The organism is Streptomyces sp. NPDC048197, assembly GCF_043202395.1.
Taxonomy (GTDB): Bacteria; Actinomycetota; Actinomycetes; order Streptomycetales; family Streptomycetaceae; genus Streptomyces; species Streptomyces siderophoricus.
This window is the reverse complement of sequence record NZ_JBIDAJ010000026.1, coordinates 56985-102133: the sequence shown is the minus strand read 5'-3', so window position 1 is coordinate 102133 and position 45149 is coordinate 56985. Positions and strand designations below refer to the sequence as shown.

The 45149-nt window shown below is 73.2% G+C and carries 41 protein-coding genes; 14 read left to right on the top strand and 27 right to left on the bottom strand.

The annotated features are described in order from the left end of the window. Positions 1-253: 253 nt before the first annotated feature. Both ACGF4C_RS28555 and ACGF4C_RS28550 read right to left on the bottom strand, forming a co-directional pair. The gene (locus tag ACGF4C_RS28555; protein WP_393569784.1) at positions 254-1267 is read right to left on the bottom strand and encodes a 2-hydroxyacid dehydrogenase; all 1014 of its coding nucleotides are present in this window, start codon (positions 1265-1267) and stop codon (positions 254-256) included. 110 nt (positions 1268-1377) lie between these two features. Continuing rightward, complete coding sequence (locus tag ACGF4C_RS28550) at positions 1378-2547, bottom strand: lactate 2-monooxygenase (RefSeq protein ID WP_393569782.1); 1170 nt, start codon at positions 2545-2547, stop codon at positions 1378-1380. Between the two features lie 175 nt (positions 2548-2722). On the opposite strand from ACGF4C_RS28550, the gene ACGF4C_RS28545 reads away from it, so the two are divergent. Continuing rightward, on the top strand, positions 2723-4018 hold the full coding sequence (locus ACGF4C_RS28545; RefSeq protein WP_393569780.1) for a PucR family transcriptional regulator: 1296 nt from the start codon (positions 2723-2725) through the stop codon (positions 4016-4018). 429 nt (positions 4019-4447) lie between these two features. After that, the gene (locus ACGF4C_RS28540; protein WP_393569778.1) at positions 4448-5530 is read left to right on the top strand and encodes a sugar ABC transporter substrate-binding protein; all 1083 of its coding nucleotides are present in this window, start codon (positions 4448-4450) and stop codon (positions 5528-5530) included. Between the two features lie 74 nt (positions 5531-5604). Here ACGF4C_RS28540 and ACGF4C_RS28535 read toward each other — a convergent pair whose 3' ends face one another. Continuing rightward, entirely contained in the window at positions 5605-6339 is a 735-nt protein-coding gene (locus tag ACGF4C_RS28535; protein WP_393569776.1) for an HAD family hydrolase, read from the bottom strand. An 84-nt stretch (positions 6340-6423) separates the two neighbouring features. Then, positions 6424-6903: an Lrp/AsnC family transcriptional regulator gene (locus ACGF4C_RS28530; RefSeq protein WP_393569774.1), complete on the bottom strand. Its 480-nt coding sequence runs from the start codon at positions 6901-6903 to the stop codon at positions 6424-6426. Between the two features lie 327 nt (positions 6904-7230). On the opposite strand from ACGF4C_RS28530, the gene ACGF4C_RS28525 reads away from it, so the two are divergent. Together ACGF4C_RS28525 and ACGF4C_RS28520 are read left to right on the top strand one after the other, a co-directional pair. After that, positions 7231-8736 (top strand): FUSC family protein, encoded by a 1506-nt coding sequence (locus ACGF4C_RS28525; RefSeq protein WP_393569772.1) that lies wholly within the window; start codon positions 7231-7233, stop codon positions 8734-8736. A gap of 194 nt (positions 8737-8930) precedes the next feature. Further along, entirely contained in the window at positions 8931-10016 is a 1086-nt protein-coding gene (locus ACGF4C_RS28520) for a lactonase family protein (protein ID WP_393569798.1), read from the top strand. A 16-nt stretch (positions 10017-10032) separates the two neighbouring features. Here ACGF4C_RS28520 and ACGF4C_RS28515 read toward each other — a convergent pair whose 3' ends face one another. From ACGF4C_RS28515 to ACGF4C_RS28485, 7 genes are all read right to left on the bottom strand, one after another. Beyond that, a complete protein-coding gene (locus ACGF4C_RS28515) occupies positions 10033-10374 on the bottom strand; it encodes a nuclear transport factor 2 family protein (RefSeq protein WP_030416421.1) in 342 nt (113 codons plus the stop codon). Positions 10375-10670: 296 nt separating this feature from the next. After that, entirely contained in the window at positions 10671-11627 is a 957-nt protein-coding gene (locus ACGF4C_RS28510; RefSeq protein WP_393569769.1) for a sirohydrochlorin chelatase, read from the bottom strand. A gap of 95 nt (positions 11628-11722) precedes the next feature. Continuing rightward, positions 11723-12727: an N-acetylglucosamine kinase gene (locus ACGF4C_RS28505; RefSeq protein WP_393569767.1), complete on the bottom strand. Its 1005-nt coding sequence runs from the start codon at positions 12725-12727 to the stop codon at positions 11723-11725. After that, positions 12720-13811 (bottom strand): phospholipid scramblase-related protein, encoded by a 1092-nt coding sequence (locus ACGF4C_RS28500; protein WP_393569765.1) that lies wholly within the window; start codon positions 13809-13811, stop codon positions 12720-12722. The genes ACGF4C_RS28505 and ACGF4C_RS28500 overlap by 8 nt, the downstream gene beginning before the upstream one ends. A 23-nt stretch (positions 13812-13834) precedes the next feature. Then, positions 13835-14512 (bottom strand): uracil-DNA glycosylase, encoded by a 678-nt coding sequence (locus ACGF4C_RS28495; RefSeq protein WP_362140801.1) that lies wholly within the window; start codon positions 14510-14512, stop codon positions 13835-13837. 167 nt (positions 14513-14679) lie between these two features. Next, complete coding sequence (locus ACGF4C_RS28490) at positions 14680-15765, bottom strand: WD40/YVTN/BNR-like repeat-containing protein (RefSeq protein ID WP_393569762.1); 1086 nt, start codon at positions 15763-15765, stop codon at positions 14680-14682. A 179-nt stretch (positions 15766-15944) separates the two neighbouring features. Then, entirely contained in the window at positions 15945-17048 is a 1104-nt protein-coding gene (locus ACGF4C_RS28485; protein ID WP_393569760.1) for an NADH:flavin oxidoreductase/NADH oxidase, read from the bottom strand. Between the two features lie 184 nt (positions 17049-17232). Here ACGF4C_RS28485 and ACGF4C_RS28480 point away from each other — a divergent pair, with 184 nt between their 5' ends. After that, entirely contained in the window at positions 17233-17604 is a 372-nt protein-coding gene (locus ACGF4C_RS28480) for an ArsR/SmtB family transcription factor (protein WP_393569758.1), read from the top strand. A 64-nt stretch (positions 17605-17668) separates the two neighbouring features. On the opposite strand, the gene ACGF4C_RS28475 is transcribed toward ACGF4C_RS28480, so the two are convergent. Further along, complete coding sequence (locus ACGF4C_RS28475) at positions 17669-19030, bottom strand: FAD-dependent oxidoreductase (protein ID WP_393569756.1); 1362 nt, start codon at positions 19028-19030, stop codon at positions 17669-17671. A gap of 136 nt (positions 19031-19166) precedes the next feature. On the opposite strand from ACGF4C_RS28475, the gene ACGF4C_RS28470 reads away from it, so the two are divergent. Then, positions 19167-20294 (top strand): DUF6214 family protein, encoded by a 1128-nt coding sequence (locus ACGF4C_RS28470; RefSeq protein WP_393569754.1) that lies wholly within the window; start codon positions 19167-19169, stop codon positions 20292-20294. A 72-nt stretch (positions 20295-20366) separates the two neighbouring features. On the opposite strand, the gene ACGF4C_RS28465 is transcribed toward ACGF4C_RS28470, so the two are convergent. Further along, entirely contained in the window at positions 20367-21026 is a 660-nt protein-coding gene (locus tag ACGF4C_RS28465) for a TetR/AcrR family transcriptional regulator (RefSeq protein WP_393569752.1), read from the bottom strand. A 411-nt stretch (positions 21027-21437) separates the two neighbouring features. Then, entirely contained in the window at positions 21438-22280 is an 843-nt protein-coding gene (locus tag ACGF4C_RS28460; RefSeq protein ID WP_393569750.1) for an SDR family NAD(P)-dependent oxidoreductase, read from the bottom strand. An 87-nt stretch (positions 22281-22367) separates the two neighbouring features. Here ACGF4C_RS28460 and ACGF4C_RS28455 point away from each other — a divergent pair, with 87 nt between their 5' ends. From ACGF4C_RS28455 to ACGF4C_RS28435, 5 genes are all read left to right on the top strand, one after another. Next, the gene (locus ACGF4C_RS28455) at positions 22368-23219 is read left to right on the top strand and encodes a helix-turn-helix transcriptional regulator (RefSeq protein ID WP_393569748.1); all 852 of its coding nucleotides are present in this window, start codon (positions 22368-22370) and stop codon (positions 23217-23219) included. A 197-nt stretch (positions 23220-23416) separates the two neighbouring features. Continuing rightward, positions 23417-24607, top strand: a complete 1191-nt coding sequence (locus ACGF4C_RS28450; protein ID WP_393569746.1) for an EfeM/EfeO family lipoprotein — start codon at positions 23417-23419, stop codon at positions 24605-24607. Positions 24608-24612: 5 nt separating this feature from the next. Continuing rightward, positions 24613-25872: an iron uptake transporter deferrochelatase/peroxidase subunit gene (gene efeB, locus ACGF4C_RS28445; RefSeq protein ID WP_393569744.1), complete on the top strand. Its 1260-nt coding sequence runs from the start codon at positions 24613-24615 to the stop codon at positions 25870-25872. 160 nt (positions 25873-26032) lie between these two features. Continuing rightward, positions 26033-27871, top strand: a complete 1839-nt coding sequence (locus ACGF4C_RS28440) for a phospholipase C (RefSeq protein ID WP_393569742.1) — start codon at positions 26033-26035, stop codon at positions 27869-27871. A 270-nt stretch (positions 27872-28141) separates the two neighbouring features. Next, the gene (locus tag ACGF4C_RS28435; protein WP_393569740.1) at positions 28142-28558 is read left to right on the top strand and encodes an Asp23/Gls24 family envelope stress response protein; all 417 of its coding nucleotides are present in this window, start codon (positions 28142-28144) and stop codon (positions 28556-28558) included. Between the two features lie 73 nt (positions 28559-28631). Here ACGF4C_RS28435 and ACGF4C_RS28430 read toward each other — a convergent pair whose 3' ends face one another. The 9 genes from ACGF4C_RS28430 to fdh form a co-directional block, all read right to left on the bottom strand. Beyond that, complete coding sequence (locus ACGF4C_RS28430) at positions 28632-29657, bottom strand: SMP-30/gluconolactonase/LRE family protein (protein ID WP_393569738.1); 1026 nt, start codon at positions 29655-29657, stop codon at positions 28632-28634. Then, complete coding sequence (locus ACGF4C_RS28425; RefSeq protein WP_393569736.1) at positions 29654-30298, bottom strand: diguanylate cyclase; 645 nt, start codon at positions 30296-30298, stop codon at positions 29654-29656. The genes ACGF4C_RS28430 and ACGF4C_RS28425 overlap by 4 nt, the downstream gene beginning before the upstream one ends. A gap of 2 nt (positions 30299-30300) precedes the next feature. After that, the gene (locus ACGF4C_RS28420) at positions 30301-30669 is read right to left on the bottom strand and encodes a low affinity iron permease family protein (protein WP_362140778.1); all 369 of its coding nucleotides are present in this window, start codon (positions 30667-30669) and stop codon (positions 30301-30303) included. Between the two features lie 108 nt (positions 30670-30777). Next, on the bottom strand, positions 30778-31443 hold the full coding sequence (locus ACGF4C_RS28415) for an HAD family hydrolase (RefSeq protein WP_393569734.1): 666 nt from the start codon (positions 31441-31443) through the stop codon (positions 30778-30780). 57 nt (positions 31444-31500) lie between these two features. After that, positions 31501-31815: a DUF6479 family protein gene (locus tag ACGF4C_RS28410; RefSeq protein WP_393569732.1), complete on the bottom strand. Its 315-nt coding sequence runs from the start codon at positions 31813-31815 to the stop codon at positions 31501-31503. Between the two features lie 243 nt (positions 31816-32058). Further along, entirely contained in the window at positions 32059-33348 is a 1290-nt protein-coding gene (locus tag ACGF4C_RS28405) for an NAD(P)/FAD-dependent oxidoreductase (RefSeq protein ID WP_393569796.1), read from the bottom strand. A gap of 48 nt (positions 33349-33396) precedes the next feature. Continuing rightward, a complete protein-coding gene (nrfD, locus tag ACGF4C_RS28400; protein WP_393569730.1) occupies positions 33397-34419 on the bottom strand; it encodes an NrfD/PsrC family molybdoenzyme membrane anchor subunit in 1023 nt (340 codons plus the stop codon). Further along, positions 34416-35333, bottom strand: coding sequence for a 4Fe-4S dicluster domain-containing protein (locus ACGF4C_RS28395; protein ID WP_393569728.1), 918 nt, complete (start codon positions 35331-35333; stop codon positions 34416-34418). Before ACGF4C_RS28395 ends, nrfD begins: the two co-directional genes overlap by 4 nt. After that, positions 35330-38599, bottom strand: a complete 3270-nt coding sequence (gene fdh / locus ACGF4C_RS28390) for a formate dehydrogenase (protein WP_393569726.1) — start codon at positions 38597-38599, stop codon at positions 35330-35332. The genes ACGF4C_RS28395 and fdh overlap by 4 nt, the downstream gene beginning before the upstream one ends. 197 nt (positions 38600-38796) lie before the next feature. Here fdh and ACGF4C_RS28385 point away from each other — a divergent pair, with 197 nt between their 5' ends. Both ACGF4C_RS28385 and ACGF4C_RS28380 read left to right on the top strand, forming a co-directional pair. Continuing rightward, positions 38797-39438 (top strand): DNA polymerase ligase N-terminal domain-containing protein, encoded by a 642-nt coding sequence (locus ACGF4C_RS28385; protein ID WP_393569724.1) that lies wholly within the window; start codon positions 38797-38799, stop codon positions 39436-39438. A 46-nt stretch (positions 39439-39484) separates the two neighbouring features. Beyond that, entirely contained in the window at positions 39485-40024 is a 540-nt protein-coding gene (locus ACGF4C_RS28380) for a cysteine hydrolase family protein (protein ID WP_393569722.1), read from the top strand. Positions 40025-40105: 81 nt separating this feature from the next. Here the strand turns inward: ACGF4C_RS28380 and ACGF4C_RS28375 are convergent, their stop codons facing one another. Together ACGF4C_RS28375 and ACGF4C_RS28370 are read right to left on the bottom strand one after the other, a co-directional pair. Next, positions 40106-40585, bottom strand: a complete 480-nt coding sequence (locus tag ACGF4C_RS28375; protein WP_393569720.1) for a DUF5709 domain-containing protein — start codon at positions 40583-40585, stop codon at positions 40106-40108. Between the two features lie 114 nt (positions 40586-40699). Then, complete coding sequence (locus ACGF4C_RS28370; RefSeq protein WP_374102854.1) at positions 40700-41098, bottom strand: DUF2795 domain-containing protein; 399 nt, start codon at positions 41096-41098, stop codon at positions 40700-40702. 318 nt (positions 41099-41416) lie between these two features. On the opposite strand from ACGF4C_RS28370, the gene ACGF4C_RS28365 reads away from it, so the two are divergent. Then, positions 41417-42559: a Vms1/Ankzf1 family peptidyl-tRNA hydrolase gene (locus tag ACGF4C_RS28365; RefSeq protein ID WP_393569718.1), complete on the top strand. Its 1143-nt coding sequence runs from the start codon at positions 41417-41419 to the stop codon at positions 42557-42559. Between the two features lie 37 nt (positions 42560-42596). Here ACGF4C_RS28365 and ACGF4C_RS28360 read toward each other — a convergent pair whose 3' ends face one another. After that, on the bottom strand, positions 42597-44060 hold the full coding sequence (locus tag ACGF4C_RS28360) for an MFS transporter (RefSeq protein WP_393569716.1): 1464 nt from the start codon (positions 44058-44060) through the stop codon (positions 42597-42599). Positions 44061-44091: 31 nt separating this feature from the next. Next, a complete protein-coding gene (locus ACGF4C_RS28355; RefSeq protein ID WP_393569714.1) occupies positions 44092-45039 on the bottom strand; it encodes a nucleoside hydrolase in 948 nt (315 codons plus the stop codon). Positions 45040-45149: the final 110 nt, after the last annotated feature.

Sequence of the window (45149 nt, the reverse complement as noted above, 5' to 3'; positions counted from 1 at the left end):
GGGACGTAAAGCGTCAGCAGTCCCAAACACCGGCCCCGGAGGCCCGTCACCGCACCCGACACCCACCCAGCCCGCCGCAGGCGCAACGGCGAGACCACCCGCGGCGGGAAAGACAAGTACGTGCGGGGCGCCGCAAAGCGCGCAACGGCGATCAAGCCCCGCGGCGCCGCAGACAGCTACGTGCGGGGCGCCGCAAAGCGCAACGGCGAGCAAGCCCCGCGGCGGGTCAGCCAGGTACGTGGGGGGATCAGCCTTAGCTGACGACGTCGCGCAGCGCGTGGCCCTCCAGGTGGGTGAGGACGTTTTGGACGGCCGCCAGGGCGATGCGGACCAGTGTTTCGCGGGTGACGCCCGCGACGTGGGGGGAGAGGACGACGTTCGGGGCCTTGAGGAGCCGGAGGGCCGCGGTGGGCGGTTCGGGGTCGAAGACGTCGATGCCGGCGCCGGCCAGGGTCCCGGCGGCCAGCGCGTCCGCGAGGGCGTCCTGGTCGATCAGGGCGCCGCGTGCGGTGTTGATGACGAAGGCGGTCGGCTTCAGCAGGGCCAGCCGCTCGGCGTCCAGCAGGTGCCGGGTCGCCTCGGTGAGCGGGGCGTGCAGGCTCACGTAGTCCGACGTGCGGAGCAGCTCGTCCAGGTCCACATGGCGGGCCCCGCCGAGCCGGGCCGCGGTTTCCGGGTCGACCGGCCGCGGCCCGGCGTAGACGATGCTCATGTCGAACGCAACGGCGCGCCGCGCCACCTCCGCCCCGATGTGGCCCAGGCCGATGATGCCGAGGGTCTTCCCGGACAGTTCGGTGATCGACTGCTGCAGACGCGGCAGTGCCCAGTCCGCCTCGGTCAGCGCCGTATGGGCGGGGACCAGCTGCTTGGCGAGCGCGAGCATCAGGGCGAAGGTCTGCTCGGCCACGTTCTGCTTCTCGGCGCCGCTGGAGCCGATGTTGCAGACCGGGACGCGCCGCTCGCGCGCGGCGGCCAGATCGACATAGTCGAAGCCGTGGCTGGCGCACTGGACCAGCTCCAACTCCGGTGCGGCGGCGAGGTGTTCGGCCGTAACGGGGCCGAGGCCGGTGATGATGACGTGCGCCGCGGCCAGCGCCGCGGGGTCCTCGTCGGTGCTCTCGACGACGGTGACCCGGGCCTGGCCGGGAAAGACGCCGGCCAGCGCGGCGCCGGCGGCGCGGCCGCCCACGTGCGGGGAGATGACGGCGAGGACGTTCTTCATGGCGGGCCTCTCGGTGTCGGGCGCGGTGTGCGCCGCGGTGGTCATGCGGTGGTCATGGGGTGGTCATGGGGTGGTGTTGCGGTGTCATGCGGAAGGTGGGGTGGGGGCGTGGGTGCGGGGCGCGCAGGAGGCGCGACCGGTGCGGGGACCGGCGGTTACGCGGACGCCGTGGTGAGGTCGTCGGCGGTCAGCGTGCCGGGGCGGGCATGCCCGGACAGGGCGAGGGTGAGGTCGAATTCGGCGAGCAGGCAGCGGATCACGTGCTCGACGCCGGCCTGGCCGTCGAGGCCGAGACCGTAGGCGTACGGGCGCCCGACCAGCACCGATTCCGCGCCGAGCGCCAGCGCCTTGACGATGTCGTCGCCGGTGCGGACACCGCTGTCGAAGAGCACGGTGAGCCGGTCGCCGGCCGCCTCGACGACGCGGGGCAACGCGTCCGCGGCGGCGACCGAGCCCGCCACCTGACGGCCGCCGTGGTTCGAGACGACCACGCCGTCCACGCCGGCGTCGGCCGCCCGCAGCGCGTCGTCCGGGTGCAGGATGCCCTTGAGCACGATCGGGCCGTCCCAGTTGTCCCGCAGGAACGCCAGGTCGGGCCAGGTCTTGGCGGGGTCGGCGAACATCCCCACGAAGTGCATCACGGCCGCGTTCGGGTCCTCGTGGACCGGCCTGGCGAGCCCGGCCCGGAAGGCGGGGTCGGAGAAGTAGTTGGCGGTGCCCACCCCGTGCAGGAACGGCAGGTACGCCTGGTCGAGGTCGCGCGGCCGCCAGGCGAGGAGCGGGGTGTCGAGGGTGACGAACAGCGCGGTGAAACCCGCCGCTTTCGCCCGTTGCAGAAAGCTCCGGGTGACCTCGCGGTCCTTCGCCCAGTACAGCTGGAACCACCGCTCCCCGTCGCCCATCGCCTCGGCGACCTGCTCCATGGGGGTGCTGGAGGCGGAGGACAGGATGTACGGGACGCCGTGCGCCGCGGCGGCCCGGGCGGCGGCGGGCTCGGCGTCCGGATGCAGGATCGACAGCACCCCGACCGGGGCCAGCGCCATCGGCGCCGGCAGCCGGCGGCCCAACACCTCGACGGACAGGTCGCGTTCGTGCACGTCACGGAGCATCCGCGGGACGATCCGCCGGCGGTCGAGGGCGGCCCGGTTGGCGGCCGCGGTGCTGCCGCTGCCCGCACTGCCCGCCACGTAGCCGACCGGGCCGGGGCCCAGGCGGTGTTCGGCGAGTTCCTCCAGCCGGGTCAGATCGGTCGGCAGCCGGGGTACCGCGCCCGTGATGCCGTTGAGGTAGATCTCGTACTGGAAGTCCGCCCAGTGCTTCGCCATCCGGCCGTCCCGCCTCTCGTGCGCTTCTCGCGTCTCCCTGGGGCCCACGGAACGAAGGCGACCGCGCGTGGGACGCGACCGCGGGTCCGTCGGGCCGTCCCTGCGATCCTGGCGACAGTGACAAGATCCGTCCACGGTGGTGCGCACATTCTTCCGCTGCGACTATCACCCTGTGATGAACGACCGCGAGCGGATCCGGCAGGACCTGACCGCCACTCCCCGTGTCGTCGACGCCATCGTGGACGCGGTGCACGCGCAGGTCCCGGCGTACGCGGCGCTCGACGACCGCCGGCTGCCGGAGGTGCGGGCGATCGCCGGCTGGGCGCTGGACCGGCTGCTGCACCTGTGGGCTACGGACGGCGCGATGGAGCAGGCCGATCTGCGCCGGTTCCGCGGCATCGCGGCGGCCCGGGCCGCCGACGGCCGTCCCGTACAGGCCGTCCTGCGGGCCTACCGGGTCGCGGCGACCGTCATCGCGGACGAGATCGCCCTCGGTACGCCCCGGCCCACCGCCGAGGACGCCTTCGCCCTCACCCGGATGCTGCTGACCGCGCTGGACACCCTGGCCGAAGAGATGGCGGGGACCTACGCGGCCGCGAACGAGGACCTCGCGGGGGACCGCGACCGGGCGCTGCGGCTGCTCCTCGACGACCTGATCGCCGGGCGGCACGCCTCCATCGGCGCCCTGACCGGCCGCGCCACCCGCCTGGGCGTCCAACTCCCGGACACGTACTGCCTGCTGGTGGCCGAACCGGCCGTACTGGTTGAAGCGATCGAACCGGCCGGACCGACCGAACCGGCTGAACCCCTTCAACCGGGCCAACCGGGCCAACCGGTCCACCCGGGCCGGGCCTCCGCGCCGCCGTCACCGGCCGGCGTGGACACCGGGCCGGCCGTCCCGGGGGAGCCGGCGGACGAGCTGCTCGCGGCCCTGACCGGTCACGGGAGCGCGGGGCCGTCCGACATCACCGCGCTGGCCACGGTACGGGGATCCCGCCTCGTCCTGCTGCTCCCGGCCGGCGCCGAAGCGGCCGTGCCCGCGGCGCTGCGTGCGCGGGCGCTGCGCGGCTGCGCGATCTGCGGGGAGAGCCTGGAGCGGATCGCCGTGGCCCACCGCCTCGCGGCCGACGCCCTGGACACCGCCCCCGCGCACGCCCACCACCCCGCACGCCTCCTCACCGACGGGGACGCCCAGGTCCTCGCGCTCCTCGCCGGCCGCCCCGCCACCACGCCCGACCAGATCGCCCGGTTGGTGCTCGGTCCGCTTCTGCACCCCGGGCGGCGGCACCTCCTGGACGCGCTCACCGCCTACCTCGACACCGGCTCCGCGAATGCCGCCGCCCGCAGGCTGGGCCTTCACCCGCAGTCGTTGCGCTACCGCCTGCGCCGCATCGGGGACCTCACCGGACGCGACCCCCGCGACCCGTGGCAGCGGCTCACCCTGGACATCGCACGCACCATCGGCCACTGACCGCCTATCGGGTGGGCCGCCACTTCCGATGTGAAAGGCGACCTCCCAGAAATAGGGGAAGCAAGGAGCGAAAGATGCCAGGAAAGCGTGTCTCTCGCTAAACGGACCTTTTGCGCCGATAGCTCGCCATGTGCGGTCCGCGGGAAAAAGGGGATGAGTCGCCGCCTCGATGTACATAACAGCGAAGTTGATGTTCACTCAGGGTGACCAGGTAACTCCGGCCCGGTGCAGGTGGGTTGAAGTTCTGGCGGTCCGATAGGGGCGGAGAGTTCACTCCGCGTATCCGGACTCCTGCTTCCTTCGGAGACTCAATGCGCACTCCGCTTTCGCATCGTTATTGCTTCGATTCTTGACGATCGGGCAGGTGGTGGCGTTCACTTCAGCCGTTCTGGGCCGGGTCAGGCGGCCCCAGTGGGAGGTACCGAAAAAATGAATGCAATAATGCGGCGTGCGCTCACCGGCGCAATGGCGCTTTCTCTTGCGGCGCCATTGGCGGCCTGCGGCCAAGATCACCAGGACGCGGGTGCCGGCAAGGACTCCATCGGTCTGCTCCTCCCGGAGAACAAGGCGGACCGGTACGAGAAGTTCGACCGCCGCATCATTACGTCGCGGGTGGCCTCCCTCTGCCTCGAATGCAAAGTGGATTACAGCAACGCCGAGCAGCAAGTCAGCACCCAGAAAAGGCAGTTCGACGCCCTGGTGAAGAAGGGTGTCAAGGTCATCATCCTTGACCCGGTCGACTCCCAGGCGGCCAAGAGCTGGGTGGACGCGGCCGCCAAGAAGGGCGTCAAGGTCATCGCCTACGACCGGCTCGCCGAGGGCGACGTCGCGGCGTACGTCTCCTACGACAACGAGAAGATCGGCCGGCTCCAGGGGCAGGGCATTCTCGACGCGCTCGGATCGCAGGCGGCCAACTCCGACATCGTCATGATGAACGGTTCGCCGACCGACCCGAATGCGCCGGCCTACAAGAAGGGCGCGCATGACGTCCTCGACGGCAAGATCCACAAGATCGTTTATGAGAAGGACATCCCCGACTGGTCCGCGATGACCGCCAAGAAGAAGATGTCCGACGTCATCAAGGCGCGCGGCGCGCAGGGATTCGACGCGGTCTACTCCGCCAACGACGGTATGGCCGGCGGTATCGCCGAGGCACTCAAGTCGGCGGGCCTCAAGAACATTCCGCTGGGTGGCCAGGATGCCGAACTCCCCGCCCTCCAGCGCGTGCTCGCCGGCACCCAGTCCTTCACCATTTACAAGGAAGTCCGGCCGGAAGCCGAAACGGCCGCAGAAATCGCCTTCCGGCTGCTCCGTGGCAAGAAGATCAGCTCGCTGACCTCCACCGTCGTGACCAGTAGCAGCAAGGCGGGCATCCCGGCCCGGCTGTTCAAGGCACAGCTCGTCGACCGGAAGAACCTGAAGGACACCGTCGTCCGTGACGGCGTGGTCCGTGTCGATCTGCTCTGCGCCGACGACCTCGCCTCCGCCTGCAAGTCGCTCGGCCTGGAGTGACCCCGCCGCAGGCCGGTTGACCGGGACGGCCATGCTCCGCGCCTCGGCCCGGAGCGTGGCCGTCCGGCGGACCGTCAGGACGGCCGCGCGGCCTCTCCCACCGGCTGCCCCGCCGCCCGCCCCAGCCACTCGTACGCGGCCCGGGCGGTGAAGTCCCGCTGGCCGCCCCGGAACAGCAGCCCGGCGCCCGCGAAGCCCGGGTCGTCGGCCGTGCCGGGCACGTACGGGACCGCGATGCACCGCATTCCGGCCCGGGCGGCCGCGAGCGCACCGGGCGCCGCGTCCTCCAGCACCACACAGTCCGCGGGCGCGACCGCCAGCCGGCGCGCCGCCTCCAGGAACACATCGGGTTCCGGCTTGCCGCGCGCCACCTCCTCCGCCGACACGACCGTCGGCAGCAGCCCGTCGAGCCCCGTCCCCGCCAGCACCACCTCGATCGCGGCCCGCGAGGAACCGGACGCCACCGCCATCGGATGCCCGGCCGCCGACAGCCGCCGGACCAGGCGGCGCATTTCCGGAAAGACCTCGGTGTGTGCCCGCGCCAGCTCCAGATAGAGCCGGTTCTGGCCCGCCAGGAGCTCGTCCACGGGCGCGTCGATCCCGAACTCCGCGCCGAGGATCTCCAGCGTCTCCCGCGTCCCGATGCCGATGAAGCGGGCGTGCTGCTCCCAGCTGTAGTCCGGCACGTCGTAGCCGGCCAGCAGCCGCCGCCCCGCCTCGTAGTAGTTCGGCTCGCTGTCCACCAGCGTGCCGTCGAGATCGAAGATCACCGGGGTGGGCGTGACCGGGGAGGCGGGGGAGGCGCTCATGCCCTCCAGCATGCCAAGACGCCCCGCCCGGAGCGCCGACCGCCGGACCGCCGGGCCGCCGACCGGGCTCACCGCCGTCCCGGTTCACCACCGCCGTGCGGCCCCGCCCACGTCCTCGACCAACGGCAGCATCCGGTGCGGCACCCGCTCGCGCAGCGCCATCTCGGTCCGCGTACGGACCACCCCCGGCAGGCTGATCAGCCGCTGGATCACGTCCTCCAGGTGCGCCGCGTCCCGCGCCACCACCCGGGTCAGCAGATCGCCGCCGCCGGTCGTCGAGAACGCCTCGATGATCTGCGGCACCTCCGCGAGGGCGTCGGCCACCTCCTCCAGATGGCCCTGGGTGACCTCGATGTGCACGAAGGCGAGCAGCGGATGGCCGAGCGCGGCGGGCGACAGCCGCGGCCCGTACGCCGTGATCACCCCGTCCCGCTCCAGCCTGTCGAGCCGCGCCTGCACGGTGCCGCGGGCCACGCCGAGCAGCCGGGCGTACTCCCGCACGCTGGTGCGCGGCTGCTCCAGCAGCAACCGGAGGATCTTGGCGTCCAGGGCGTCCACGGGCACGGTGCACGGCCTCCTCACGGTCGGCGGACTCTGCCGGTGAATGTACCAATGGCCCAGCATCCGGGCCGCCGGGGCGAACCGGCAGCCGGGCCGCCGCCCCGCCCCGGAAGGGCACCGGCCAGCGCGGACACCCCGTGCGCTGCCCCGCGCGACCCGGCCATTGGACCTCCGCCGAACCGGAATGACTGCCACCGCCTGGGCCAATGGCACAGCGATTTCGGCGTCTGTTGAGCCATTCGCCGGGGAGATGCTCTGATGGTGCGGTCGATGGCGCTGCGGATCCCGCGGCGCCTTTGTCATGCCGGACCGTCGAAGGGTGGGGAAGCAGTGCTGAAGAGGGTGTTCGTGGCTCCGGACCCGGGGCGGCTGCGGTTGCGCAGCGCCGTCCGGGCCGTCCTCGGCATCGGCCTGGCGGTCGCCGTCTGCGGCCTGGCCGGGCATTCCCTGGTCGCCGCCGTCACCGGCGGGCTCGCCGCCCTGCTGGCCCTCTTCACCGTCACCGACGCCACGGTCCGCGGCCAGGCCGTCACCACCCTCCTGCTGCCCGCCGTCGGCTTCCCCGTGCTCGCGGTCGCCGCGGCGCTGCACGACCTCCCGCCGGCCCGGGACGCGGCCTTCCTCGCGATCATGGGCCTGGGCGTCTACGCCCGCCGCTGGGGCCCGCGCGGCCACGCCCTCGGGGTGTTCGCGTTCATGATGTTCTTCGCGACGCAGTTCCTGCACACCGTGCCCGGCCAGCTCGTCGAGCTCTACGGCGCCGTCGCCCTGTCGATCGCGGCCTCCTCGGCCGTCCGGTTCGGGCTCTGGTGCTACGAGCGGAAGCAGCCGCCGGCCGCCGCGCCCGCACCGCCGTCCGGGAGGGGCCTGGCCCGTACGACCACCCGCCAGGCGATCCAGGCGACGCTCGGCGGCGGCTTCGCCCTCCTGGCGGGCCAGCTGCTCTCCGACCAGCGCTGGTACTGGGCCGTCGGCGCCACGTGGTGGATCTTCGTGAACACCGCCTCCCGGGGCGAGACCCTGGTCCGCGGCTTCCGCCGGGTCCTCGGCACCGTCCTCGGCATCGCCGCCGGGACGGTCGTGGCCATCCCGCTGCACGGCGCCGCTGTCCCCTCCGTGGCCCTGATCGCCCTCTGCGTCTTCGGGATCTTCTACACCGCCCCGGTCTCGTACACCTGGATGATGTTCGCGGTGACGGTGATGGCCGGCCTGCTCTACGGGCTCCTCGGGGTCCTGAACCCGGACCTGCTGGCCCTCCGCCTCACCGAGACCGGCGTCGGCGCGCTCGGCGCGGCACTGGCCGTCCTGCTCGTCCTGCCGGTGACCACGCACGCCACCACGGACGCCTGGATCGAGCGCGCCCTGCGCTGTGTGCACGCCTGCGCCACCGAGGCCGCCGCCCGGCTCGCCGGTTCGGAGACCGCCGACCCGACCCCGCGGATCGCCGAACTGGAACTGCTGCTCGGCCGGGTCCGGCTCTCCCTCGCCCCGCTCGTGCACCCGCTCAGCCCGCTGCGCGACCGCAAGGAGAAGGCGCGCCGGGTGCTGGCGCTGCTCGACGACTGCGCCCGGGAGGTCCGCGGGCTCGCCTCGATCGCCGCGGACCCGGAGGCCTCGCACGACGACCGGCTGGCCGCCGCGTGCTGGCGGGTGGAGGCCGCCGTGGAGGCCCTCACCACACCGGGCCGGGCCCGCGCCGCCACCGAGACCGGGACGGCCCACGAGTTCGTGGCACCCGAGCCCGCACTCGCCCACCTCCACGGCCTGGAACGCGCCCTGTCCGACCTGGCCGCTCCGTTGCGCAGCACCCGGCCCTCCCCGCTCGCCGGCGCCTGACCGTCCCGTACCGGCGGCGTCCGTACCGGCTGTGCGTACAGGTGGCGTCCCGTACCGCTCTTCCGTACCAGCGGCGTCCGCACCCGCGGCGTCCGTACTGGCGTGTCCGCCGTGTCCCGCGGTAAGGGATACGTATGCCGGGTGCGGGAAGCGTTCCGGTGCGAACGGGCCGGTGGACGAAGGGCGGAGCGGTGATGGGCGGGGCGGCGAACGAAGTGGGTGCCGAGGCGGACGGGGCGGTGCCGGGGCGGCGGGCGTACATCGGGTCGTTCACCGCGAACGGCGGACGTGGGATCACCACCGCGGCGGTCGACCCGGAGACGGGGGCGCTCACCGTGCTGCACTCCACCGACGCCGTCCCCAACCCCTCCTATCTGGTGCCGGATCCCGGTGGCCGGCGGCTGTACGCGGTCAGCGAGACCGCCGACGGGGCCGCGGCCGCCTTCCTCCTCACGCCCGGCGGGCCCGAACTGCTCGGCCCCGCCGTCCCCGTCGGCGGCGCCGATCCGACCCATCTCACCCTGGTGGAGGGCCGTCTGGTCACCGCCAACTACAGCTCCGGCAGCGTCAGTACGCTCCCGGTGGGAGAGGACGGTTCGCTCGGCGCAACCGCCGGGGTGCTCGCCCACGAGGGCAGCGGACCGCAGGCCGACCGCCAGGAGGGACCGCACGCGCACGCCGTCGCCTCCGCGCCGGACGGGCGGTGGCTGCTCAGCGTCGACCTGGGCACCGACTCCGTGCGGATCTGCGCGTTCGCCGACCCGGCCGCCGGGGCGCCGGCCGTGCACGACGAGGTGCCGCTCCGGCCCGGCAGCGGCCCGCGCCACCTGGCCTTCCACCCCCACGGCCACCACGTCTACGTCGTCCACGAACTCGACCCCGCGGTGACGGTCTGCCGGTGGGACGGGGTGCGCGGGGCCCTGACGCCGCTGGGGGAGTGCCGGCTGCTGCCGGACGGGGTGGCGGCGTCCGGAACGTACCCCTCCGGACTGGTCGTCTCTCCGGACGGACGGTTCGCCTGGGCCGCCAACCGGGGCCACGACAGCCTCTCCGTGCTCGCCCTCGACCCGTCGGGCGGCGCGGCGACCCTGGTCACCACCGTGCCCTGCGGCGGCCACTGGCCGCGCGCCCTGGCCCTGCACCCCGACGGCCGGCACCTCTACGTGGCCAACGAGCGCTCCGGCGACGTCACCTGGTTCACCCTCGACCCGGAGAGCGGGATTCCGGAGCGGGGCGGCGCCATCGAGGCGCCGGCGGCCTCCTGCGTCGTGTTCGTCTGACGGGTGGTCCGGGCGCTCACTCCCGCGGGAAGCGGCCGCCGAAGTAGACCTGTGCCTCCGCGATACGGCAGTTCCGCACCGTCTGCACCTCGACGTTGCGGTGGCGCTCACCGGTCGTCAGCTCGTACTCGTAGCGGACGTAGACCTGTTCGTCGTCGATCTCGACCGTGTCCAGGATCTCCTGGTGGCGCAGCCGGTCCGCCGTCGGGAAGCACACCTCCAGGAAGGTGGCCCGGTCGATGTGGTCGTCCTGGGGGCTGGTGAAGACGAAGTCGTCGGCGAGCAGCCGGTCGATGGCGTCGCGGTCCTGGGCGAGGTAGGCGGCGAAACCGGCTCGGACGATGTCGATGTTCGACATGGGCTTCCTTCGCGTTCGGATGAGCGCCCGGGGAGGGGCCGTGTGCGGTCCTCTCGCGAGCGTACGGCTCTTCGGGGCACCCTGCCGCCCCCGCCGCGCTCCCGAGCCGCCTGACGGCCGTCTGCGCCGCTCACCACAGGAATCGGACCGTCGCCTTCCGCCCAGGAAGCGGGCTGTCCGCCCAGGAAGCGTGCCGTCCACCCGGAAAGGGCGAAGGGCCGGCCCCGCACGCTCGGTGCGGGGCCGGCCCTTCGCCGGTACGGATACCGGTGGTTGCGTTGCGGACGTGCGGTCTCCTAGCGGACCGGGACCCCCGGGGTCTGCGTCGGGAGGGTGATGCCCACCGAGGCCGCGTAGTTGGAGAGCACCAGCCGGCCCACCGCGCCGTACGCGCCCAGGGACTCGGCCGCCGCGCAGCCCGCCTCCGCCGCGGCCGCCCCCACAAGGCCGTCGGCGATCTCCGGGCCGATCAGGTACGGAGCCAGCGCCAGCTGCTGCGAACCGGACTCGCGCAGCTGCTCGGCCGTACGGGAGATGGCGCCCTCCTCGTCCAGCGCGGCGGCCAGTACCGGCACCGCGAGCCGGGCGGACAGCAGCATGCCGGTGATCCCGGCGGCCTGCACGGCCTCCTCGCCGCCGACGGTGGCGAGGATGATGCCGTCCGCGGCCGTCGCGACCGTGAACAGCCGGGCCCGGTCGGCGCGCGCCAGACCGGCCTCGGAGAGCCGGACGTGCAGTGCCTCGGCGAGCAGCGGGTGCGGGCCGAGGACGTCGGTCAGCTCGGCGCCCGAGCCGCTGTTCATCATGGCCTGGCGTATCCGGCGCAGCAGCGCGCTGTCCGGGCCGGCCAGCAGCGGGACGACCACCGCGACCGGACCGGGGTCTTCCGGTCCGTCGGCGCTCTCCCGGGCCCGGCGCTCGGCGGCGGCCTGCGCCAGCACCGCTTCGAGCGACGGGAACTCGTCGTCGCCGCCGTCGACGTAGCCGATCCGGGCGTCCAGACCGGGCAGTTCGGAGCGGGCGATGCTGGAGACCTCCTCCGCCAGGCTGCGCGCGGCGGGGGAGGGGGTGCCGGGTACGGCCAGCACCAGGGCGGGTGCGCCCTCGGGTGCGGCGAGCGGCTCCGGCCTGCGGTGGCGGCCGGACTGCCGCGCGCGCGGCATGCGTACGGGCAGGCCGGGTGCGCCTCCCGGGCTCGGGGGTGCGGCGTCGAAATTGGGCGAGCCAGGTGCGGGCCCAGTGGGGGAACTCATGGCGCCGCATGCTAACGCCTCGGACCCCCCGTCCGCGGAGGGAGGGTTCGGTGCCGAGGTATCCGTCCCGATTTATCCCGCGCGTCATGGTCGCGTTACCCCGGCGCAGGCCGTGTGATCTGCAACAACTTCCCATCGGCGGGGAGTTTCAGCCGGTCGCCGGCGAGCGCCGCGGCGAGGGTCAGCGCCCCGTCCAGCGGGGTCCCGGCGGCAGGCGTCAGCGGGGTGTGGGGCAGCCGTTCGGCGAGCGCGGTGCGCAGCGGGGCCAGCAGTGGTTCGCCGAGGCCGAACAGTCCGCCGGTGCAGGCCACCGCGCGGCCGGCGCCCGGCGGGCAGACGGCGGCCGCGGCATCGGCGATATGGCCGGCGGCGGCGTCCAGGATGCCCCGCGCCACCGCGTCGTCCGCCGCGGCCGACCGGCCGACCTCGGGCGCGAACGAGGCGAGGACGGCGGGCCGGTCGGGGCGCGGGTAGAGCGCCCCGGGCAGCCCGGCGACCGGGCCGAACACCGCCTCCGCGCACGCCAGGAGGGCGGCCGAACCCCCGGGCCGGCCGTCGTACGCGCGCAGTGCGGCCTCCAGCCCGGCCCGGCCGATCCAGGCGCCGCCGCCGCAGTCGCCCAGCAGATGGCCCCAGCCGTCCGCGCGGCGCCAGCCCGCCTCCTCTGTCAGGTCGGTGCCGAGTGCGATCATGCCGGTGCCCGCGGCGACCACCGCGCCGGGCCGCTGCCCGAGGGCCCCGGCGTACGCGGTCACGGCGTCGGCCGCGAGGACGAGCCCGCGCACCCCGTACGCGGTGGCCAGCGCGCCGGGCAGCCGGGCGCGCAGCTCGTCGCCCAGGGAGGCCATACCGGCGGCGCCGACACACACGGCCGTGAATTCCCGTGCCCCCACCTCCAGCGCCAACTCACCGGCCAGCGGCAGGAGTTGGGACAGCAGATGGTCCGCGTCGATGCCGGCGGGGCCGGTACGCACCGGCTCGCGGGAGGTGCGGACGGCCAGTGGCCGCACCGCGGCGTCGTCGGCGCGGGCCACCGCGACCCGCAGCCCCGACCCGCCCGAATCGACGCCGAGCACATGGTTGCCGAAGGCGTCAGCCAAGGCCCCGGGCGTCCTGCTTGAGGGCGGTGTCGACCGTGAGGGCGGTGGCGACGACGAGGCTCAGCAGCGGATCGGGCAGCTGCTGGTGGATCTGCAGGACGTAGTTGTCGGCGGTCGTGAACATCGTCTTGGCGAGGCCCTCCCAGGTCTTGGTGATCCGGGCGATCTCGGTGTCGGTGTGGTCCACGATGGCGAAGTTCCAGGCCCGCCAGTTCTCGGCCTTGATGGCGCCGATCTGCTGGCCGTTCACCATCATCCCGAAGTTGATCTTCCCGATGGCGTTCTGCTGGACGATCTCGCCGACCGGCGAGCCGTCCGGACGCTCCACGATGACCCGGGACTTGATGAGCTTGGCGGGCCGGGTCAGCACCAACTGCGGCTGGCCGTAGGCGTCCCGGATCTCCAGCTTGTGGGTCATGTACTGGTCGAGGCTGGAGACCACCCGCAGCACCTTCTTGGCCGTGCTCTGGCCGACCTGGACGACCGCGCCCAGGGTGTTGCCGTGCTGGTCGAAGACGCCGTACTCGTTGGTGACCTCGATGAGCTTGGCCTTCTGGTTGACCACCAGCACCGGCTCGGTGAACAGCGTCCCGCCGCCCTGGCCCGCCGGTGCCACCCCCGCCTGCTGCTGCACCTGGTGCGCCACGCCGGCCCCGGCGTACGGGCCGGGCTGCTGCCCGGGCATCGGCTGCTGGCCGTACGGCTGCTGCATCGGCTGGCCGGGCATCGGCTGGCCCTGGCCCTGCGGGCCGGGACCGGGCTGCCCGTACGGCGCGCCGCCCTGCGGCTGGCCGGGGTACGGCGACTGGCCCGGCACGGACTGCTGCGGCGACTGCTGCGGGGCCATCTGCTGCTGCGCGGGCTGCTGGGCGGCCGGCTGGGACTGCTGTCCGGCGGACTGCTGGGCCGGGGCGTACTGCTGCTGCGGCTGCTGGGGGCCGGGCCCCGCGGTCCGGTCGGGGGCGGCCGGCTGCTGTCCCGGGTGGGTGTGCGCCGTCCACTGGGACCCGTCCCACCAGCGGAGTTGGTGGGGGGTGCCCTGCGGGTCGGCGTACCAACCCGCAGGGATGTTCGCATTCGTCATGCCAGGCACACTATCGCCCGGCGTCAGGGCAGCCTCCAGTCGACGGGCGCCGCGCCCTGCCGGACCAACAGGTCGTTCGCCCGGCTGAACGGCCGGGAGCCGAAGAAGCCCCGGTCCGCGGACATCGGGGACGGGTGCGCGGACTCGACGGCCGGCAGGTCGCCCAGCAGCGGCCGCAGATTCCGTGCGTCGCGCCCCCACAGGACCGACACCAGCGGACGGCCGCGGGCCACCAGCGCGCGGATGGCCTGCTCGGTGACCTCTTCCCAGCCCTTGCCGCGGTGCGCGGCGGGCTTGCGCGGCGCCGTCGTCAGCGCTCTGTTCAGCAGCAGGACGCCCTGCCGCGTCCAGGGCGTCAGATCGCCGTTCGACGGCCGGGGCAGGCCGAGGTCGGAGTGCAGTTCGCGGAAGATGTTCTCCAGGCTCCCGGGCAGCGGACGGACGTCCGGCGCCACCGAGAAGCTGAGCCCGACCGCATGCCCCGGGGTGGGGTAGGGGTCCTGTCCGACGATGAGCACCCGTACCTCGTCGAACGGCTGCTGGAAGGCGCGCAGCACGTTGTTGCCGGCCGGCAGATAGGTACGCCCCTGGGCGATCTCCGCCCGCAGGAAGTCGCCCATCGCGGCGATCCGGTCGGCGACGGGCTCCAGCGCTTTGGCCCAGCCTGGTTCGACGATGTCTTCAAGAGGTCGTGCAGCCACGGGGTCACCCTACTGGCCGAAGCGCCTTCCCCTTCAATTCCCCGCCCCTCGACGGACCGGGCCCGGCCGGCCGCGCACGGTCCACCGCTGGGGCACCCAACTGTCGTACGGATCCGTGCCGTTCCTCCTTCTTGTCCGGGCGACGGTGTCGCCTGCTTTCCTCCTGCTCAGGCCACCGCCGCCGCCCGGACGCACAGCACGTCCGGCAGGTGGGAGGCGAGCTGCTGCCAGCTGTCGCCGTCGTCCGCGCTGGCGTAGATCTCGCCGTTGCGATTGCCGAAATACACCCCGGCGGGGTCGGCGTCGTCGACGGTGAGGGCGTCGCGCAGCACCGTGCCGTAGTGGTCCTCCTCGGGGAGGCCGTGGTTCAGCGCCTCCCAGCTGCGGCCGGCGTCGGACGTGCGGTAGACCCGGCAGCGGTGCTCCGCGGGCACCCGGTCGATGTCGGCCGTGATGGGGAAGAGGTAGGCGACATCGCCGCGGTGCGGGTGCGCGGCCACCGCGAAGCCGAAGTCGGAGGGCAGGCCGGCGCCGATGTCCGTCCACTGCGCGCCCGCGTCGTCGCTGCGGTAGACGCCCCAGTGGTTCTGCAGATAGAGCCGGTCGCGGTCGACCGGGTCCTGGGCGATCTTGTGGACGCACTGGCCGAACTCCGGATGCTGGTCCGGCAGGAAGACCGCCTTGACGCCCTTGTTGGACGGCGCCCAGCTGGCGCCGCCGTCCAGGGTGCGGAACACCCCGGCCGTGGACACCGCGACGGTGACCGCGCCGGGGTCCCGCGGGTCGGTGATCACCGTGTGGACCGCCAGCCCGCCGCCGCCCGGTACCCACTGCTCGCGGCTCGGGTGCTCCCACAGCGCCCGGACCAGCTCGAAGGTCTCGCCGCAGTCCTCGGAACGGAACAGCCCACCGGGCTCGGTGCCCGCGTACACCACGTCCGGGGCGGCCGGGCCCGCCGGATGCAGCTGCCACACCCGCTCCAGCGAAGTCCCGGTGTCGCCCGGGTACTTGACGGCGGGGCGGGCGGGCTCCTGCCAGCTCTCGCCCAGGTCGTCGGAGTGGAACACCGACGGGCCCCAGTGGGCGCTGTCGGCCCCGGCCAGCAGCCGGGGGGTCGCACGGCGGGTGTCGATCCCGAGGGAGTACACCGCCTGCGAGGGAAAGTGCGGACCGCTCAACTCCCATGTGCCGCGCCGTCGCCGGCCGATGAAGAGCCCTTTGCGGGTGCCCACCGCGAGTAGTACGTCAGTCATGGCCCGAACCTCCGGGACGCCGTTGTCTCAGATGGTGGCAAGTCTGCACCCGACCACTGACAACGGCGTCCCGGAGCGCATCCGCGCAGGTCGGACGGCGTGCGACGGCGTGCCGCACGGCCGTCCTGGACGGTGTGCGGCGGCCGGCCGGACCCTGTCGCGCTAGGCGCCGGGCCGGCTCAGAGGGCGCGGTGGTACGCCTGCGGCGCCCGGACCTCGGCGCCCAGCTCCCGCGCCGCGTGCTGCGCGAAGCTGGGGGAGCGCAGCAGCTCCCGGCCGAGCAGCACGGCGTCCGCCTGGCCGGCCGCGATGATCTTCTCGGCCTGCCGCGCCTCGGTGATCAGCCCGACGGCGCCCACCGCCAGGCCGGTCTCCTTCTTGACGCGCTCGGCGAAGGGCACCTGGTACCCCGGACCGGCGGTGATCTTGGCGTCCGGGGCGTTGCCGCCGGTGGAGGTGTCCAGCAGGTCGATGCCGTGCTCCTGCAGGTCCCGGGCGAAGCGTACGGTGTCGTCGGCGGTCCAGCCCGTGCGGTCGTCGCTCGCGTCCTCGGTGAGCCAGTCGGTCGCCGAGATCCGGAAGAAGACCGGCAGCTCGTCCGGCCACTCGGCCCGCACGGCGTCCACGACCTCCAGCGCGAACCGCGTCCGGTTCTCGTACGAGCCGCCGTAGGCGTCGGTGCGCCGGTTGGTGAACGGCGAGAGGAACTGGTTGATCAGATAGCCGTGCGCCCCGTGGATCTCGGCCACCTCGAAGCCGGCCGCCAGGGCCCGTCGCGCGCTCGCCCCGAACTGCCCGACCAGTTCATGGATCTGCGCCACGGACAGTTCCGCCGGCGTGGCGAACCCCTCGTCGAACGGCAGCGGGCTCGGCCCCACCGGCTCCCAGCCGTGCCGCTGGCCGGGCAGGATCGGGCCGCCGCGGTTGACCCAGGTGCGCTCGGTGGACGCCTTCCGCCCGGCATGGGCGATCTGGACGCCGGGGGTGGTGCCCTGGGCCTTGAGGAAGGCGGTGATGCGCCGGAAGGCCTCGGTCTGGGTGTCGTTCCACAGCCCGAGGTCGTACGGGCTGATCCGGCCGTCCGGATGCACCGCGGTCGCCTCCGTGAGGATCAGCCCGGTGCCGCCGGCCGCCCGCGCGGCCAGGTGCTGGAAGTGCCAGTCGTTGGGCGCGCCTTCCTCGGGGCCCTCGGGGGCCGCGGAGTACTGGCACATGGGCGCCATCCAGAGGCGGTTCGGGATGGTCAGCGAGCGGAGGGTGAGGGGCTCGAACAGTGCGCTCACGGCGGACTCCTGTACCTGGGTGTGCCGGGAAGGACGGGAGCCGGACCGGCCCCGAGCTCGTACGATAACCGCCGTACTACGGCAGGTGTCAAACTACGATGCTTCTCGTACAATGAGCCTGCGGACCGGGCGCCAGGTCCCCGGAACCCGTCAGAGCGGGCCCGCAGACCCCACAGGAGCCGTCATGCCGACCGATACGACTTCCCCGGGCGCCGTGCCGGGATCGCGCGCGCTCGCGCACCCGGACCGCGAGGAGATCCGGCTCGCCGACGTCCTGCACGCCCTCGCCGACCCGATGCGGCTGCGGATCGTGTGCCGGCTCGCCGCCGCCGACGGCGAGCTGAGTTGCGCGGACATCGAGCTCCCGGTCAGCAAGTCGACCTGTACGCACCACTACCGGGTGCTGCGGGAGAGCGGCGTGATCCAGCAGTTGTACCGGGGTACGGCCAAGATGAACGGGCTGCGCTCGGCCGACCTGGAAGCGCTCTTCCCCGGCCTGATCGACGGCGTCCTGCGGGCCGCAGACCGCCAGGAGCGCCGGCTCGGGGGACGGTAGACCCACCCCGCGCCGGCGCGCCCCCGCCGCACCGTTCTGCGCCGCCCCGCCCCGTTCCGGCAGGTCATGTTGCCGCCCGGGCCGCCTCCAACAAGCCCGCCCAGTCCGGCAGTTTGACCGTGCCGCGCCCCATCCCCTGGCCCCATGCCGCCTCGGCGGCCTCGATGGCGAGCCAGCCCGGCCACAGGACCGGCCGCTGCCCCGCCCGGATCAGCGCGGCCACCGGGTCCCCGGCCGTCGCCCGCCCCGCCGATGCGGCCGCGTCCGCCAGCAGCGACCGCGCGGTCTCCTTGGCGCACGGCCGGTTCGTGCCGATCACTCCCGTAGGACCCCGCTTGATCCAGCCCGCCACATAGACGCCGGGCAGCGGCGCCCCGTCCCGTAGCACCCGCCCCGCGCTGTGCGGCACCGTCCCGGTCGCCTCGTCGAACGGCAGCCCCGGCTGCGGCGTCCCCCGGTAGCCGACCGAGCGCAGCACCAACTGCCCCTCGATCTCCTCGAATCGGCCGGCCCCGGTGACCCCGCCCGACCCGTCGGGCGCGGTCCGTTCGAACCGGACTGCCCGCACCCCGCCGGCGTCCCCGAGGATCTCCACCGGCCGCAGGAAGAACCGCAGATGGATCCGGCGCCGCCGGCCCACCGGAGCGCCGCCGCCGGCCGGCTGCTCCGCCCAGCCGCGCAGCACCTCGACGTTGCGCCGGGCCACCGCCGGCAGCCCGGCCGGGTCGCGGTACGCCGGATCCAGCGCCAGCTCCTCCGGCCGCACCAGCACCTCGGTGCCCGGCAGCGACCCCAGCTCGCGCAGCTCCTTGGTCGTGAACTTGGCCTGGGAGGGCCCGCGTCGGCCCACCATCCACACGTCCTCGACCCGGCTGTCCGCGAGCGCGCCCAGCGGACCCTGCGGCATGTCGGTGGCGGCCAGCTCGGCGGCCGCCCGCGAGAGCATCCGTGCCACGTCCACCGCCACGTTCCCCACCCCGATCACGACGGCCGACCGCGCCGTGAGGGCGAAGCGGGTCGCGGCAGCGTCCGGGTGCGCGCTGTACCAGGCGACGAAATCGGTGGCCGGATGGCTGCCGGGCAGGTCCTCACCGGGGATGCCCAGATGCCGGTCGGTGGCCGCGCCCACGCAGAACACCACCGCGTCGAAGATCTCCCGCAGCTCCTCGACCCCCAGCCCCGGAGCCCCTGCCTCCACGTTCCCCACGAAGTGCACCCGCGGGTGCTCCAGCACCGTACGCAGGGTGTTCTGCAGCGATTTGATCTTCTCGTGGTCGGGCGCGACCCCGTAGCGCACCAGGCCGTACGGGCACGGCAGCCGGTCCAGGACGTAGACCTCGATGTCCGGCACGGCCTCCTGCTCGATGAGGGACTGGGCGGTGTAGGCGCCGCTGGGTCCCGAACCGATCACTGCGACACGAAGCACGAGTGGCCCCTTCCGCGGGATAACCCCAGGATCGCACCGGCGGGCGCGCGACGGGAGATGCGCTATCGGGGTTGCTCCCGGTGGGATGAGCGTGCCGCGCTACTGGGCCGGGTGGGCTGGAGGCTAGGTTTTCAATGTGTCGGAAAGTGACTTTTATACCGTTAATCACCGATATGAAGCCCAGGGCGCGCCACGGGAGTGGCCCACGTGGGAGCTGCAGGCGCACGGCTCGGCCGCGCCCGCCCGCACGCCCGCCGCACCGGACGAGCCGGCCGGCCCGACCGCACCCCGGCCCGACCCGCTGGGCCCCTGGTGCAGCGCCCGGCTGACCTTCGCCGACGGCGCCCGCATCGACGTCCTCGTGACGGTCTCCGACGACCACATCACCGTCGAGGACGTACGGGCCGATCCACCGCTCACCCTGGACGGTCTCGCCGACCTGGCCCGCTGGATCGAGGGCCCCCTGGACGACGCCTTCCGGGCGGCCACCGGACGCCCGCGGAAGCACCGCCCGACACCCCGCCAGCCCGGCCCGGCCGCCGGATCACCGGAGCGGATGGTGCGCCCGGCCGGCGCAGCCACCACCGGCCCGGCACAGAGCCCACCGGCCGGCCCGGCACCCGCGCCGACGGCTGCCGTGGGGGACACCTCGGCGACCGGCCCGACGGCCGGCACGGCCGGCGCGGCAGCCCCCTCGCCGGCCGGCCGGACCGCCGGTGCGCCGGACGCCCCGCTGACCGATCCGCCGGCGGAACGGCCGGCCGAGGGACCGACGGCGCCCACGGGGTCGACGACGGGCCCGGCCCGCGCCATCGGAGCGACGACCGGCGTCACCGAACCGCCGGCGCCGCTCGACGGGCAGCCGGCCGACCCGGCAGCGGACGCGCACGGCGGCGAGCGGGCCCAGGCGGAGGCGGAGGCGGAGGTGGAGGCAGGGGACGGGGCCGAGGTCGAGGCCGAGGCAGCGGACCGTGCCGAGACAACGGAGCGGGCCGCAAAAGAAGCCGGCGAGGTGACGACGAAGGGGGACGCGAAGGAGGGGGACGCGTCGGAGGCGCGCACCCGCCCGGCGCCGCTCGCCCGGAAGCGGGTCGCCGAGCGCCGCAAGCTCGCCGCGGACGCCTACCGGCAGGCCCAGCGCGAGGGGCGCGACCCGGTGCTGGCCGTCATGCTCGCCACCGGACGCAACCGCCGGCGCTCACTGCGGCTGATCGCCGGCGCCCGCGACGAGGGCCTCTTGACGCCACGTCACAACAAGCGCTGACACGCCCCCCGCGCCCCCACGACCTACGACCGCCACACCACACCCACCGAACTTCCGCCGCCACTCCCCGCCTCAACTACCCGCCAACTGCGGGGAGTTGTCGCGCGGCCGGGTCACCGCGGCGGGCTGCTCGCCCGGCGGTACCCCCAGCTCCCAGTCCAGTCCGTACCGCTGGAACAGCTCGGCCCGCAGCCGGGCCCGCGGCATCGGGGCCCCCGGCAGCAGCATCGGCACCACCGAGCCCATCAGCAGGGCCCGCAGCAGTGGATAGTCGGTGTCCGGGTCCGTGGAGCCGTACGCCACGACCGTCTCCCGCAGCAACTGCGCCAGCCGCTGCTGCTCGGGACACTGGATGAACCCCTCGGCCGTCAGGATGTTCGCCATGTGCGTACGCATCAGCAGTGCCCGGTCGTGCGCCAGTCCGAGGATCGCGTCGATGGCCCGGGCCAGCAGTTCCCGTCCCGCGCCCGGCCCGTTGGGCCGTGGTTCGCGCTCCAGCGCCGCCTGCAGGGTCAGGTGCATCAGCCGGTGCACCGCGGACTGCAGCAGCTGTCGCTTACTGGGGAAGTAATACGAGATCAGCCCACGCGCCGCGCCGGCCCGCTGGGCGATGTCCCCGAGCGTCGTCGCCTCGTACCCGCGCTCCCCTACCAGATCAACCGTCGCTTGCAACAGCCGCTCGCGGGAGCGCCGCCGCAATTCTTCATTGACCGATGCGCTGCGGGGAGACATCCTGTAACTCCTGCGTTGACTGGCTGAGAGCCAATATACTCAGACAGCCACCGGAAGTCCGTCGGCTCGGGCGGAATCCGGAGAGCGGCCTGATTCGGGCGACGCGGGGGATCGCCCGAATCGGGTGGGGTCTGGCCGGGGTTGCCGTCAGGACCTGCGTATTGGCAGGTCACACGGGCTGACCCCGGCTCAGGCCGGATATACGGGGCGTATCTTGCCGGGCGAGGTCCGTTCGTACGGCGCCGGTTGCCTGGGCGCCGTTCCACGAGGGACCGGAAATCTCCGGTACGGAGGGGGGACCTTGTCGTGGTCTCTCGACGCGATCAGGCTCTCCGCGGAGACCGGAACCCGTCAGAGAGTGGCCTGACAGGCGGGCACTTCGTGCGCCGGCCCCGAGGACGCCGTGTCTGTTCAGGCCCGCATGCCGCCGTCGACCCGGAGGACCGTGCCCGTGACGTAGGAGGAGCGGTCGCTGAGGAGCCAGGCGGCGGCCTGGGCGACCTCTTCCGGGTCGGCGGCGCGGCCCAGCGGGGTCTGGGCGTTGAGCTGATCGATGATGCCGGGGGCCTTCTCGTCCCATTCGTGCAGCATCTCGGTGAGCGTGGTGCCGGGCGCTATGGCGTTGACGCGGATGCCTTCCGGGCCGTAGGTGGCGGCTGCCGAGGCGGTGAGGCTGTTGAGTGCCCGCTTCGCCGCACCGTAGGCGGGCAGCCAGGGGTTGGCCATCAGGGCGCCGACGCTGGAGGTGTTGACGATGGCTCCGTGCCGCGCGGTGGCGCGGATCGCGGCGATCTCGGCGTTCATGGCCAGCCACGGGCCCTTGAGATTGACCGCGCAGACGCGGTCGAAATCGGCCTCCGACAGCTGGTCCATCGGGCCGGGCGGCTGGTCCGTCGCGCCGTTGTTGAAGGCCACGTCGAGCCGGCCGTACAGCTCCACCGCCCGGTCGACGGCGGCCCGGATGCTCGCCGGGTCGGCGAGGTCGCACACCACGTGGTCCGCGGTGCCGCCGGCCGCCCGGATCTCCTCGGTGACCGCCTTGAGCTGGCTCTCCGTACGGGCCGCGAGGAGCACCCGGGCCCCCTCCCGGGCGAACAGCCGGGCCGCCGCCGCGCCGATGCCGCGACCGGCACCGGTGAGGAAGGCGACCTTGCCGGCGAGCAGGCCACATGCCCCCGATGTCCCGGAAGTCCCCGAGGACGCAGAGGGGCCGGAGGTCTGTGAGGTCGTGGTGGTGATCGGTGTGTTGTTCATGCCGACGAGCCTGGGTCCGGCCGCCCCGCGGATCCAGGCACCGGCAGTACCTGGCTGGGCGGCGCGGCGCCCCCGCACACTGGGGGGATGGATCGACGAGACCTGGCCGGTTTCCTGCGCAGCAGACGTGAACGCATCACCCCCGCCGACGTGGGGCTGCCCGCCGGGCCGCGCCGCCGTACCCCGGGGCTGCGCCGCGAGGAGGTGGCGCAGCTGGCGTTCATCTCGACCGAGTACTACACGCGCCTGGAGCAGGCGCGGGCCCCGCACCCGTCCCGCGAGGTGCTGGCCCAGCTCGCCCGCGCACTGCGCCTGTCGGACGCCGAGCGCGACCACCTGCACCACCTCGCCGGTGCCCCGCCCGGGCCCCCGCCGGGGCCCTCGCGGGAGGTGCGGCAGAGCATCGTCGACCTGCTGCAGCGGCTGCCGGAGGCCGCGGCGCTGGTGCTGTCGGCGACGTACGAGGTCATCGCCTGGAACGAGCTGGCCGCGGCCCTGATGGAGGACTTCTCCGCCCTCTCGCGCCGGGACCGCAATCTGATCCGGCGCGCCTTCCTCGGCCCCCACCGGGACGACCGGCGGCTGTACGGCGTCTCGGACGCGGACGAGTTCGCCCGGACCTCGGCCCAGCACCTGCGCGCCGCCGCGGCCCGCTACCCCCACGACCCGGAGGTGACCGGCCTGGTCGAGGAACTCCTCGCCGGCAGCGAGGAGTTCGCCCGGCTCTGGGCCGCGCACGACGTCACCGACCGTCCCACCTTCTGCAAGACCTTCGCGCATCCCCTCGTCGGCCCGGTGACCGTGCGCTGCGACGTCCTGGACATCGCCGACCGGGACCAGCGCGTCGTCATCTACACCGCCGCCCCCGGCTCACCGTCGGAAGAGGCGATGCGGCTGCTGTCGGTCGTCGGGACACAGCGGATGGAGGTCTCCGGCTGACCGGCCGGCGACGGGCGCGGGCGTCCGCCCGGTGAACTGCCGGGAAACTCTCGGACTCTGTCCGGGGGAAGGGGTGTTCGGAGGCGGGACGCTGCCTAGCATGGAGGCCGGCGCCGTCCGGTGGGGAGGAGACCCGGCCGGGTGACGCCGAGCTCGCCGGGGCAGGGACCGGGACCAGCACGAAGGCCAGGAGCAGCATGGGTGCCACCGCTCGGACCAGGGCCGTCGGTGGTGTGCTCGTGGTCGGTGGGCTGCTGGCCGGGCTGTTGCTGACCGGTGGGGCGGACGGCGCGGAGGCGGGGCGGACCGCGCCGGACGGGTTGCCGCACACCGGCATCGAGGTGTCGCCCGGCGGCTGCGGCCGCGGATGGCAGCACCCGCGCCCCGGGCTCCAGGTCTTCGACCTGCACAACACCTCCGACACCGCCGCCGAGGTCTACCTCAAGGACCCCGCCGACGGCTCCGTCCACGGCGAGGTGGAGGGCATCGGGCCCGGCACCACCCGCCAGTTGCGGGTCCGGCTGGGCCGGGGCGCGTACGCCTTCATGTGCCTGCCGGACGACGCGCACGCGGTCACCGGACCGACGGTGCGGATCGCGGGCGGCGGCCCGCCCGGCCCGGCCGCGGCCCCGGTCACCGAGCACGATCTGATCCCCCCGGCGCTGGCCTACCAGAAGTGGGTCGCCAAGGGCCTGGACGGCCTCGTCGGCCGGACCGGGCGGCTGCGGGACGCGCTGGCGGACGGCGACCGCGCGGCGGCCGAGGACGCCTGGCTGTCCGCGCACCTCGCCTACGAGCGGCTGGGCGCCGCCTACGGGGCGTTCGGCGACGCGGACGGGAAGATCAACGGCACCACCGCCGGCCTGCCGGACGGCGTCCGGGACCCGGCCTTCACCGGCTTCCACCGGATCGAGTACGGACTGTGGCACGGCCGGTCCACGGTATCCCTGCGCGGACCGGCCACCGCACTCGCCGACGCCGTCAAGGCGCTGCGGGACGACTGGGCCGAGGCCCGGATGGAACCGGCGGACCTCGGCCTGCGGGCCCACGAGATCCTGGAGAACACCCTCCAGTTCGAGCTGACCGGGCGGACCGACTACGGCAGCAGAAGCAACCTCGCCACCGCCCGCGCCAACCTCGACGGCACCCGCGCCGTGCTCGCCCGGCTGCGCCCCCTGCTCGTCCCCCGGTACCCCGAACTGCCCGCGCTGGAGCGGCAGTTGGACCGGGCGGAGGAACTGCTCGACGGCTTCCGGCGGGACGGGCGCTGGACGCCGCTGGAGCGACTCGACCGCCGGCAGCGGGAGCGTACCGACGCGGTGCTGGGAGACCTGGTGGAACGGCTGGCGTCGGTGGCGACGCTGTGCGACGCGCGCAGAACGGTGTGAGCGGAATGAGTGGCGTGAACGGAGTCGGCAGACGGGGATTCCTGCGGGGCGCGGCCCTCGCCGGGGCCGGGCTGGCGGCCGGCGGTGCGGCGCCCGCGCAGGGTTCGCCGGGGACCGGCGTCACGGTACCGGTGCCCGGCCCCGCGCTCGGGACCGCGGCCGCACCCCCGGTGCCGTTCCACGGGCCGCACCAGGCCTCCGTGCTCGCCCCGCCCCGCCGGGTCACGGCCTTCACCGCGTTCGACGTCACGGCCGTCGACCGCCGGGAGCTGGCCGAGTTGTTGCGCACCCTCACCGCCCGGGCCCGTGCCCTGAGCGACGGCGGCACACCCGCGGACCCGGGCATCACCGGCCCGCCCGCCGACTCGGGCCTCCTCGGACCGCGGCTCCCCGCCGGCGCGCTGACGGTGACGGTCGGCGTGGGCGCGGCCCTCTTCGACGACCGGTTCGGACTGCACGGCCGGGCGCCGCGCCGCCTCAAAGTCATGCCGACCTTCCCCGACGACGACCTCCGCCCCGAGTGGTGCCACGGCGATCTGAGCCTCCAACTGTGCGCAGACGACACCGACACCGTGCTGCACGCCCTGCGGGACATCGCCCGGCACACCCGGGGCGGCATGCAGGTGCGCTGGCGGATGGACGGCTTCAGCAGCCCGCCCCGCCCCTCCGGCACGCCCCGTAACCTCATGGGCTTCAAAGACGGCACGGCCAATCCGGACGCCGGGTCCGGCCGGGAGATGGACCGGCTGGTCTGGGCCGGCCGGGACTCCGGCGAACCGGCCTGGGCGGTCGGCGGCAGCTACCAGGTGGTGCGGCTGATCCGCATGCTGGTGGAGTTCTGGGACCGGGTGTCGCTGACCGAACAGGAGCGGATGTTCGGCCGCAACCGCGAGACCGGAGCGCCCCTGGACGGCGACCACGAACACGACACCCCGCACTACCCCGGCGACCCCAAGGGCGACGTCATCCCGCTGGACAGCCACATCCGGCTGGCCAACCCGCGCACCGCGGCCACCGACGGCCAGCGGATCCTGCGCCGCTCGTACAACTACGACCAGGGCGTGGACCGCAACGGCAACCTGGACATGGGCCTGCTGTTCTGCTGCTACCAGCGCGACCTGGCCGCCCAGTTCGAGGCCGTGCAGCACCGGCTCGCCGGCGAACCGCTGACGGACTACCTCACCCCGTTCGGGGGCGGCTACTTCTACGCCCTGCCCGGTGTCCGCGACACCTCGGACTGGTACGGCCGGGCCCTGCTCACCTGACCGGCGGCCGCAAAGGGTCAACACCCGGTCAAGCTTTGGCCCGGCTTACCTGACTGAGTGTTCACCCGCCCGTCATCATGGCTCTGCCGAGCCGCTGCCCGCCCGGCCGAGCATCCGGGCGTACAGCACGACCACGTCCCCGTCCGGAGGGTGAACGAGCATGGCAAGCAGGGGAAGACGACCGGCGATAAGGACCCTGGGGGCCCTCGCGGGGGCCGCGGCCCTCACCGTCCTGGGCACCACGGCGCCGTCCTGGGCCGCTGGGCACCAGCCCACCCCCTCCCGAACGGCCACCCCCATCAAGCATGTGGTCGTGCTCTTCGACGAGAACATCTCGTTCGACCACTACTTCGCGACGTACCCCAAGGCCGCGAACACCGACGGCACCCGCTTCACGCCGTCCCCGCGCACACCCCGGGACATCGACAACCTGCGCACCGCAGGTCTGCTCAAGCACAACCCCAACCAGTACGCCCCCAAGCGGCTGACCCCGCAGCAGGCCATGACCTGCGACCAGAACCACGACTACGGGCCCGAGCAGTACGCCTACAACGGCGGCAAGGCCGACCGGTTCGTCCAGAACACCGACTCGGGCAAATGCTCCGGCGGCCTCTTCGGCGAGCCCGGACTGGTGATGGACTACTACGACGGCAACACCGTCACCGGGCTGTGGAACTACGCCCAGCACTACGCCCTCAACGACCGCTCCTTCAGCACCACTTACGGCCCCTCCACCCCCGGCGCCCTCAACCTGGTCTCCGGGCAGACGCACGGCGTCGTCTCCATGGACCCGGCCTCCAGCACGGAAAACCCGCGGCAGACCGACAAGCCCGACCCGCACGCCGTGCACTCGCCCGACGCGCACGGCGTCGGCACGATCATCAGCGACCCCGACCCGGCCTACGACGACTGCTCCAACAAGGACCACACCGGCAAGAACGCGCTCGCCGCGATGCAGGGCCGCAACATCGGCGACCTGCTCACCGCGCGGCACGTCAGCTGGGGCTGGTTCCAGGGCGGTTTCCGGCCCAGCACCGCATGGGACGGCCAGGACGGCCACTACGCGAAGTGCGGCGGCACCACGCACTCCAACGTCGGGGGCGCGGCGGTCGTCGACTACAGCCCGCACCACGCGCCGTTCCAGTACTACCGGTCCACGGCGAACCCGCACCACCTGCCGCCCAAGAGCGTCGACGAGATCGGCCACGCCGGACCGGCCAACCACAACTACGACCTGACCGACTTCGACGCCGTGCTGAAGGCGGGCAAGCTGCCGGCGGTCAGCTTCGTCAAGGCCCCCGAGTACCAGGACGGCCACGCCGGTTACTCCGACCCGATCGACGAACAGCACTTCCTCGTCGACCGGATCAACCGCATCCAGCAGTCGCCGCAGTGGAAGGACACCGCCGTCGTCATCGCCTACGACGACTCCGACGGCTGGTACGACCACGCCTACGTCAAGCCGCGCAACGGCTCGAAGGACACCTCGACCGACTCCAACGGCAAGGCCCTCGACAGCCCGGCCTGCCAGGCGGGTCCCGCGGCCGCCGGCGGCTATGCGGACCGCTGCGGCCCCGGCACCCGGCAGCCGCTGCTGGTGGTCTCGCCGTACAGCAAGGTCAACACGATCGACCACACCCGCACCGAGCAGACCTCGATCATCAAGTTCATCGAGGACAACTGGCGCACCGGCCGGATCGGCGACGCCGCCTTCGACAGCCGGGCCGGCTCCCTGAGGAACATGTTCGACTTCCGGCACCCCAACAACAAGCAGGTGCTGCTCGACAAGGACGGCTCGGTCAGGTCCGTCGGCCCGATCCGGCACATCGCCCCGATGGCGGCCACCATCGACCCGGGCCCGGCCGTGCAGGACACGGCCGCGACCACCGACTCCGCCTTCCCCCTGCTGCCGGCCGCGATCGGCGCCGCGGTGGTGGCGGGCGGGGTGACTGCCACCGCCCTGGTGCTGCGCCGCCGCCGGGCCGGCGGAGCCGCCTGACCCTGTAAGCGAACCCGGCGGCCGCGTCCCACGGGACGCGGCCGCCGGCGCGTTCGCTGCCGAACGGGAGGTCGCCGCCGGGGTGGCCGGGGGGCCGGTTGCCGTGGACCGGTGGAGCGGGGCACCTGGCCGACAATTCCGGTTGCCGGGTCGGCAAAGGAGGAGAGGCGGCCTCATCTGCCGGGCTCTAGCGTGAAGAGAGGGCCGACGCTGTGCTCCGTTCGGAGCACACGGCACGAAGCACAGGCCACGGAGCGAGGGGTGAACGGGATGACCGAGGTCACCGAGCACGGGTCGCGGAACGCCGGGACCCTCGGACGCACGACCATCGCCGACGGGGTGGTGACGAAGATCGCCTACCTGACGGCCGGTGATGTGGTCGGTGTGCACGCCCTGGGCAGCGGGCTCGCGCGGTCCGTCGGCGAGCTGCGCAGGCGGGTGCCCGGCGGAGGGTCGGGCGGCACGCACGGGGTCAAGGTCGAGGTCGGCGAGAAGCAGACCGCCATCGACCTCGACATCATCGCCGAGTACGGCGAAGTGATCCCGGACGTCGCCCAAGCGGTCCGCGAGCAGGTCATCGCCACGGTCGAGCGGATGACCGGTCTCGAAGTCGTGGAGGTCAACATCGCGGTGAGCGATGTGAAACTCCCCGACGAGGAGGAAGAAACGGCCGAGCGGGTCCGGTAGGCCCGGTCCGCGGCAGTCATGCCGGGTGGACGCCATGCCATGACGCCACCCGGCGACGGCCGGCGCGGCCGCCTCAGTGCCCGGTCAGCGACTCCGCGCCGGGCAGCGCGCACACCGCCATACCGCGTTGGGCGACGCTGGCCAGGACCAGCCGGCTGCCCGTACGGCAGACCGCGGTGACCATCCGGTACGGCGACCTGGCGGCCCGCAGGTCCCACACCCGGTGCCCGTCCGGGCGGATGCCCAGCACCCGTACGGTCGGATGCGGCGGCGGGACGGGACGTACCCGCCGCATCGTCCGCCAGGCCGCCCGCCGCACCGGGTGGGGGAGGGCGTGCACCAGCTCCAGGGCCGGTTGGCGCGGCCCGGCGAGGGCCACCCAGAAGACGCCGTCGTCGGCGAGGGAGATGTTGTCGGGGTGACCGGGCAGGTCCGCGGCCAGGAGCTCGCAGTGGCCGGCCCGCGGCCCGGTGAGCCGGTAACGGCGCAGCCGGCGGGCTCCGGTCTCGGCCACGAGGAGGAACGACCCGTCCGGCGCCAGCGCCACACCGTTGGCGAACTGCAGCCCTGACAGCAGGACTTCGGGCCTGCCGCCGGGGCGCAGCCGCAGCAGCCGGCCCGTCCCGAGGTGCTCCACGATGTCGCCGGGCCACTCGTCCAGGCCGTAGCGGCGGCTGGAGACGGTGAAGTAGACCGTGCCGTCCGGTGCCGCGGTGACGTTGCTGCAGAACCGCAGCGGCTCACCTGCCACCTCGTCGGCCAGCACCCGGACCGTCCCGTCCCCGGTCGTGAGCTGCAGCAGACCGCGGTAGGCGTCGCAGACGAGCAGCTCGCCACCGGGGAGCGGATGCAGACCGAGCGGCCGGCCGCCGGTGTGGCCCACGACCTCCGCCCGGGCCGACCGCGCCGCCCGGTCGGCCGCACCCGCCTCCGGCAGCCGCACCCGCCAGATCGTGCCGTCCGCGGCTCCCGCCAGGACGTTGCCGTCGGCGTCGGCCACCACGTCCTCGGGCCCGTCGATCTCGGGAGCGACGATCCGCGCCGGCGGGAGCGGCAGCGGCCCCCCACTGGCGGCCCGCCGCCCCTGGACCGCGCTCACCGGCCGCGCCGGAGCCGGGCCGCCTTGACGCACCGGGTCATCTCCTCCGCGTACGGCAGCACGATGCAGGCGCCGATGCCGAGGCCGATGCCGGCCAGATAGCGGGCGGACAGCGGGTTCTCCTTGGGCAGCAGCTTCCAGTCGCCGGGCCTGCGGCCGCCGCGCAGCGTGGCCCGGGCCTGGTCGGAGTGGAGCGTGCACAGGAACGCCAGCGCGGTCAGCGGCAGGACCTCCAGGAAGCTGTGGATGTGCTGCTCGACCGGGTGCAGCTCGCGCTCGCCGTCCGCCAGGCCGACGTCCCACAGGGCGGTGGCGGCGTGCGCCAGCGCGGCACCGCCCATCACCGTCAGGACCAGCGGATTGATCTTGGCCAGCAGGCCCATCGCGACCGGCACCCCGGCCTCGGTCATCATCAGCGCGTGCACCGCCGATTCCCGCACCCCGGTGGTGTCCTCGATGCGGGTGCGCCGGTGCATGGCCCAGTCCGCCACCGCCGGGACCAGCCACAGCGGCATCACGCCGTACAGCAGGAACCGGCGGTTGGCGTCGTCGACGTCCATCGGCCGGCGCGACACGGCGGGCGCGGCGGACCGGCGCAGGCCGCGCCAGGCCCGGGCGACCGGGCTCTTCTTGAGGTCCATGCTTAGGTTTCCTCCTCCAATCGGATCGCCTTCCTCAGGTCCTCCGCGGCCTTTCCGCCCTCGCCCTCGCGGGATTCCAGCAGCGCGGCCGCCAGAGCGTCGAGTTTCCGCTGGATCGCGTGTTCCGCCCGCAGCTCGGAGTTCTTGAGCAGGGCGAGGAGAAGCAGCGTCACCGCGGTCATGAAATCCCCCGCCAGCAGCTGCCACGCCAGTGACAGATGGGCGAGGTGAACGGCGAGGAACAGGGCGATCAGGATGAGGCAGAGCACGAAGAAGAGCGGGGAACTGGTGAAATGCGAGGCCTTTTCGGCCAGTTCGGCGAACCGCCCCCGTTCCTTGCCGCCGCGGTTCACGGGATGACGAAGGGACATGGCTCCTGGATACTCGATGGGCCGCCACGGGCGGAGACCGCCATGCCGCCGGCCGGCCCGGCAATTTCACCCGCCCGGCCCTTTCCGTCGTTCAAGCGCCGGGTCCGGTCACTTGAGCAGGGACGACTCCAGCCGGGCCAGCAGCGCGGCCGGTCCTTCGTAGACCTCCTGCGCACCGGCGTCCAGCAGCTCGTCGCGGCCGTAGCCGCCGGTGAGCACGCCCACGCAGGGCACCCCGGCCCGGGCACCGGCCTTCATGTCCCAGACCGTGTCCCCGACGAAAACCGCCCGGTCGGGCTCGGTGCGGGCCTGCGCCAGCGCCTGTTCGACGAGGTCGGGGGAGGGTTTGCTGGACTCCACGTCGTCCGCGCCGGTGACCGCGGTGAGCGCGTCCTCGGCGTCCAGCGCGGCGCGCATGGCGCTCAGTTCGCCGCCGCCCGCCGAACTCGCGAGCACCACCGTCCAGCCGCGTCCGGCGCAGGCCCGCAGCAGCTCGGCGGCGCCCTCCAGCGGCGCCAGACGGGACCAGTACTCGGCGAAGAGCGTCTTGTGCGCCGCGCTGATCGCGGCATCGCCCTCGCGGTCCCGGTCCGGGCCCAGCAGATGACCGATGAGGTGGTCGGCGCCCATGCCGACGGTGCGGTGGATGGCGGCCGTCGGCACCCGGTGGCCGGCCTGGCGGAACGCCTCCCACCAGGTGACGGCGTGCAGATAGGTGCTGTCGACGAGGGTGCCGTCCATGTCGAACAGGGCGGCTCTGCGGTCCGCGGTCATGGGTGCGCCTCCTTCTGAGCGGCGGGGCTGGTCACAGGTGCCGATCGCCGGGCCGCCCTACTCGCGGCGCCGGGACTCGATGCCGTTGCCCTTCAGCTCGTGCGGTGTGCGCCGGTGGTCGGTCCGGGGGAGTTCATCGGGCTCGCGGCGCTCCACGACGTCCCCCACGGGCTCGCCGTGCGGCAGCCGCGGATGCGACTCGGGGTGCGGCGGGCCCGGCTCGCGCTTCCTGATGCGCCGGCCCCAGACGAACGCCGCGAGCAGCAGGGCGACGACGAGGACCCCGACGATCGTGAGCAGGGCGCCGCTCGTCCCGTGACCGGCGGCGAGGTGCGCGGACAGATGCGTCGTTTCCACGGTCAGCGTCTCCATTCCGGGCGGATACCCGGCACCTGCCCGAACAAGCGCCGTTATTACGCGGTCAGGGCCTTGATGAGGTCACCCCGGTTCCTCGACGAACGGCCGGGAATACCGGCCTCGACGGCGAGTTCATAGAGCTCCGATCCGCACGGACGTGCCAGGGCCCTGGTCCTCTCCATGGCACGACCGATCGGCGGTGATCGCATCCCAGCGCGGGCCGGCCGCCGGATCCCGGGCCGGTCCCCAAGACGGGCCCTAGCGCGGCACCCGGGCCACCTCCGGTGTCTCGGTGTCCAGCGGCACCGACCAGGAGCGCACCAGGCCGAGCTGGACGCCCTGGCGGGGCAGCACCGCGTCCAGGAGCCAGTCGGCGGCCACCCGCACCCGGTTCCCGGGCATCGCCATCAGGTGGTAGCCGCGGGTGACGGCACTGGCGAGCGGACCGGACAGCGGCACGTGCAGCGGGTTCGCGGCGGCCTGGACGCCGCCCAGGTCGACCATGAACCCCAGGTCGTGGTGCTCGTACGCGCGCGCCGTGCCGTGGCCGCAGGACGCCGCCACATTGCGCGCCGCGACCTTGCCCTGCCGCTGGGCGTGCTGGGCGGTCATCGGCGTCACCTTGCCCGGCCGGGTCAGGTCCGGTACGGCCGCGGCGTCACCGCAGGCGAACACCTCCGGCCGGCCGGGCACGCCCAGGTACTCGTCGACGCACAGCCGCCCCCGGTCGGTGGGCAGCCCCATCGAGGCCACCAGCGGGTCCGGGCGGACGCCGACGCACCAGATCAGGCTGCGGCTGTCGATGAACTCGCCGTCGTCCAGCAGCACCCCGTCCGGGGTGGCCTCCTTCACCGACGTGCCGGTACGGACGTCCACCCCGCGGCCGCGCAGCACCCGCTCGGCGGTCTGCGAGAGCCGCTCGTCGAGCTCCGGCAGCAGCCGGTCGGCGATGTCCAGCAGCAGCCAGCGCGGCCGTGGACCGTCCCGCAGTCCGGTGTTCTGCCGGGCCAGGGCATCGGTGAACAGCACGCCGTGGGCGGCGACTTCGGTACCGGTGTAGCCCGCCCCGACGACCACGAAGGTGGTCCTGGCGGCCCGTTCGGCCGGGTCCTCGGCCGCTCCGGCCAGTTCGCACTGGCGGGTGATGTGGTCGCGCAGGTAGAGCGCCTCGGGCATCCCGCGGAAGCCGTGGGCGTGCTCGGCGACACCGGGGATGGGCAGCAGTTTGTTGACGCTGCCGACGGTGAGCACCAGCCGGTCGTAGTCCAGCGTGCCCTCCCGGTCCTCCGGGTCGGTGTACGCCACCCGGCGGGCGTCCAGGTCCACGTCTTGGGCCTGCCCGAGGACGAGCCGGACGCCCGGCAGGGTCCCGGTCAGCGACACCGAGATCCGGCGCGGCTCCAGGATCCCGGCCGCCACCTCCGGCAGCAGCGGTACGTAGAGGAAGTAGTCATGGGGGTTGAGCAGCACGATCTCGGCGGCTCCCTTGGCCGTCCGGGAGAGGGTGCGGGCACATTCGTAGCCGGCGAAACCGGCTCCGACGATCACGATCCGAGGACGACGTCGATGCACGTGGACTCCTGCGGTCGAGGACGGTCAGCCTGTCGCTTGCGGTGTTTCCCGGCCGTCCGGGCGGGCGGTGGCCGGGTCCGGCCCCGGTCCGCCGGGCGGTTCCTTCGTGGCGCGCTGGGGGACGACGGTGTACGCCGGGTCCTCGGCGGAGGCGATCCCGGCGGCGAAGACGCCGAACCGGGTGCACGCCGACCCGGCCAGCAGGGCCAGCCCGGCGGCGACGGCCGCCGCCCGGGAGCGGCGGGCGGCGAGCGCCGCGGTCACCGCCCCGGCGCCGAGCAGCAGTTCCGCGCCGTGCAGCAGCCGCCCGGCCCGGCCCTCCCGGTAGGTCTCCGCCACCATCCCCAGCCGCCGCTTCGCCGCCCGGGACGCCGCCGCATCGGCGGCGGCGGCCAGTACGGCGGCGCAGCGCACGGGCGCGGTCTCGCGGGGCGGCGCCAGCACCAGTGCCATGCCGGAGGCCGCGGCGGTCGCGGAGGCCGCGAAGAGGTAGGGCAGTTCGCGGTGCGCGCCGTGCCAGGCCGGCACCGCGGTGTCGGCCGCGAGCACGGCGGTGTACGTGGCCACGGCCGGCCCCAGCACGGCGGCGGCCGCGGTGGCGGCGGCGCCGGCCCGCGGCAGCCGCCCGCCGACCGCGCACACCGCCGCCACCCCGGCCGCCGGCCCGTAGCCGCTGAGCAGCCAGGAACCGACGCTCATCGGCGAGGTCGGCTTGATGACGCGCAGCATGTTGGCGAACCGGGCGGGCCGGCCGAGGTCGTGGACGAGCGCCGCGGTGGACAGCGAGACGGCCGCCAGCGACGAGACCTTCATCCCCCTCGCCAGCGTGGTCCGGCCGGTCAGCTGGGCGCCCGCGGCGAGCACCGAGCCGGCGCCCGCCAGGCCGCCGAGGAAGAAGTACCCGGCGATGTCCCGGGCCGACCACGACGGCGCCTTGATGACCGGACGGCCGTAGTAGGAGTCGAACTCGGCGCGCGGGACCATGAGTTCCTCGCCCTTGCGGGACCGCCGTGCGCGCCGGTCACCCGGCCTTTCGGGCCGTGTCATCGCCGTCCCCTTCCTCGCAGCACGGCGGGCAGCGCGAAGGACAGCGCGAAACCGCCGGCCAGCGACAGCGCCGCCGCGCCGGCGTGCTTCCACATCGCGGGCAGGTCCCGGGTGGTGACCTGCGGGTCCGGCGGCAGCCCGTAGACCTCCGGCTCGTCCAGCAGCAGGAAGAACGCCCCGTCGCCGCCGACCCCGTCCGCCGGGTCGTGGCCGTAGAGGCGGGCCTGGTCCACCCCGGCCGCGTGCAGCTGGTCCACCCGCAGTGCCGCGCGTTCGCGCAGCTCGTCGAGCGGGCCGAACTGGATCGACTCGGTCGGGCAGGCCTTGGCGCAGGCCGGTTCCTGTCCTGCGCCGAGCCGGTCGTAGCAGAGCGTGCACTTGAACGCCCGGCCGTCGGAGGGGCGTTGCTCGATCACGCCGTAGGGGCAGGCCGGCACGCAGTAGCCGCAGCCGTTGCAGATGTCCTCCTGCACCACCACGGTGCCGAACTCGGTGCGGAACAGCGAGCCGGTCGGGCAGACGTCGAGGCAGGCGGCGTGGGTGCAGTGCTTGCAGACGTCGGAGGACATCAGCCAGCGCAGCTCGCCGCCGGCCGACTGGTCCGCGTCCCCGGCGAGCGGCAGCACCGTACGGCCCTCCGGCGCGGGCACCGGCGGCTGCGGTGTCGACTGCTCGATGAAGGCCACGTGCCGCCAGGTGGACGCCCCGAGCCCGGCGGTGTTGTCGTACGACATGCCGGTGAGCGTCAGCCCGTCCTCCGGGAGGGCGTTCCACTCCTTGCACGCCACCTCGCACGCCTTGCAGCCGATGCAGACGGACGTGTCGGTGAAGAACCCCACCCGGGGCGGGGCACCGGTGTGTCCGGCGTCCCCGGCCGGATCCGGCTCAGGGCCGCTGAGCAGGCTGTCGGTCATGGCCGTTGGTCCTCTCCGGTGTGCTCGGTGATGCCCGCGCGCCGCCGGTACTCCGCCACCAGGCGCGGCAGGGCGGGCCCGCGCGGCCGGCGGCCCGGGCGGATGTCGGCGGTGAGTGCCTTGTCCTCCTGGATGTGCGAGTTGGGGTCCAGCACGATCGCCATCAGCTCGTTGGCCGCGTCGCCGGTGACCACCCCGTTGGGGCCCCAGTGGAACGGCAGCCCGATCTGGTGCACCTCGCGGCCGTGCACGGTCAGCGTTCTGATCCGGTCGGTGACCGCCACCCGTGCCTCGATGGCGTTCCGGGCGGTGACGATCGTCGCCCAGCCGTTGTGCGTCAGCCCGCGCTCGGCGGCCAGCCGCGGGGACACCTCGCAGAACAACTCCGGCTGCAGCTCGGCGAGATGGGACGACCAGCGGCTCATCCCGCCCGCCGTGAAGTGCTCGGTCAGCCGGTGGGTGGTCAGGACGTACGGGAAGACCTCGGCGCCCGGCTCGTCGCCGCTGGGGTGGTAGCGGTTGCCCTCCCGGACGTACCGCTGTTGCGTGGGGGAGCGCGGCCGGTCGGGGTAGAGGGCGTTGCCGAACGGCGAGTCCTGCGGCTCGTAGTGGGTCGGCAGCGGCCCGTCGAGCAGCCCGGACGGGGCGAACAGCCAGCCCTTGCCGTCCGCCTGCATGATGAACGGGTCGTCGCCGCGCAACGCGTCCGGCCCGGTTGCCCCGGGCGGTGGTACGTGGTCCGGCGCCCGGTCGGGCACGAAGTCCGGCACGTCGTGGCCGGTCCAGCGGCCCGCGTCGGCGTCCCACCACACATACGCCTTGCGGGCGCTCCAGGGCGTGCCGTCGGGGGCGGCCGACGCCCGGTTGTAGAGGATCCGGCGGTTCGCCGGCCAGGCCCACGCCCACTCGGCGGCGACCCAGTCCTGCTCGGTGTGCGGGGTGCGGCGGGCCGCCTGGTTGACGCCGTCCGCGTAGACCCCGCAGTAGATCCAGCAGCCGCAGCGGGTCGAGCCGTCGTCCTTCAGCTCGGTGTAGGCACTCAGCGGGGCGCCGTCCGGTCCCTGCCCGTTGATCTCGGCGAGGACGGCGGCGGCGATCGGCTCCCGGTGGTCGCCCTCGACCGGATAGTCCCAGGTCAGGTCCTGCACCATGCGGTCCCGCGGATCGGTGGGCGCGGCCAGCTTCTCCTTGATGCGCCGGCCCAGGTGGTACATGAACCACAGGTCGCTGCGGGCGTCGCCGTCCGGCTCGACGGCGGCGTGGTGCCACTGCAGCCAGCGGTTGGTGTTGGTGAACGACCCGGACTTCTCGGTGTGCGAGGCAGCCGGCAGGAAGAACACCTCGGTCCCGATGTCCTCCGTGGCGAGTTCGCCGCTCTCGATCTCGGGCCCGTCCTGCCACCAGGTCGCCGACTCGATGAGCGAGAAGTCGCGGACCACCAGCCAGTCGAGGTTCGCCATGCCCAGCCGCTGCAGCCGGGTGTTGGCGGAGCCCACGGCAGGGTTCTCACCCATCAGGAAGTAGCCCTTGCAGACGCCGTCCAGCTGCGCCATCACGGTGTCGTAGGTGCTGTGCGAGCCGGTCAGCCGCGGCAGGTGGTCGAAGCAGAAGTCGTTCTCCGGGGTCGCGGCATCGCCGTAGTACGCCTTGAGCAGACTGACGAAGTACGCCCGCATGTCGCCCCAGAAGCCCTTGTCGGTGCGGCTCGCGGCGATGAAGGTGTCCAGGTCCTCGTGGGTGTGCGCGTGCGGCATCGGCAGGTAGCCGGGCAGCAGGTTGTAGAGCGTGGGGATGTCGCTGGAGCCCTGGATGGAGGCGTGGCCGCGGAGCGCCTGGATGCCGCCGCCGGGGCGGCCGATGTTGCCCAGCAGCAACTGCAGGACGCTCGCGGCGCGGATGTACTGGGAACCGGTCGCGTGCTGGGTCCAGCCGACCGCGTAGACGAAGGCGCTGGTCCGCTCCCGCCCGGAGTTCGACGTCAGCGCGTCGCACACCTGCCGGAACGTCTCGCGCGGGATCCCGCAGGTCCGCTCGACGAGCTCCGGGGTGTAGCGGGCGTAGTGCCGCTTGAGGATCTGGTAGACGCACCGGGGGTGGGTCAGGGTCGGGTCCCGCGGCGCTTCGGCGGCGGCCTGCGGACCGCCCGAGCCGTGTGTCTCGGCGTGGCCGGGGGCGTGGTGGGAGGCCCCGCGGAGGTCCTCCAGCCGGCGGTCGTGCAGCTGCTCGACGTCGCCGGCCGGGGCCTGGACGTCGGTGCCCTCGTACTGCCAGCTCGCCGGGTCGTAGCAGCGCCCCTCCTCGTCCAGGCCGGAGAACACGCCGCCCAGGTCCTCGGTGTCGCGGAAGTCCTCGCTGATCAGGGTGGCGGCGTTGGTGTAGGCGAGGACGTACTCGCGGAAGTCCTTCTCCTCGGACAGGACGTGGTGGATCAGCCCGCCCAGGAAGGCGAGGTCGGTGCCGGCCCGGATCGGCACGTGCAGGTCGCACAGCGCGCTGGTCCGGGTGAAGCGCGGATCGACGTGGATGATCCGGGCGCCCCGGGCCTTGGCCTCCATCACCCACTGGAAGCCCACCGGATGCGCCTCGGCGAAGTTCGAGCCCTCGATGACGATGCAGTCCGCGTGCTGGAGGTCCTGCATGAAGGTGGTCGCCCCGCCCCGCCCGAACGAGGTGCCCAGGCCCGCGACCGTCGAGCTGTGGCAGACCCGGGCCTGGTTCTCCACCTGGACCACGCCCAGCCCGGTCAGCAGCTTCTTGATCAGGTAGTTCTCCTCGTTGTCGAGGGTCGCGCCGCCCAGGCTGGCGATGCCGAGCGTGCGGGCCACCCGCTTGCCGTCCGCCTCCCACTGCCAGGTGTCCCGGCGGGTCTCGATCACCCGCTCGGCGATCATGTCCATGGCCGTGTCCAGGTCCAGCGGCTGCCAGTCGGTGCCGTACGGCCGGCGGTACAGGACCTGATGGCGCCGGGACGGCCCGGTCGTCAGCTGCAGCGTCGCCGAGCCCTTGGGGCACAGCCGACCCCGGCTGACCGGAGAGTCCGGGTCGCCCTCGATCTGGACCACCCGGTCGTCCTTGACGTACACCTGCTGTCCGCAGCCGACCGCGCAGTACGGGCAGACCGACTTCACCACCCGGTCGGCGGTCTCGGTCCGCGGCCGGAGCGCTTCGGTGCGCGCGGACATCGCGGCGCGTCCGCGGCCCAGCGGATCACCGCCGGTCAGCTGCCGGTACACGGGCCAGTCACGCAGCAGCCTCCCTACGCCCATGGCTCCTCCAAGCACCTCGCATCGTGCGGTCAGGATCCAAACTCGCTCCCGCGGCCCTCGAGTGCCCCTTGGCGGGCGTGTTACTCACCCAACCGGGCACTCGAAGGGCCGCGGGGCGGGCCCCGGCCGCACGTGCGGTGCCGCCCGCCGCGCGCCACAGTGAGAGAGGCGGCAGCCGAGGAAAGGCGGGCGGACCCGTGAGTGGCAGGAACGGACTGACGACGTACCGCGGCAAACGGCACTTCGACCGGACCCGCGAGCCGCAGGGCGGGCAGACCCCCTCCGGCGCCCCCTCCGGTGACACCCCGTGCTTCGTGGTGCAGATCCACGACGCCAGCACCCTGCACTTCGACTTCCGGCTGGAGGTCGACGGCGTCCTGAAGTCCTGGTCGGTGCCGAAGGGCCCGTCCACCGATCCGCAGGACAAGCGGCTGGCCATGCCCACCGAGGACCACCCGCTGGAGTACCGGGAGTTCGAGGGCGTCATCCCGGACGGGGAGTACGGCGCGGGCACCGTGATCGTCTGGGACGAGGGCAGCTACCGTCCGCTGCCCGGGAGGAAGAAGGGCCGCACCCGCACGTTCGGCGAGGCCCTGGAGCAGGGCCACGCGTCCTTCTGGCTCGACGGCAGCAAACTGCACGGCGGCTATGCGCTCACCCGCTTCCGCGGCGGTGACGGCTCCGGGAAGCGGGAGTCCTGGCTGCTGGTCAAGGAGAACGACGACCGGGCCGAACGGCGCGGCACCCCCGATGCCCGCCGGGCCCGCTCCGTCCGCAGCGGGCGCACCCTCAAACGGGTCGCCGAGGAGGAGGCCGGGGAAGAAGGGAGCCCGCGATGAGCGGGGCGTGCGCCGGTCCGGCCCGGGGCTGACCGGGGATTCCGCCATGTCCGGCACCGCACTCATCGTGATCGACATGCTCAACTCCTACGAGCACGAGGACGCCGAACTGCTGCTGCCCTCGGTGCGCGCGACGCTGCCCCGGCTCACCGCGCTGCTCGAACGGGCCCGGGGGAGCGACACCGAGGTCATCTACGTCAACGACAATTTCGGCCTGTGGCGCTCGCACCACGACGAGCTCCTGGACACCGCGCTGAGCGGCCCGCACGCCGATCTCGTGGAGCCGGTACGGCCCGACGAGAAATCCCTGTTCGTGGTGAAGGCGCGGCACTCGATCTTCTACCAGACACCGCTGGAATACCTGCTGCGCCAGCACGGCATCGACACCATCGTGCTCTGCGGCCAGGTCACCGAACAATGCGTGCTCTATTCGGCGCTCGACGCCCATATCCGGCACATCGGCGTCACCGTCGTCGAGGACGCCTGCGCGCATATCCACCGCGATCTCGCGGAGGCCGCGCTGCGCATGATGGAACGCAATATGCAGGCCCGTATCGTCCGGTCCACCGCCGAGGAAATCTTCTGACATCTCCCGGCGGGCGTGGCGAGAGGGGGCCCGAGAGGTTCGGCGAAAGGCATTCCGCGGCCACCGGGCGATATCCCGGGACTATGCCTCCAGCTCCCCGTCCCCCGCATTGTCGCGGGCGATGTGCACCGCGGCCTCCTCGGCGGACGCCGCACCGCCGTCGATGCCGACGTCCCGGGCGGCGATGTCGTCGCTGCCGCCGCGCCAGAAGCCCTCGTCGGTGCCCACGAGCCGGCCGGCCCGCTCCTCGCCGCACTCCAGATCCACCGGTTCGCCCACACCGCCCGGCAGATCGCCGATGCCGTCGCCGTCGACCGGGAGCACGTCCGGCACCTCCACGGCCAGCCGGTGCTCCAGCGACTCGCCGTCGTGCAGTTCCCGTGCCGTGGTGCCCTCGTGATTGACCACGAAGGGCCGTTCGGGCGGCGAATAACCGGTGTCCAGCATGGCGTCGAGGTCGGGCTCGTCGAGGGCGTCCTCCATGTCCAGATCGTTGGGGTTGTCCTGGGGGTCGGAGCTGGGCGGCTGGTAGACCTCGTCGCCCATCGCGTCGTCGGACATGACCGCCCTCCCTCTCCCGTCCGCTCGTCCCGTCGCGGGCCGCGGCGGGTCTCTCTGCCACCAATTGTCCGCCTCCCGGCGCCGCTCGGCAGCGTCAGGAGGCGGACGGCCGGGTCAGCGCCGCACGTGCTCGGTGTGCAGTCCGATGGCCTCCGCGATGGCCTGCACATTGACGTACCGGTCGTGCGCCGGCAGCCGTTGCGCCAGCTCCACCAGCCGGTCCGGCGCGTGGTTGCGCCGCAGCGTCTCGATGATCGTGTTCTTGTCGGCGGGATACAGGCTCCGGCCGAGGTGCTGGGCGAGTTCGGAGCGCAGTCCGACGTCCTGCTCGGTCATCCCGCTCGGCGTACCGCCGCGGTAGTCACTCGCGGGCGACCACGCCGGCACCGGCTGGTCCTCGCCCGCGGGCTGGAGTTCGTGTTCCTCGTCGGTCCGCAGCGAGCGCTCCGCGGCCAGTTGCCCGCGCAACTGCTTCTTCATCATGTCGTCCCGGGCGGGGCCGGTCTTGTCCATTCCGTGTTCCATGACCATCGCTGCCTCCGGTCTGACGAGTCCTACCGACCCGACGCGTTTCTCCCAGTTTCCCTGGTCCTTCCGCCCTAACAACCCGAAGCGGTCGATTCAAGCCCCTGTACGGAATTCACCCGGACCGGCACGCTGGGTGACCGCCCGAGGCATATCCCGGTCCGGAGCGCAATGCATACGCCCTGGGAGATCGGGAATTCGTATGACAGCCAACCGCATACCAGCCGACGCATACGCGTCCACCGCATACGCAGCCAACTGCAGACAAGCCCCACGCATACCGGGAGAACCCAAGGAGGCAGCGCCATGCGACTCTCGCTCCTTCGACCGGTCATCGATCGGCCGGGCCCATGGGCAACCGTCTATGCCGATATTTCGCACGGCACCGAGGACGCCGAAAAACAACAGGAGTTGACGGCGAGCGCGACCACCGCACAGCTCTTCGCGCTCGGCGCGGACGAGGCCACCTGCGGCGCCGTGCACGAGGCCCTGGTCACGCGGCGCGAAGGGGAACCGCAGTCGCACGCCGGGCGGGTGCTGTTCGCCACCAACGGTCACGTCGTGCTCGACGCGCCGCTGCCCGGGCCGCCGCCCACGCCCTTCGCCGCCTGGGGGCCGGTGCCCCGGATCGCGCCCTTCCTGGCCGCGATCGGCGACGACCCCGTCTGCCTCGTGGTCCGGCTGGACCGCACCGGGGCGGACCTCGCCGTCCTGGGGCAGCAGGGCACCGAGGACGACGCCGGCAAGGTGACCGGCGCCGAGTGGCCCATCCACCGCACCACGTCCTCGGACTGGTCCGAAACCCACTTCCAGGCGAAGGTGGAGAACACCTGGGAGCAGAACGCCGCGGAGATCGCCGACGCGATCAGCCGGACCGCCCAGGAGCACGGGGCGGAGGCCGTCATCCTCATCGGCGACGCCCGCGAGCGGCACCTTGTGTACGAGAAGCTGCCGGAGCAGCTGCGCGGCATCACCTACGAGAGCGAACACGGCGGCCGCGCGGCCGGCTCCGAGAGCGACCTGGTGGAACGGGACATCGCCCAGGTCCGGGCCGAACAGGAACGCCAGCACGTCGTGGAGATCACCGACCGCTTCCGTACCGGCGAGGGCCCCGGCGGCAAGAGCGCCCCGCACGCCGCGGCCGGCATCCCCGCACTCGTCGAGGCGGCCCGGGAACACCGGATCGACACCCTGCTGGTCGACCCGCACGGCGCGGACACCGGACGCCAGGTCTGGGTCGGTGACGGCGCCGACCAACTGGCCGTGCGCGGCACCGAGTTGCAGTACCTCGGCGAGGTGCGGCCGGCCGCCGCCCGGGCCGACGACGCGCTCATCCGGTCGGCCGCGGCCAGCGGCGCCGAGGTCGTGATCGTCCGCGATCCCGAACGGGCGCCCTCCGGCGGGCTCGGCGCCATCCTGCGGTGGACGGACGAGCCGACGCCGGAGTGAACCGCCCGACAATCCCCCGGTGGCGCGCCGCGAGCCCTCAGTCCTGGGCCTCGGCCGCCACCGGCTTCGGGATCAGGAACGAGGTGGCGATCGCCGCCGCCAGGATGACCACACCGGCGATCATGCCCGCGGTGTAGCCGCCGGCGGACGCCGGATCGGCCGGTGTGGCGGCGGTCTTGACCGCGTAGAGCACCGCGAAGCTCAGCCCCGCGCCGAGGTTGAACGCACCGGCGTTCAGGCCGGGCAGGAAGCCCGGGTTCTCGCGGGGGGAGAGCACGATGCCGAGCCCGTTGAGGACGATGTTGGCCACGCCCGCGTAGGCGACGCCCACCAGGATCGAGGTCACCAGCAGCAGGACGTGCGAGTGGCTGTGCATGGTGGCCAGCATCAGCACCACCGTCGCCACCGAGCCGACCAGGCCGCACCGCAGTACCCGCCCGTAGCCGAAGGTGGCGGCCAGCCGCCCGGCCAGCGGGCCCATGGCCAGACCGGCCAGCGCGTACGGCGACAGCGTCCACCAGGCGGACGCCTCCGCGCTCATCCCGAGACCGGCCTGCGCGTCCTGTGCGAACGCCGGGATCAGCCCGTTCATCACGGCGAACACGCCGGTCATGGTCAGCACGGTGGTCAGCAGGGTCGCCCAGGTCGCGCGCTGCTTGAGGTGCCTGGTCGCGACCAGCGGGTGCCCGCTGCGGTTCTCGGTGCGCCAGAAGAGGCCGAAGGCGGCCGCGGCCAGCACGACGAGGACGGCGATCAGCGGCCAGTTCGCGGCGGCCAGCTTGCCCGCCTCGTTCAGCGCGATCAGCAGCGAGCCGACCGAGACGACGAGCAGGGCGACACCGGGCCAGTCCATCCGGCGGGCGCCCGCCGCGTCCGGAGCCGGCGCCCGGGACTCCGGGGTCAGGGTGGCGACGAGGACGGCCGCCAGCGCCGCGACGACGGCCATCGCCCAGAACACCGAGCCGAAGCCGTGACTGTCGGCGAGGTAGCCGCCCGCCAGCGAGTCCACCCCGGCGATCCCGCCGTTGACCGCGGTGATCACGCCGAGCAGGGTGCCGTACCGCTTCGGCTCCTGCACCTCGACCCGCAGCATGATCAGGCACAGCGGGACCACCGGACCGCTGACGCCCTGGATGACGCGGCCGGCGAACAGCATCGGCACGCTGGTCGCCAGCGCGGCGACGACACAGCCGACGACCATCAGGGCGAGCATCCCGGTGAGCACCCGGCGGCGGCCGATGACGTCGCCCAGCCGCGGGAGGAACAGGGAGAACAGGGCCGCCGAGGTGAAGAACGCGGTCTGGGTGAGGCCGATCTCGGCCGAGCTGGCACCGAGGGTGTCCTCGATGTTCTTCAGCGCCGGGCTGAGCATGCTGGCGTTCAGCTGGAACGCGAAGCAGGCCGCCAGCAGCGCGGTGACCAGCACCCCGATGCGGACGCCGGAACCTGCGCCCGGGCTCTCGACGGTGGACCGGGGGGAGGGAGTGGTGGAGATGTTCATGCCGTTCGTGCCGTTCGTGCCGTGATGCCGTTCATTCCGCTACGTCGCCGATCCGCTCCAGCGCGTCCACGACGAGGTTCCAGAACCGCTCGTGGTCGAGCTTGACGGCGACCTGGGTGGTGCAGTCGTCCGGTGCGGGCGCGCGGAAGTCCGTCACGGTCATCCCGACGGTCAGCGCACCCCGCAGCTCCACGTCCACCGGGGCCCGGCGCACGGTCATCACGTCCGGGTCGATGACGTACGCCACCGCGCACGGGTCGTGCACCGGCGGGTGCTCGAAGCCCTGGTTCTCGCGGTACGCCTCGCGGAAGAAGTCCAGCAGTTCCAGCACGAACGTGGCCGGCTTGGTGCCCACCGCGGCGATCTTCTTCTCGACCGCGGGGGTGGCCAGGGCCTGGTGCGTGAGGTCCAGCCCGACCATGGTGACCGGCCACTTCTCGTTGAAGACGATGTGCGCCGCTTCGGGGTCGATGATGATGTTGAACTCGGCGACCGCGCTCCAGTTGCCCTCGTGGTAGCCGCCGCCCATCAGCACGACCTCGCGGACCCGCTCGACGATCCGCGGCTCCTTGCGCGCGGCCAGCGCGATGTTGGTCAGGCCCGCCGTGGGGACGATGGTGATCTCGCCCGGCCCGTGCGCCATCACGGTGTCGATGATCAGGTCCACCGCGTGCCGGCGGTCCAGTTCGAGGGTGGGCTCGGGCAGCTCCGGGCCGTCCAGACCGGTGTCGCCGTGGATCTCCGGCGCCGTCTCGATGTCCCGCACCAGCGGACGCGGGCAGCCGGCCGCGAAGGGCACCCCGGTGATCCCGGCGATCCAGGCCACGGACAGCGCGTTGCGGGTCACCTTCTCGACCGACGCGTTGCCGACCACGGTCGTCACGGCGACCAGCTCGACATCGGGATTGCCGTGTGCCAGGAGCATGGCGATCGCGTCGTCATGCCCCGGGTCGCAGTCGAGGATGATCTTTCTGGCCAACGGACGAGCCCCTTTGCTCTGCGGAACGGTGGTGCGGTGGTGCTGGAGGTGAAGTCTCTGGGTGCGCCCGCAGGAGGCGGCTACCGCTGGAAAACGTTCTCCGAGAATTT

Excerpts from the sequence above, each read along its gene's own strand:
- fdh (WP_393569726.1), bottom strand. The coding sequence starts at position 38,599 with ATGGGCGTAGGGAGGCTGCTGCGTGACTGGCCCGTGTACCGGCAGCTG.
- ACGF4C_RS28535 (WP_393569776.1), bottom strand. The coding sequence starts at position 6,339 with ATGAGCGCCTCCCCCGCCTCCCCGGTCACGCCCACCCCGGTGATCTTC.
- efeB (WP_393569744.1), top strand. The coding sequence starts at position 24,613 with ATGAGTGGCGTGAACGGAGTCGGCAGACGGGGATTCCTGCGGGGCGCG.
- ACGF4C_RS28490 (WP_393569762.1), bottom strand. The coding sequence starts at position 15,765 with ATGACTGACGTACTACTCGCGGTGGGCACCCGCAAAGGGCTCTTCATC.
- ACGF4C_RS28380 (WP_393569722.1), top strand. The coding sequence starts at position 39,485 with ATGTCCGGCACCGCACTCATCGTGATCGACATGCTCAACTCCTACGAG.
- ACGF4C_RS28420 (WP_362140778.1), bottom strand. The coding sequence starts at position 30,669 with ATGTCCCTTCGTCATCCCGTGAACCGCGGCGGCAAGGAACGGGGGCGG.
- ACGF4C_RS28365 (WP_393569718.1), top strand. The coding sequence starts at position 41,417 with ATGCGACTCTCGCTCCTTCGACCGGTCATCGATCGGCCGGGCCCATGG.
- ACGF4C_RS28515 (WP_030416421.1), bottom strand. The coding sequence starts at position 10,374 with ATGTCGAACATCGACATCGTCCGAGCCGGTTTCGCCGCCTACCTCGCC.
- ACGF4C_RS28460 (WP_393569750.1), bottom strand. The coding sequence starts at position 22,280 with ATGAACAACACACCGATCACCACCACGACCTCACAGACCTCCGGCCCC.
- ACGF4C_RS28500 (WP_393569765.1), bottom strand. The coding sequence starts at position 13,811 with ATGACGAATGCGAACATCCCTGCGGGTTGGTACGCCGACCCGCAGGGC.
- ACGF4C_RS28455 (WP_393569748.1), top strand. The coding sequence starts at position 22,368 with ATGGATCGACGAGACCTGGCCGGTTTCCTGCGCAGCAGACGTGAACGC.
- ACGF4C_RS28415 (WP_393569734.1), bottom strand. The coding sequence starts at position 31,443 with ATGACCGCGGACCGCAGAGCCGCCCTGTTCGACATGGACGGCACCCTC.
- ACGF4C_RS28440 (WP_393569742.1), top strand. The coding sequence starts at position 26,033 with ATGGCAAGCAGGGGAAGACGACCGGCGATAAGGACCCTGGGGGCCCTC.
- ACGF4C_RS28370 (WP_374102854.1), bottom strand. The coding sequence starts at position 41,098 with ATGGACAAGACCGGCCCCGCCCGGGACGACATGATGAAGAAGCAGTTG.
- ACGF4C_RS28425 (WP_393569736.1), bottom strand. The coding sequence starts at position 30,298 with ATGGACCTCAAGAAGAGCCCGGTCGCCCGGGCCTGGCGCGGCCTGCGC.
- ACGF4C_RS28545 (WP_393569780.1), top strand. The coding sequence starts at position 2,723 with ATGAACGACCGCGAGCGGATCCGGCAGGACCTGACCGCCACTCCCCGT.
- ACGF4C_RS28395 (WP_393569728.1), bottom strand. The coding sequence starts at position 35,333 with ATGACCGACAGCCTGCTCAGCGGCCCTGAGCCGGATCCGGCCGGGGAC.
- ACGF4C_RS28550 (WP_393569782.1), bottom strand. The coding sequence starts at position 2,547 with ATGGCGAAGCACTGGGCGGACTTCCAGTACGAGATCTACCTCAACGGC.
- ACGF4C_RS28435 (WP_393569740.1), top strand. The coding sequence starts at position 28,142 with ATGACCGAGGTCACCGAGCACGGGTCGCGGAACGCCGGGACCCTCGGA.
- nrfD (WP_393569730.1), bottom strand. The coding sequence starts at position 34,419 with ATGACACGGCCCGAAAGGCCGGGTGACCGGCGCGCACGGCGGTCCCGC.
- ACGF4C_RS28480 (WP_393569758.1), top strand. The coding sequence starts at position 17,233 with ATGCCGACCGATACGACTTCCCCGGGCGCCGTGCCGGGATCGCGCGCG.
- ACGF4C_RS28510 (WP_393569769.1), bottom strand. The coding sequence starts at position 11,627 with ATGAGTTCCCCCACTGGGCCCGCACCTGGCTCGCCCAATTTCGACGCC.
- ACGF4C_RS28540 (WP_393569778.1), top strand. The coding sequence starts at position 4,448 with ATGAATGCAATAATGCGGCGTGCGCTCACCGGCGCAATGGCGCTTTCT.
- ACGF4C_RS28375 (WP_393569720.1), bottom strand. The coding sequence starts at position 40,585 with ATGTCCGACGACGCGATGGGCGACGAGGTCTACCAGCCGCCCAGCTCC.
- ACGF4C_RS28450 (WP_393569746.1), top strand. The coding sequence starts at position 23,417 with ATGGGTGCCACCGCTCGGACCAGGGCCGTCGGTGGTGTGCTCGTGGTC.
- ACGF4C_RS28360 (WP_393569716.1), bottom strand. The coding sequence starts at position 44,060 with ATGAACATCTCCACCACTCCCTCCCCCCGGTCCACCGTCGAGAGCCCG.
- ACGF4C_RS28410 (WP_393569732.1), bottom strand. The coding sequence starts at position 31,815 with ATGGAGACGCTGACCGTGGAAACGACGCATCTGTCCGCGCACCTCGCC.
- ACGF4C_RS28555 (WP_393569784.1), bottom strand. The coding sequence starts at position 1,267 with ATGACCACCGCGGCGCACACCGCGCCCGACACCGAGAGGCCCGCCATG.
- ACGF4C_RS28465 (WP_393569752.1), bottom strand. The coding sequence starts at position 21,026 with ATGTCTCCCCGCAGCGCATCGGTCAATGAAGAATTGCGGCGGCGCTCC.
- ACGF4C_RS28520 (WP_393569798.1), top strand. The coding sequence starts at position 8,931 with ATGGGCGGGGCGGCGAACGAAGTGGGTGCCGAGGCGGACGGGGCGGTG.